This is a genomic window from Streptomyces xylophagus, from assembly GCF_000716435.1.
Lineage (GTDB): Bacteria > Actinomycetota > Actinomycetes > Streptomycetales > Streptomycetaceae > Streptomyces > Streptomyces xylophagus.
In genome coordinates this window covers 799,061-856,731 of record NZ_JNWO01000007.1, presented here as the reverse complement: position 1 = coordinate 856,731, position 57,671 = coordinate 799,061, and the positions used below count along the sequence as shown (strand labels likewise).

53 protein-coding genes (2 of these 53 running past the window's edge) are annotated in these 57,671 nt (G+C 69.8%); 27 read left to right on the top strand and 26 right to left on the bottom strand.

Annotated features, from left to right (window positions below; genetic code table 11):
- Together OO70_RS18780 and OO70_RS18775 are read left to right on the top strand one after the other, a co-directional pair.
- Positions 1 to 352, top strand: the final stretch of a protein-coding gene (locus OO70_RS18780; RefSeq protein WP_043671879.1) for an acyl-CoA synthetase. 1,154 nt of this gene lie to the left of the window's left edge; 352 of the gene's 1,506 nt are visible here — the last part of the coding sequence; its start codon lies off the left edge, out of view; its stop codon occupies positions 350 to 352.
- 14 nt (positions 353 to 366) lie between these two features.
- On the top strand, positions 367 to 822 hold the full coding sequence (locus OO70_RS18775) for a MaoC family dehydratase (protein WP_043671876.1): 456 nt from the start codon (positions 367 to 369) through the stop codon (positions 820 to 822).
- A 22-nt stretch (positions 823 to 844) separates the two neighbouring features.
- Here the strand turns inward: OO70_RS18775 and OO70_RS18770 are convergent, their stop codons facing one another.
- The 9 genes from OO70_RS18770 to OO70_RS18730 form a co-directional block, all read right to left on the bottom strand.
- Positions 845 to 1,687: a hypothetical protein gene (locus tag OO70_RS18770; RefSeq protein WP_043671873.1), complete on the bottom strand. Its 843-nt coding sequence runs from the start codon at positions 1,685 to 1,687 to the stop codon at positions 845 to 847.
- Positions 1,687 to 3,360 (bottom strand): PHP domain-containing protein, encoded by a 1,674-nt coding sequence (locus tag OO70_RS18765; protein WP_043671870.1) that lies wholly within the window; start codon positions 3,358 to 3,360, stop codon positions 1,687 to 1,689. Before OO70_RS18765 ends, OO70_RS18770 begins: the two co-directional genes overlap by 1 nt.
- A 28-nt stretch (positions 3,361 to 3,388) precedes the next feature.
- Entirely contained in the window at positions 3,389 to 5,248 is a 1,860-nt protein-coding gene (locus tag OO70_RS18760; RefSeq protein WP_043671867.1) for a LamG-like jellyroll fold domain-containing protein, read from the bottom strand.
- Between the two features lie 52 nt (positions 5,249 to 5,300).
- Positions 5,301 to 8,291 carry a glycoside hydrolase family 2 TIM barrel-domain containing protein gene (locus OO70_RS18755; RefSeq protein ID WP_051741356.1) on the bottom strand — a complete coding sequence of 997 codons (2,991 nt, stop codon included), beginning with the start codon at positions 8,289 to 8,291 and terminating at the stop codon, positions 5,301 to 5,303.
- Positions 8,288 to 9,208, bottom strand: coding sequence for an alkaline phosphatase family protein (locus OO70_RS18750; RefSeq protein WP_267881222.1), 921 nt, complete (start codon positions 9,206 to 9,208; stop codon positions 8,288 to 8,290). The genes OO70_RS18755 and OO70_RS18750 overlap by 4 nt, the downstream gene beginning before the upstream one ends.
- A 155-nt stretch (positions 9,209 to 9,363) precedes the next feature.
- The gene (locus OO70_RS18745; RefSeq protein WP_234336881.1) at positions 9,364 to 10,149 is read right to left on the bottom strand and encodes a carbohydrate ABC transporter permease; all 786 of its coding nucleotides are present in this window, start codon (positions 10,147 to 10,149) and stop codon (positions 9,364 to 9,366) included.
- Positions 10,150 to 10,241: 92 nt separating this feature from the next.
- Positions 10,242 to 11,216, bottom strand: coding sequence for a carbohydrate ABC transporter permease (locus OO70_RS18740; protein WP_199827349.1), 975 nt, complete (start codon positions 11,214 to 11,216; stop codon positions 10,242 to 10,244).
- Positions 11,217 to 11,250: 34 nt separating this feature from the next.
- Entirely contained in the window at positions 11,251 to 12,528 is a 1,278-nt protein-coding gene (locus OO70_RS18735; RefSeq protein ID WP_043671860.1) for an ABC transporter substrate-binding protein, read from the bottom strand.
- A 114-nt stretch (positions 12,529 to 12,642) separates the two neighbouring features.
- Positions 12,643 to 13,662 (bottom strand): carbohydrate kinase family protein, encoded by a 1,020-nt coding sequence (locus OO70_RS18730; RefSeq protein ID WP_043672767.1) that lies wholly within the window; start codon positions 13,660 to 13,662, stop codon positions 12,643 to 12,645.
- Between the two features lie 127 nt (positions 13,663 to 13,789).
- Between OO70_RS18730 and OO70_RS18725 the strand changes: the two genes are divergently transcribed.
- From OO70_RS18725 to OO70_RS18710, 4 genes are all read left to right on the top strand, one after another.
- Entirely contained in the window at positions 13,790 to 14,554 is a 765-nt protein-coding gene (locus OO70_RS18725; RefSeq protein ID WP_043672765.1) for a DeoR/GlpR family DNA-binding transcription regulator, read from the top strand.
- Positions 14,551 to 15,888: a 6-phospho-beta-glucosidase gene (locus OO70_RS18720; RefSeq protein ID WP_043671858.1), complete on the top strand. Its 1,338-nt coding sequence runs from the start codon at positions 14,551 to 14,553 to the stop codon at positions 15,886 to 15,888. The genes OO70_RS18725 and OO70_RS18720 overlap by 4 nt, the downstream gene beginning before the upstream one ends.
- Before the next feature lie 103 nt (positions 15,889 to 15,991).
- Entirely contained in the window at positions 15,992 to 19,048 is a 3,057-nt protein-coding gene (locus tag OO70_RS18715) for an alpha-mannosidase (protein WP_043671855.1), read from the top strand.
- A gap of 91 nt (positions 19,049 to 19,139) precedes the next feature.
- Entirely contained in the window at positions 19,140 to 20,390 is a 1,251-nt protein-coding gene (locus tag OO70_RS18710; protein WP_199827338.1) for an alpha-L-fucosidase, read from the top strand.
- Between the two features lie 99 nt (positions 20,391 to 20,489).
- Here the strand turns inward: OO70_RS18710 and OO70_RS18705 are convergent, their stop codons facing one another.
- Positions 20,490 to 22,169 (bottom strand): carbohydrate binding domain-containing protein, encoded by a 1,680-nt coding sequence (locus OO70_RS18705; protein WP_043671852.1) that lies wholly within the window; start codon positions 22,167 to 22,169, stop codon positions 20,490 to 20,492.
- 150 nt (positions 22,170 to 22,319) lie between these two features.
- On the bottom strand, positions 22,320 to 23,480 hold the full coding sequence (locus tag OO70_RS18700; protein ID WP_043671849.1) for an ATP-grasp domain-containing protein: 1,161 nt from the start codon (positions 23,478 to 23,480) through the stop codon (positions 22,320 to 22,322).
- A gap of 304 nt (positions 23,481 to 23,784) precedes the next feature.
- Between OO70_RS18700 and OO70_RS18695 the strand changes: the two genes are divergently transcribed.
- Together OO70_RS18695 and OO70_RS18690 are read left to right on the top strand one after the other, a co-directional pair.
- On the top strand, positions 23,785 to 24,693 hold the full coding sequence (locus OO70_RS18695) for a metallophosphoesterase family protein (protein ID WP_043671846.1): 909 nt from the start codon (positions 23,785 to 23,787) through the stop codon (positions 24,691 to 24,693).
- Positions 24,641 to 25,321, top strand: coding sequence for a 4'-phosphopantetheinyl transferase family protein (locus tag OO70_RS18690; protein ID WP_043671843.1), 681 nt, complete (start codon positions 24,641 to 24,643; stop codon positions 25,319 to 25,321). Before OO70_RS18695 ends, OO70_RS18690 begins: the two co-directional genes overlap by 53 nt.
- A 6-nt stretch (positions 25,322 to 25,327) precedes the next feature.
- On the opposite strand, the gene OO70_RS18685 is transcribed toward OO70_RS18690, so the two are convergent.
- Complete coding sequence (locus OO70_RS18685; protein WP_043671840.1) at positions 25,328 to 25,555, bottom strand: hypothetical protein; 228 nt, start codon at positions 25,553 to 25,555, stop codon at positions 25,328 to 25,330.
- A gap of 218 nt (positions 25,556 to 25,773) precedes the next feature.
- On the opposite strand from OO70_RS18685, the gene OO70_RS18680 reads away from it, so the two are divergent.
- Positions 25,774 to 26,799 (top strand): alpha/beta fold hydrolase, encoded by a 1,026-nt coding sequence (locus OO70_RS18680; RefSeq protein ID WP_043671837.1) that lies wholly within the window; start codon positions 25,774 to 25,776, stop codon positions 26,797 to 26,799.
- A 32-nt stretch (positions 26,800 to 26,831) separates the two neighbouring features.
- Here OO70_RS18680 and OO70_RS18675 read toward each other — a convergent pair whose 3' ends face one another.
- Positions 26,832 to 27,488, bottom strand: a complete 657-nt coding sequence (locus tag OO70_RS18675) for a helix-turn-helix domain-containing protein (RefSeq protein ID WP_043671834.1) — start codon at positions 27,486 to 27,488, stop codon at positions 26,832 to 26,834.
- Positions 27,489 to 27,712: 224 nt separating this feature from the next.
- Between OO70_RS18675 and OO70_RS18670 the strand changes: the two genes are divergently transcribed.
- Positions 27,713 to 28,375: an MmyB family transcriptional regulator gene (locus OO70_RS18670; protein WP_043671831.1), complete on the top strand. Its 663-nt coding sequence runs from the start codon at positions 27,713 to 27,715 to the stop codon at positions 28,373 to 28,375.
- Positions 28,376 to 28,480: 105 nt separating this feature from the next.
- On the opposite strand, the gene OO70_RS18665 is transcribed toward OO70_RS18670, so the two are convergent.
- Positions 28,481 to 29,242: a cache domain-containing protein gene (locus OO70_RS18665; RefSeq protein ID WP_043671828.1), complete on the bottom strand. Its 762-nt coding sequence runs from the start codon at positions 29,240 to 29,242 to the stop codon at positions 28,481 to 28,483.
- Positions 29,243 to 29,281: 39 nt separating this feature from the next.
- Complete coding sequence (locus OO70_RS18660; RefSeq protein WP_043671825.1) at positions 29,282 to 30,025, bottom strand: FadR/GntR family transcriptional regulator; 744 nt, start codon at positions 30,023 to 30,025, stop codon at positions 29,282 to 29,284.
- 113 nt (positions 30,026 to 30,138) lie between these two features.
- Here OO70_RS18660 and OO70_RS18655 point away from each other — a divergent pair, with 113 nt between their 5' ends.
- From OO70_RS18655 to OO70_RS18640, 4 genes are all read left to right on the top strand, one after another.
- Positions 30,139 to 31,176: an ABC transporter ATP-binding protein gene (locus OO70_RS18655; RefSeq protein ID WP_043671822.1), complete on the top strand. Its 1,038-nt coding sequence runs from the start codon at positions 30,139 to 30,141 to the stop codon at positions 31,174 to 31,176.
- 72 nt (positions 31,177 to 31,248) lie between these two features.
- Positions 31,249 to 32,442, top strand: a complete 1,194-nt coding sequence (locus tag OO70_RS18650) for an ABC transporter substrate-binding protein (protein WP_043671820.1) — start codon at positions 31,249 to 31,251, stop codon at positions 32,440 to 32,442.
- 3 nt (positions 32,443 to 32,445) lie between these two features.
- The gene (locus tag OO70_RS18645) at positions 32,446 to 33,309 is read left to right on the top strand and encodes an ABC transporter permease (protein ID WP_043671817.1); all 864 of its coding nucleotides are present in this window, start codon (positions 32,446 to 32,448) and stop codon (positions 33,307 to 33,309) included.
- A 55-nt stretch (positions 33,310 to 33,364) separates the two neighbouring features.
- Positions 33,365 to 34,180, top strand: coding sequence for an ABC transporter permease (locus OO70_RS18640; RefSeq protein WP_043671814.1), 816 nt, complete (start codon positions 33,365 to 33,367; stop codon positions 34,178 to 34,180).
- 52 nt (positions 34,181 to 34,232) lie between these two features.
- On the opposite strand, the gene OO70_RS18635 is transcribed toward OO70_RS18640, so the two are convergent.
- Positions 34,233 to 35,645: an aminopeptidase P family protein gene (locus OO70_RS18635; RefSeq protein ID WP_051741411.1), complete on the bottom strand. Its 1,413-nt coding sequence runs from the start codon at positions 35,643 to 35,645 to the stop codon at positions 34,233 to 34,235.
- A gap of 92 nt (positions 35,646 to 35,737) precedes the next feature.
- Between OO70_RS18635 and OO70_RS18630 the strand changes: the two genes are divergently transcribed.
- From OO70_RS18630 to OO70_RS18575, 12 genes are all read left to right on the top strand, one after another.
- Positions 35,738 to 36,901, top strand: coding sequence for an NAD(P)/FAD-dependent oxidoreductase (locus tag OO70_RS18630; protein WP_043671808.1), 1,164 nt, complete (start codon positions 35,738 to 35,740; stop codon positions 36,899 to 36,901).
- Positions 36,898 to 37,200, top strand: coding sequence for a (2Fe-2S)-binding protein (locus OO70_RS18625; protein WP_043671804.1), 303 nt, complete (start codon positions 36,898 to 36,900; stop codon positions 37,198 to 37,200). Before OO70_RS18630 ends, OO70_RS18625 begins: the two co-directional genes overlap by 4 nt.
- Positions 37,193 to 38,638 carry an FAD-dependent oxidoreductase gene (locus OO70_RS18620; RefSeq protein WP_043671802.1) on the top strand — a complete coding sequence of 482 codons (1,446 nt, stop codon included), beginning with the start codon at positions 37,193 to 37,195 and terminating at the stop codon, positions 38,636 to 38,638. Before OO70_RS18625 ends, OO70_RS18620 begins: the two co-directional genes overlap by 8 nt.
- Before the next feature lie 31 nt (positions 38,639 to 38,669).
- Positions 38,670 to 39,566, top strand: coding sequence for a dihydrodipicolinate synthase family protein (locus tag OO70_RS18615; RefSeq protein WP_043671799.1), 897 nt, complete (start codon positions 38,670 to 38,672; stop codon positions 39,564 to 39,566).
- A gap of 35 nt (positions 39,567 to 39,601) precedes the next feature.
- Complete coding sequence (locus tag OO70_RS18610; protein ID WP_043671795.1) at positions 39,602 to 40,603, top strand: proline racemase family protein; 1,002 nt, start codon at positions 39,602 to 39,604, stop codon at positions 40,601 to 40,603.
- An 85-nt stretch (positions 40,604 to 40,688) separates the two neighbouring features.
- Entirely contained in the window at positions 40,689 to 41,384 is a 696-nt protein-coding gene (locus tag OO70_RS18605; RefSeq protein ID WP_043671792.1) for a GntR family transcriptional regulator, read from the top strand.
- Positions 41,385 to 41,465: 81 nt separating this feature from the next.
- A complete protein-coding gene (locus tag OO70_RS18600) occupies positions 41,466 to 42,464 on the top strand; it encodes a LacI family DNA-binding transcriptional regulator (protein WP_199827336.1) in 999 nt (332 codons plus the stop codon).
- A gap of 110 nt (positions 42,465 to 42,574) precedes the next feature.
- Positions 42,575 to 43,921: an ABC transporter substrate-binding protein gene (locus tag OO70_RS18595; RefSeq protein ID WP_043671786.1), complete on the top strand. Its 1,347-nt coding sequence runs from the start codon at positions 42,575 to 42,577 to the stop codon at positions 43,919 to 43,921.
- Between the two features lie 4 nt (positions 43,922 to 43,925).
- Positions 43,926 to 44,882 (top strand): carbohydrate ABC transporter permease, encoded by a 957-nt coding sequence (locus OO70_RS18590; RefSeq protein ID WP_043671783.1) that lies wholly within the window; start codon positions 43,926 to 43,928, stop codon positions 44,880 to 44,882.
- Positions 44,879 to 45,754: a carbohydrate ABC transporter permease gene (locus OO70_RS18585; RefSeq protein WP_043671780.1), complete on the top strand. Its 876-nt coding sequence runs from the start codon at positions 44,879 to 44,881 to the stop codon at positions 45,752 to 45,754. The genes OO70_RS18590 and OO70_RS18585 overlap by 4 nt, the downstream gene beginning before the upstream one ends.
- A 40-nt stretch (positions 45,755 to 45,794) precedes the next feature.
- Positions 45,795 to 47,396, top strand: a complete 1,602-nt coding sequence (locus OO70_RS18580; RefSeq protein WP_043671777.1) for a glycoside hydrolase family 13 protein — start codon at positions 45,795 to 45,797, stop codon at positions 47,394 to 47,396.
- Positions 47,397 to 47,462: 66 nt separating this feature from the next.
- Positions 47,463 to 49,643: a discoidin domain-containing protein gene (locus OO70_RS18575; RefSeq protein WP_043671774.1), complete on the top strand. Its 2,181-nt coding sequence runs from the start codon at positions 47,463 to 47,465 to the stop codon at positions 49,641 to 49,643.
- Here OO70_RS18575 and OO70_RS18570 read toward each other — a convergent pair.
- Genes OO70_RS18570 through OO70_RS18555 form a run of 4 tightly spaced genes read right to left on the bottom strand, consistent with a single transcriptional unit; the run spans position 49,612 to position 52,974 of the window.
- Positions 49,612 to 50,439, bottom strand: coding sequence for an ABC transporter ATP-binding protein (locus OO70_RS18570; protein WP_199827335.1), 828 nt, complete (start codon positions 50,437 to 50,439; stop codon positions 49,612 to 49,614). The two genes, OO70_RS18575 and OO70_RS18570, sit on opposite strands and share 32 nt — an antisense overlap.
- Positions 50,440 to 50,459: 20 nt before the next feature.
- Positions 50,460 to 51,239, bottom strand: a complete 780-nt coding sequence (locus OO70_RS18565) for an ABC transporter permease (protein WP_043671771.1) — start codon at positions 51,237 to 51,239, stop codon at positions 50,460 to 50,462.
- Positions 51,236 to 52,009, bottom strand: a complete 774-nt coding sequence (locus tag OO70_RS18560) for an ABC transporter permease (protein WP_043671769.1) — start codon at positions 52,007 to 52,009, stop codon at positions 51,236 to 51,238. Before OO70_RS18560 ends, OO70_RS18565 begins: the two co-directional genes overlap by 4 nt.
- A complete protein-coding gene (locus OO70_RS18555) occupies positions 52,006 to 52,974 on the bottom strand; it encodes an ABC transporter substrate-binding protein (protein ID WP_043671766.1) in 969 nt (322 codons plus the stop codon). Before OO70_RS18555 ends, OO70_RS18560 begins: the two co-directional genes overlap by 4 nt.
- A 202-nt stretch (positions 52,975 to 53,176) precedes the next feature.
- Between OO70_RS18555 and OO70_RS18550 the strand changes: the two genes are divergently transcribed.
- On the top strand, positions 53,177 to 53,950 hold the full coding sequence (locus OO70_RS18550; RefSeq protein WP_043671763.1) for an IclR family transcriptional regulator domain-containing protein: 774 nt from the start codon (positions 53,177 to 53,179) through the stop codon (positions 53,948 to 53,950).
- Here OO70_RS18550 and OO70_RS18545 read toward each other — a convergent pair.
- From OO70_RS18545 to OO70_RS18520, 6 genes are all read right to left on the bottom strand, one after another.
- Positions 53,901 to 54,836 (bottom strand): PDR/VanB family oxidoreductase, encoded by a 936-nt coding sequence (locus OO70_RS18545; protein WP_043671759.1) that lies wholly within the window; start codon positions 54,834 to 54,836, stop codon positions 53,901 to 53,903. The two genes, OO70_RS18550 and OO70_RS18545, sit on opposite strands and share 50 nt — an antisense overlap.
- The gene (locus OO70_RS18540) at positions 54,833 to 55,012 is read right to left on the bottom strand and encodes a hypothetical protein (RefSeq protein WP_043671756.1); all 180 of its coding nucleotides are present in this window, start codon (positions 55,010 to 55,012) and stop codon (positions 54,833 to 54,835) included. Before OO70_RS18540 ends, OO70_RS18545 begins: the two co-directional genes overlap by 4 nt.
- Positions 55,009 to 56,073, bottom strand: coding sequence for an aromatic ring-hydroxylating dioxygenase subunit alpha (locus tag OO70_RS18535; RefSeq protein ID WP_043671754.1), 1,065 nt, complete (start codon positions 56,071 to 56,073; stop codon positions 55,009 to 55,011). The genes OO70_RS18540 and OO70_RS18535 overlap by 4 nt, the downstream gene beginning before the upstream one ends.
- A gap of 127 nt (positions 56,074 to 56,200) precedes the next feature.
- Complete coding sequence (locus OO70_RS18530) at positions 56,201 to 56,731, bottom strand: hypothetical protein (protein WP_051741354.1); 531 nt, start codon at positions 56,729 to 56,731, stop codon at positions 56,201 to 56,203.
- 12 nt (positions 56,732 to 56,743) lie between these two features.
- Entirely contained in the window at positions 56,744 to 57,055 is a 312-nt protein-coding gene (locus tag OO70_RS18525) for a RyR domain-containing protein (RefSeq protein WP_043672754.1), read from the bottom strand.
- On the bottom strand, positions 57,055 to 57,671 hold the 3' end of the coding sequence (locus OO70_RS18520) for a TIR domain-containing protein (RefSeq protein WP_043671751.1). The gene runs 1,612 nt beyond the window's last position; 617 of the gene's 2,229 nt are visible here — the last part of the coding sequence; its start codon lies beyond the right edge, outside the window — the gene reads right to left on this strand; it ends in the stop codon at positions 57,055 to 57,057. The genes OO70_RS18525 and OO70_RS18520 overlap by 1 nt, the downstream gene beginning before the upstream one ends.

Below are 57,671 nucleotides of genomic sequence, written 5' to 3'. Positions count from 1 at the left end.
AGACGAGGACGGGTACGTGTACATCGTCGACCGTATGAAGGACATGATCATCTCCGGCGGGGAGAACATCTACCCCGCCGAGATCGAGGACCTGCTCCTCGCCCACCCCGACATCGTCGAGTGCGCGGTCATCGGCGTCGCGGACGACAAGTGGGGCGAGGTGCCGCGCGCGGTCGTCGTGCCGCGCGACGGCGCTTCGCCGGACCCCGACGAACTGCTCGCCTCGCTGGCCGGCCGGCTCGCCAAGTACAAGATCCCCAAGTCGGTGGTGGTCGCGGACGAACTCCCGCGCACCGCCTCCGGAAAGCTCCTCAAGTCCCGGGTGCGCAAGCGCTTCGGCGGCAACTCTTAGGTAGGGAACGCGATATGAGCATCACCGTCAACGGCCTCGACGAACTCAAGAAGCTCGCGGGCAGTGACCTCGGCACCAGCGAGTGGATCGAGATCACCCAGGAGCGCGTCAACACCTTCGCCGACGCGACGGGCGACCACCAGTGGATCCACGTCGACCCGGAGAGGGCCGCGGCCGGGCCGTTCGGCGCGCCCATCGCACACGGCTATCTGACGCTCTCCCTCTTCATCCCGCTCTTCACCGAGCTGCTGGACGTCGAGGGCGTGTCGACGAAGGTCAACTACGGCCTGAACAAGGTGCGTTTCCCCGCACCGGTCAAGGTCGGCTCGCGCATCCGGCTGGTCGCGAAGCTCGCCTCGGTGGAGGACGTGCCGGGCGGGGTGCAGATCGCCGTCGACGGGACGATAGAGATCGACGGCGGACCGAAGCCCGCCGCCGTCCTGCAGAGTCTCTCGCGGTTCTACGCCTGACAGCCCCTCACCGCTACTGCCGCTACTGCTGCTTGTACGAGTAGACGCTGGTCGACACCACGCACACGCCGGGCTGTACGACCTCGGCGCGCAGCGTGCCGCTGTTCACATCGTAGTCGACGCCCTCGGCCTCGAACGTGCCCGTGCAGATGCTGCGTTGGGGCAGCGCGAACAGGCTCGTGACCGTGCCGGTGATCGGCTGGCCGTCCAGCTTGTGCGGCAGGTCGACCTGGAGGAGCGGGCGGATCTCGGGGAACTTGGTCCCCGACGCGTCGTCCGAGACGCACACCAGGCGGGTGTCCGTCACGAAGTCGCAGCCCTGGATGTCGTTCACCGTCTTGTCCAGGGTGATCTGCCCGGCCTGCGGCAGCGTCCCGCCCGTCGCCGGAGTGGACGGGTTGAGCAGGGGAGTGGGGAAGACCTGGAGTCTGGACTGGTCGCCCCACTCGCCCGACACCATCCACTGCGTGTCCGGCGAGATGGCGTCGAACGAGTTGTTGATCTTTTCGCCCGAGTCGAGCGGGTGCACGTACGTGTAGCGCGTCCCGGACGGCGTGGTGACCGCGAACATCTTCGACGTGCCCGTGTCGGCGGCCTGGTAGGCGTCGAAGATGTAACCGTTCGCGATGTCCGGGTCGCCGATGTGGTTCCAGCCCTGGACGCGCAGATCCAGCGGGATGGACGCCAGTCCGCGGTACAGCAGCGAGCCGTCCGCACGCGACGCGACGCCCTCACCGCCGCCCAGGCTGTCGGTGTAGGCCGTGCCGGTCTCCGCCCAGGTGGTCGCGGCGGCGGCCGAGGAGATACTCACGCCGAGCGTGAAAGCACCCAATAAGGCGGCGAGGACGGTGAGTTGACGCTTCATCAGTTACCTGCCAGGTCGACGAAGATGGGGTTCGAATAGAACCATGTGTCGGCCCACGGGTCACCGTTTCCGGGCTCGTGGGGGATCGGGCCGTGCGGGTCGACCGAGGCGCCGAGGTAGCCCGCGCCGTGCCGCTCGCCGTCGCTGCCCCGCAGCCGCAGGTAGAACGGCTCGTCCCCGACGGTCACCGGGATCCGCAGCGTGTACGTCCCCTTGCGGCCGCTCACGTCGGCCGTACGGACGACCTTCGTGTCGGGCGCCCGCCACGCGTCCCGGTCGGACACCGCACCGCGCACCGCACCCCGGATCACGTCCACGTGCGCCAACTCCGGCAGGATTCCCTGGGCGTTGGGCCGCGAGGCGGTCGTCACCGTGACGCTCAGCGTGAGCCTCTCGCCCTTGCGGACCCGCAGCCGGCCGCCCAGCGTGACGCCCTGACCGTGGTCGCAGTCCCGCTTCAGGCGCACGTCGAGCCCGTCCAACAGGTGTCCGTGGTCGACCCAGACCCGGCCCGCGCGCATCCCCGCCATCACCGCGCCGTAGCCGTAGCGGGTCACGCCGACGTGGGTACGGCTGAACTCGCCGGGCCAGAAGTCGCTGCCGGGCTGCGGGGTGTCGGTGTTCACCGGGTCGGGCAGCTTGCCGGTGTTGTCGAAGTTCTGCCCATCGGGCCAGGCGCCGTTGGCCCAAGTGTCGTAGACCGTACGGTGGTTGTCGGAGTTCGTGGTGATCGAGAACAGCCGGCCCTCGGCCAGCATCGAGTCCCACAGCCCGCCGACGGTCGCCGTCGCCCAGTCGAAACCGCCGTACGTCACATACGCGTCCGCCGGATACCCCGCCCAGGACTGCGCCGACGGCTTGTTCTCGTACTCGCCCCGGATCGACGTCGCACCGCGCCAGCCGGGGAGTGCCGCGCCCTGTGCGCCGGGTGCGCCCTCCATGCCGATCATGATCTCGGGTGCCGCGTCCCGCCAGGCGCGCATCTCGTGCGGGGAGTCGATGCCGAGGCGCAGCGGGTGGTTGGCGAGGACGAGGACGTCGTCGACGTAGCCCGAACGGCGCTGCTCCGCAAGCCACTTGATGGCCTTGACGGCGTGCGCCTCGTTGCGGGCGGTGTCCGTCGCCCCGGCCGAGCCCTCGGTGTAGCCCAACAGCTTGCCGTCGTAGGCGAGTTCGAACTGCGTGAGCAGATCCACCTCGTGACGGCCCGGCGCGGCGAAGATCGTGCAGTGCTCGGCGGCCGGGATGTACCACTCCAGGCCCTGGAAGATCAGCTGACGCGGGTTCTCCGCGCGGGCCTTGAGGATCTCGGCGTGCTCCAACTTCGCGCCGTAGTTGGCGTGTCCGAAGTTGGAGTGCTCGTTGAACACCATCCAGTCGAGGCCGTACGTCGCGGCGGCCTTGGCCTGCTGGGAGAACGTGTACTTGGCGTCGTGGCTGTACACCGAGTGCACGTGGTGGTCGCCGACGAGGTAGGCGAGGCGCGGGTCGTTGCCGCCGTACCCCCGGCCCGCCGCCGACGCGGAGGTGGCCAACGGCCCCGCACCGAGAGTGAACGCGGCACCGAACAGGCCCGCGCGGCGCAGGAGTTGGCGACGGGAGACACCCTGAGCGTCGAGGGCGGCGGGGGAGACGGACGGGTCGGCCCAGGTGGGCAGCTGCTGCTCGGTCATGATGGTTCGGAAGTCCTCTGGAGGGCTGTCAGTGGGTCATGAAGGAGGTCACGGGCAGCGCCCGGGAGACGATCCGGACGTCGCCGAGGCGGCCGTGCAGGATCTGGTCGATCTTGTCCGCGTACTCGTATCCGCCGAGCAGCCAGGGCTGGCCGGAGGACGCGATGCCGATCGCGGGGGCGTGCGGGTTGCGGGCCACCGGGCAGCCCTGGACGTACATCGTGGTGTGCCGCCCGTCGTTGACGACGGCGAGGTGCCACCAGATCTCGGGGTCGGTCTCGTCACCCCAGTTGGTGGCCAACTGCTGCTGGTTCAGGGCGTGTACGGCCCACTGCGGGCCCGGCCCGTCGGACAGTGACAGGGTGGCGAGCGGCTCGTCGGGGTCGTCCGTCACCGTGCCGACGGAGCCGTTGCGGCCGGTGCGGCTGACCAGCCCGGCCCAGGCGTTGTGCGAGGCGTTCCAGTCGGCGGGCAGCCAGTAGAACGCCTCGATGGTGTAACCGTTCTTGAACGTCGCCGAGTTGAGCGGCGCACCGTCCACGGTCCGCAGGTACGCGCCCTGCAACGGCGACTTGTAGCCCGTGAACTCCAGGCTGCCGTGCCCCGGTTGGTCCGGGTGGTGGTCCGCCGACCAGCCGAGGGTGCCGCCGTTCACGGAGACCACGGTGAGGTCGTTGCCGCGGCCGGACAGGTCACGGACGGTGCCGGAGCCGGAGACCGGGGACTCGAAGCGCCAGTAGGCGGCCGTGCCCGGGATCAGCATCTTGGACGCGGGGCGCGCCGCGCGGACCGGCACCGGGTCGAAGCCCGCGAAGCGGTCGGCGAAGTCGATGTCGACGGAGAACCGGTCGGCGTCGCCGCTGAGTTCGATCTCCTGCCGCTCCAGCTCGTTGAGGCCCTTCGCCGCCCGGCCCAGGATCCACGGCGACACCGTCTCCACGTCGATGACGTCGCGGTCCAGGTCGAAGTGGTAGAGGCGGATCATCGCCGCGCCGCCGAAGTAGCGGTTCTGATAGTTCGTCAGGTGGAGGTGTACGTCGTTGCCGGCCGTGTTCTTGCGGGTCGCCCGGCGAGCGGGCCAGTAGTGGCCGTTGAGGGTCAGGAAGATCTGGTCGTGGTCCGTGATGAGCTGGTCCCACAGCTGCTGCCCGTAGTCCGACAACGTGTCGTCGTCCACGACCAGTTCGTGGGTGGTGAGGATGACCGGCGTCTTCGGATGCTGCGCGATGACGTCCTTCGCCCAGGCGTAGCCCTTCGCCGACAGCCGCCAGTCCAGGGCCAGGACGAGCCACTCCCGCCCGGCCGCCTTGAACACGTGGTACGTGTTGTAGCCGTCCGAAGAGGCGCCGCCGAACGTGGACTTGTTCTTGAACCGCTGCGGGCCGAACGTGTCCAGGTAGGGCGACGCCCCGCGCTGGTCGTCCGTCGACGACTTGATGTCGTGGTTGCCCGCCAGCACGCTGTAGCCGACACCCCGCCGGTCCAGCAGCCCGAACGCCTCCCCGATCGCGGCGAATTCGGGCTTCGCCCCGTTCTGCGTCAGGTCGCCGAGGTGGGACAGGAACACGATGTTCTCGTCCTTGCCGTGCTCCAGGAGGTAACGCAGCGAGGCCTCGATCGGCGCCTTGTCGATGCTCGGCCCGTCGAAGAGGTACTGGGTGTCCGGCATCACGGCGAGAGTGAAGCGCCGGCTGTCGGTGTCTGGCCGCCAACTCGCCTTCGTGGACGCCGAGTTCGGGGCCGCTTCGGCAACGCCCGGCAGCGCGACGCCGGCCGTGGCGGCGGCGCCGAGCAGCGCGGTCGCCCGGAGGAAACTGCGCCGTCCGGCGCCGGCCTGGGCCGTCTCGCACTGATCGTTTTCAGACTCGTGCTCATGGGAAGTACACACGTGTGCTCCGTACAGGGTGAGTGCTCGTGAAAGCTGCTGAGAACCGGGGAGTTCAGAGAACGCGAAGGGTCCAGCTCCAGCGATGGACACCCGGTGCTACGAGATACTTCGGTGACGTGTCGGGGCCGCACGACGCCGTGCCCAACCCCCGGTGCACCGCGTCGAGTTGCACCACGCAGGACGCGCGCGGCACCAGCTCGTCGTGATGCCGCGCGGCGGTCAGATCCTCGGCGCGATGGCGGGTCACCGAGACCTGGCGGGGCTCGTCGAGGTCGACCGCGAGACCGGTGGCGTCCGGTGCCGACAGCGTGAACCGCCGCACCCCGTACCGGCCACCGCTCTCCTGCGGCCGCAGATACGGAGTGAACAACTCGTCGACGGGGACCGAGTGGTGGCCCACGGGCGCGCCCGTGCTGCGGTCGGGGTACGACTCCCAGGGACCCCGGCCGAACCACTCCAGCAGATCGAGCCCCGGCACCGTCTCGAACACGGTGCCCACCCGGGCCACGTCGTCGAACTCCTCGGGCAGCTCGGCCGATTCCTCGACCCGCACCCCGCCCTCCACCGGCGTGAACACCTGACAGTGCCGGACCACACCGGCGGCCCCGGCGTACTCGGCGACCGTCGTCACCCTCCCCCAGCCTTCGGCCGGGGGGACCCCCATCTCGCTTCGCTCGCCGTCACGCCGTACCGAAACGACCTTGCGGACCAGCGAGTCGAGACCCCAGGTCCGCCAGCGCAGCGCCATGCCGCCCAACTCGTCGTTGTCGGTGGGCGCCCGCCACAGGGACAGCGTCGGGGCGACCGTCAGCAGCGGGTGGATCAGGAGACCCTCGCCGTCGACCTCGATCCGGCCGCCGCCAACCACCGGCGATGTCACGGGAGTCGCCGCCCGCAGCCGTACCTGGGGCGCGCACACCTCCGTGCCGCGCGGCGCCCACGCCTGGTCCTCGGCCGTGGTCACCCGCAGCGTCAGCCAGGCCTCGCCGCCGTCCTCCGGCAGTTCGAACGGCAGCGGTACGGCCACCGTCTCGCCCGGGCACAGGGCGGGCAGTTCGGCCGGGGCGGTCAGCGTACGGCCGTCCGCGAGGGCCAACTCCCAGGTGGCGGCGAGCCATTCGAGGCCCCGGAAGTGCTGGTGGTTGCCGAGGACGATGCCCTCGTGCCGGAAGCACTCGATACGCACCGGTGCCGAGATCTCCCGATGCTCGAACATCACCGGCTTGGGCGTGCGGTCGGGAAACACCACGCCGTCCGCGATGAACGCGCCGTCGTGGATCGTCTCGCCGAAGTCACCGCCGTACGCCCAGCGGTGACCGGGCGCGGCGACACCGTTGTCATACAGTCCGGCGCCCGCGCGGCCGGTGGGTCTTCCGTCGCTCACACGCTGCAGGATTCCGTGGTCCCAGAACTCCCAGATGAAGCCGCCCTGAAGACCCGGGGTTGACTCGATGGCAGCCCAGTGGTCCGCGAGGGTTCCGTTGCTGTTGCCCATGGCGTGCGAGTACTCGCACTGGATCAACGGCTTGGTCTGCTCACCGGACAGCGCGTGCGCGACACAGTCCTCCAGCGACGCGTACATCGGACACGCGATGTCGGAGGCGAGATCCGGGTCGGCCCAGCCGCGCTTGGCGGCACCTTCGTACTGGATCGGTCTGGTGGGGTCATGGCGCCGGACCCAGCCGGCCGCGGCGTCGTGGTTCGCGCCGTAGTCGGACTCGTTGCCGAGCGACCAGATGATGACCGAGGGGTGGTTCTTGTCGCGCAGCACCATCCGCGAGACGCGGTCCACGAACGCGTTCAGATAGCGCGGGTCGTCCGCGATCTCGTGGGCGTGGTCGTGCGACTCGATGTCCGCCTCGTCGACGACATAGAAGCCCAGCTCGTCGGCGAGGTCGTACAGCGCCGGGTCGTTCGGATAGTGGGAGGTGCGGATCGCGTTGAACCCGAACCGCTTCAGCAGCACCAGATCGGCGCGCATGTCGTCGTACGAGACCGTCCGGCCGGTCAGTGGATGGAAGTCGTGCCGGTTGACGCCCCGGACGAACACCCGCTCGCCGTTGACGAGCAGGTCCCGCCCGACGATCTCCACGTCACGGAAACCGATGCGCCGGTACGACGTGTCGGTGACCGTTCCGTCGGCGCGGTGCAGCCGGACGGTGAGGCCGTACAGCTCCGGCGTCTCGGCGTTCCAGGTGCGGACCTCGGGGACGGACGCCCGGATGCGGGCCTCGCCGAGGAAGTCCGAGACACGGTCGTCCTCGGCGTTGAAACGGTCGAACTCCTCGTCCTGGACGAGGAGTTGGCTGTCCAGTCCTCCGGTGACGTACCACCCGGCGGGCAGCGCACCGCCGGCGTCCCGCACCTGGCAGTCGACCTGGAGCTCCCCGTCGTGGCGCGCCCGCACGGTCACGTCCGCGAGATACAGCGGGTCGGTCGCGTACAGCAGCACCGACCGCGTGATGCCCCCGTGCCACCACTGGTCCTGGTCCTCGATGTGCGAGGAGTCCGACCACTTGACCACGGTCAGCCGTACGGTGGCTCGCTCGCCGGGACGCACGACGCCCGAGAGGTCGAACTCGGCGGCGAGGTGGGAGTCCTTGGAGATGCCGACGGGCCGCCCGTCCACGTGCACGAGCAGGACGCTCTCGGCGGCCCCGACCTGGAGCACGATGCGCCGCCCGGCCCAGTCGGCCGGGACGTCGATCTCCCGCTCGTAGACACCCGTCGGATTGTCGGCGGGCGACAGTGGAGGGAATTCTGCATACGGCATACGGACGTTCGTGTACTGCGGAAGGTCGTCCGTATCCTGCATCGTCCATGCACCTGGCACGTATGCCATGGACCATACGTCGGCCGGCGGTGCGTCGGGCGCCGGCAGCAGCTGGAAGCGCCACTCCCCGTCGAGAGAGACCGCATCCGGTCGACGGTCGACGGCGTTCATGGGGAGCCGTGCCCAGGAGGTCAGCTCGGGTGCCTCCCAGGGGCGGAGGGCGATCAGGGGATCGGCGGGCCGGGGCCCGTGGATCGACGGATCGTTCATCGGCGGATGGCTCCCTTGTCGGTCGGTGTGCGCGGCATGACGGGGGGCGGGGGTGGCGTGACGGGTCCGGGCAGGACCCGTCCGGCCAGGCCCCAGTCCGGGTCGACGGGGATGCCGAGCCGGTCCAGGACGGTGGGGGCGATGTCGACGAGCCGGGGCGAGTCGAGCCGGGTGCCGGCTGGCGTGCCGGGCTCGGCGAGGACGACGAACACCTCGCGCTCGGCGCGGGTGTCGCCGCCGTGGCCGCCGGTGTCGAGGTGCCCGTGGTCGGTGGTGACCAGCACGGTCCACCGCTCGCCGGAGGGCCGTGCGTCGAGCGCCGCGAGCAGCCGCCCCAGATGGGTGTCCTGGGCGAGAAGAGCGTTGTCGTAGGCGGCGGAGAGGGGACCCGTGGCGTGACCGGCCTCGTCGGTGGCGCCGAAGTACACGAACACCAGGTCGGGGTCGTCCTCGGTGAGCCAGCGCAGGGCGGTGCGGGCGACGAGGTCGTCCGCGGTCGCGTAGCCGTCGCTCTCGCCGTCGTGGTGCACCCGCCGCCCGATGGCGGGGCCGAGGACACCGCGGTGGACCAGCTCCGGCCAGGACACTGCGGCGGCGGTGCGCAGACCGGGGCGGGCGAGGGCCGCGCGGCTGAGGAAGTCGGGGTGGCGGGCGTAGTCGGCGCCCGCGAAGTCGTTGCCGGTGACCCCGTGCCGGTCGGGCCACACCCCGGTCAGCACGCTGGACCAGCCGGGCCCGGAGTCGGTGTAGGCCATGCTCGTCCACGGTCCGCCCTCGGCCTGGCCGTCGGCCTCGCCGTACGGCAGCAGGCTGGTGCCGTGGGCGCCCCCGGCCAGCAGGCCGTGCAGGACGGGGGCGTGGGCCGCGGAGCGGACCAGCCGGTCGTGGCGCAGTCCGTCCATGCCCACCACGAGCACCTTGCCGCGCGGGGTGCCGCCCCGGCCGGCGGACCCCTGCCTCTCCGCCGACCGCGTCCGCTCGGCGTCGGTGTCCGTCACCGGATCCATCCCTCCTCTGTCCTGCGCGTCCCGCTGTCTGTGCGTACCGCGCGGGCCGGGGCGGCCCGCGCGGGTCAGGTGCCCTGCACCGCGCCCTCGGTGGCGCCCGCGATGAAGCCGCGGGCGAAGACGGCGAAGACCAGCACCAGCGGGAGCGACGCCATCAGCACCCCGGCCATGACCATGCTGTAGTCGGTGGTGTGGCCGACGTTCAGCTGGGCCAGCTCCACCTGGAGGGTCACGTGGTCCGGGTTGGTGAGCACGATGAGCGGCCAGACGTAGTCGTTCCAGGCGCCGACGAAGGCGTAGATCGCGAGGAAGGACAGCGCGGGCCTGATCATCGGCAGCGCGATGTTCCAGTACTGGCGGAAGAACCCGGCGCCGTCGATGCGCGCGGCGTCGAGGAGTTCGTCGGGCACGCCGTTCTCGATGTACTGGCGCAGCCAGAAGATGCCGAAGGCGTTGGCCAGGGCGGGCGGGATCAGCGCCTTGAGCATGCCCACCCAGCCGATGTTCGACATGAGGATGAACTGCGGCAGGATCGCCAGTTGCAACGGCAGCATCATGAACAGCAGCAGCGTGCCGAAGAGCACCTTGCGGCCGGGGAAGTCGAACTTGGCGAAGGTGAATGCCGCCAGCGAGTCGACGAACAGCACCAGGACGGTGGTGACGGTCGCGACGATGACCGTGTTGAGCATCGACCCGAAGAAGTCGATGGTGTTCAGCACATGCCGGATGTTCTCCAGCAGATGGGAGCCGAAGGTGAACTTCGGCGGGCTCTTGTAGATGTCCTGGGTGGTGTTGGTCGCCATGACGATCGTCCACACGAAGGGGAAGACCGAGAGCAGGACGGCCGCCATGAGGATGATGTGCGCGGTCAGGCCCTTGGGGCGGCGCAGCCGCCTCGCGCGCGGGGCCGGCCGGGTCGGCTCGGCTGTCGGATCGGCTGTGGTCACGGCTTCCTCCCTCGTTGGGTGATGCGCCAGTTGACGGCGACGAGGACGATGATCAACAGGAAGAAGGCCCACACGATGGCGGCGCCGTAGCCGTAGTCGTTGTTGAGGAAGGCCGACTGGTAGAAGTACAGCAGCGTGGTCAGACCGGCCTGTCCGGGGCCGCCGAGGTTGGCGTTGGCGGCGTTGCTGGCGAACAGCACCTGGGGTTCGCTGAAGCTCTGCAGGCCGTTGATGGTCGAGATGACGACGGTGAACAGGATGATCGGCCGCAGGATCGGGACGGTGATCTGGAAGAACGTGCGGACCGGGCCGGCGCCGTCCACCTTCGCCGCCTCGTAGATGGAGGTCGGGATCGCCTGGAGACCGGCCAGGTAGATGATCATGTTGTAGCCGGTCCACATCCATGTCATCAGCAGCGCGATGACCACCTTGATCAGCCACGGGTTGCTCAGCCACGGCACCGGCGAGATGCCGACCGTGCCGAGGATCGCGTTGACCAGGCCGAAGTTGTTGCTGAACACCGCGCCGAAGAAGATCGCCACAGCGACGATCGAGGTGACGTTCGGTACGTAGAGGGCGATCCGGTAGAAGCCCTTGAAGCGGCGCACCGAGTGCAGCAGCGTGGCCAGCACCAGGGCGCCCAGCAGGGTGGGCACCGTGGACAGCACCCAGATCACCAGGGTGTTGCGGATCGACAGCCAGAAGACCGGGTCCGACCACAGGAACCGGAACTGCTGCAGGCCCACGAACTGCTTGTCACCGAGGCCGTCCCAGCGCTGGAAGGCCAGGTACAGCGAGTAGAACACCGGGAAGAAGGAGAACGCGGCGAAGATCAGGTAGAAGGGCGAGATCGCCAGGTACTGCCGCCAGTACGCCAGCGGGCCGCGCCGCTTCGGGCGGACGGTGCCGACGGGGGTGGCGCGCCGGGGACGGAACCGGGCCGGGCCCGGCCCGCCGCGGTGTTCGGACACCGCGGCGGGACCGGCGACCGGAGGGGATGTCACCTCAGTTCACCCCCTGGCGGCGGGCGATCTGCTTGGCCTGGCTGACCGCGTCGTTCCAGGCGTCGTCGGGCTTCTTGCCCTTGGCCTCGATGTTGGTCAGTTCCGTCTTGTAGGGGGCCATGACGGCGGCGTCGGCCGGGGCCTCGTAGGTGTTCGGGACGGCCTTGGCGGCCGGCCCGAAGATCTCGATGATCTTCTGTCCGCCGAAGAAGGCGTCGGGGCCCGTCATGGCCGGCATCGTGTACGCGGCCGGGGCGGCGGGGAAGATGGCGGCGTCGGTGAACCCGCGGGCGTCGTTGGCCGGGCTGAGGATCCAGCTGATGATCTTGAAGGCTTCCTCGGGATTCCGGCACTGCTTGGGCAGGGCCAGGTAGGAGCCGCCCTGGTTGGCCGGTCCGACGGGCATCGCGCACACCCGCCACTTGCCCTTCGTCTGAGGGGCCGCCTGCTCGATGTCCAGCGCGTGCCAGGCCGCGCCGAGCTCGGTGAGGAGGGTCTTGCCGACGGCGGCGTTCCAGGAGTTGTCGTTGATCTTGGCGTCGAGGCCCAGGGTGTAGGGGCGCACCGACGTGGTCCATGCGGCGCGGATGTGGTCCTGGTCGCCGATGAAGTGGTTGTTCTTGTCGATGAACCGCTGCGTGCCCTGGCCGACGGTCATGTCGAACATGGAGCCGAGGTTGTTGACCAGGAAGGTGCCGGGGTTCTTCTTCTGCAGCTCGGTGCCGAGCGCGAAGTAGTCGTCCCAGGTCTTGACCAGGGCGGCGACCTTGTCGGGGTCGGTGGCCACGCCGGCCTTGGCGAACAGGTCCTCGCGGTAGAAGAGCGCGGTGGGGCCGATGTCGATCGGGAAGCCGATCTGCTTGCCGTCGCTGGTCTGGGCGAGCTTCGTCTTCCAGCCCAGGTACTGCGAGGAGAGCTTCTTGAAGCCCAGGTCGTTCAGGTCGAGGAAGCGGGAGGCGTTGGGCAGGAAGGACGCGATGTCCTCGCCCTTGATGCCGGTGATGTCGGGCACGGAGGAGCCGCCCGCGGCGAGGGTGGTGGTGAGCTTCTGCTTGAAGTCACCGCCGATGGAGGAGGCCGTCAGCTTGACCGCACCGCTGAAGTGGGTCTTCGCCTCCGCCACCACCTTGTCGCTGAGCGCGCCGCCCCAGTACCACAGGGTGAGGTTCTTGCCGTTCTTGGTGCCGCCCGATCCGGAGCCGCCGCATGCGACGGTCAGGCCGGACGCCGCCGCGGTGAGCGCGGCGGCCTGGAGGAAGCCTCTGCGTGAAAGGTCCACGGGTCACTCCTGTTGTTCCTGTGCGTGGTACTGAGGGGCGTGGGCTGAGGGGGTGGTGCTTGTGGGGCGGGGGTGCTGTGGGGCTCTGGGACCGGGCGGGGGATCGGGTGCGGGTCAGTGCTGCCGGGCGGGCGGGGTGACGGGCGCGTGGTGCACCGGGGGGCCCGCGTCCGGCGGCAGGCGGCCGGCGAGGAAGCCGTAGGCCTGCTTCAGGTCGGGATCGGTCAGGGAGCGCCACCAGCGGTCGACGCCGTACCAGCCGGGGGCCGCGAGGGCGCCGCCGTGGTGCTGTACGGACAGCCCGGCCGCCAGGACCGCGAACCGCAGCCGTTCGGCCAGTGGCCAGCCGCCGAGGGAAGCCGTGACGAAGCTCGCCCCGAAGACGTCCCCGGCGCCGGTCGCGTCCAGGACGTCCACGGCGAGGGCCGGGACCTCCGCGTACTCCCCGGTGATCTGGTCGACGGCGATCGCGCCGTCCGCGCCCCGGGTGACGACCGCCACCGGCACCAGCTCCGCGAGCGTACCGAGGGCCGCCACCGCGCTGTCGGTGCGGGTGTAGGCCATCGCCTCGGTCTCGTTCGGGAGGAAGGCGTGGCACAGGGCGAGCTGGTCGAGGAGGTCGCGGGACCACTCCTGGGTGGGGTCCCAGCCGACGTCCGCGTAGACGTGGGTGCCGTTCGCGGCGGCCTTGGCGATCCACTCGCGCGGCTCGGCCTCGATGTGCACCAGCGCCGTGCGCGCCTCGGGCGGGTCGCCCATCAGCGCGTCCTGCGTGAACGGGGGCTCCTGGCCGTGGGTGACGAGGGCCCGGTCGTGACCGGTCGCGAGCGAGACGGTGACGGGGGTGGGCCAGCCGTCCGCGGTGCGGGAGAGCGAGAGGTCGATGTTCTCCTGGTCGCACAGGACGTCCCGGCAGTACTCGCCGTAGAAGTCGTCACCGAAGACCGTGGCCAGCGAGGTGCGCAGGCCGAAGCGGGCCGTGGCCACCGCGAGGTTCGCGATGCCGCCGGGGCCGCAGCCCATGCCGCCCGTCCAGATCTCCTCGCCCGGCGTCGGCGGCTTTCCCAGCCCCGTGAGAACGAGGTCGTAGAAGAGCAGCCCGGTCAGCAGCACATCGGGCCTGTCGTCGTCCACGCGCGCCACCTCTCGTCAAAACTCGTCATTTTCGATGCCGGAATCGTGCGCTGCTCGGGGAGATTGGTCAATACCCGAGCAGAACTGAGCATGGAAATGATTGAAGATGACGAGTAGTGTGCACCGCGTGCTGGCAGAACGACGACACCAACTCATCCTGCGGGCCCTTCGCTCGGGTGGCCCCGCCTCTGTGACCGACCTCTCCGAGCAACTCGGCGTGAGTCCGGCCACCATCCGGCGCGACTTGGTCAGACTGGAGGAGGACGGACTGCTCACCCGGGTCCACGGCGGTGCCGTGGCCGACGAGGGCGATCAGCCCTTCGCCGAGGTCGCCGAGGTGCGGGTGGCAGAGAAGGACGCGATAGCCGCGCGCGCCGCCGCCATGGTGGCCGACGGCCAATCGGTCCTCCTCGACATCGGCACCACCGCCTACCGCCTGGCCCGGCAGCTGCACGGCCGCCGCCTCACCGTGATCACCAGCAACCTGGTCGTCTACGAGGAGCTGGCCGACGACGAGGGCATCGAACTGGTGCTGCTCGGCGGCATGGTCCGGCGCGAGTACCGCTCCCTGGTGGGCTTCCTCACCGAGGACAACCTGCGCCAGCTGCACGCCGACTGGCTCTTCCTCGGCACCAGCGGCGTGCGGTCCGGCGGACAGGTGATGGACACGACGGTCGTCGAGGTGCCGGTCAAGCGAGCCATGATCAAGGCCGGTGAAAAGGTCGTCCTGCTCGCCGACGCGCAGAAGTTCCCGGGGACGGGCATGGCGAAGGTGTGCGGTCCCGAGGACCTGGACGCGGTGGTGACGAACGCCCCGGTGGACCCGGTGACCCGTTCCTCCCTGGAGGAAGCGGGCGTCGAGGTCGTCGTGGCAGGAAAGGTGAAAGCGTGAAGCTGACGATTCTGGGCGGCGGCGGATTCCGCGTGCCGCTCGTGTACGGGGCACTGCTGACCGACCGCGGCGAGGGCCGGGTCACCGAAGTGGTGCTGCACGACCTCGACGACAGTCGACTGTATGCGGTCGCCCGTGTACTGGCCGAACAGGCCGCCACCGTGCCCGACGCCCCCACCGTCACCGCCACCACCGACCTCGACGAGGCCCTGCGCGGCGCCGACTTCATCTTCTCCGCGATCCGCGTGGGCGGCCTGGAGGGCCGCGCGAACGACGAGCGGGTGGCACTGGCGGAAGGCGTCCTCGGCCAGGAGACGGTCGGCGCCGGCGGTATTGCCTATGGTCTACGAACCGTCCCCGTGGCCGTCGACATCGCGCAGCGCGTGGCCCGCCTCGCCCCCGACGCCTGGGTCATCAACTTCACCAACCCCGCCGGCCTGGTCACCGAGGCCATGTCCCGCCACCTCGGCGACCGCGTCATCGGCATCTGCGACTCCCCGGTCGGCCTCGGCCGCCGTATCGCCAAGGTGCTCGGCGCCAACCCGCGCGAGGCCTTCATCGACTACGTCGGCCTCAACCACCTCGGCTGGGTGCGCGGCCTGCGCGTCGCCGGCCGCGACGAACTCCCGCGCCTGCTCGCCGACCCCGACCTGCTCGGCTCCTTCGAGGAGGGCAAGCTCTTCGGCACCGAGTGGCTCCAGTCGCTCGGCGCCATCCCGAACGAGTACCTGCACTACTACTACTTCAACCGCGAGACTGTCCGCGCCTACCGCGAGGTCGAGCGGACCCGCGGCGCGTTCCTGCGCGACCAACAGGCCCAGTTCTACGACGAGATGAAGCGCCCCGACGCCTCCGCGCTGACCGCCTGGGACCGCACCCGCGCCGAGCGCGAGGCGACCTACATGTCGGAGAACCGGGAGACGGCCGGCGCCGGCGAGCGTGACGCCGACGACCTCTCCGGCGGGTACGAGAAGGTCGCCCTCGCCCTGATGCGGGCCATCGCCCGCGACGAGCGCACCACCCTGATCCTCAACGTCCGCAACCAGGGCGCCCTGTCCGTCCTCGACGCGGACGCCGTCATCGAGGTGCCGTGCCTGGTCGACGCCAACGGCGCCCACCCCGTCGCCGTCGACCCGCTGCCCGACCACGCCACCGGTCTGGTCTGCGCGGTCAAGGGCGTCGAGCGCGAGGTCCTCGCGGCGGCCGAGAACGGCTCCCGCACGACGGCCGTGAAGGCCTTCGCGCTGCACCCCCTGGTTGACTCCGTGAACGTCGCACGCCGCCTGGTCGAGGGCTATACCGAGGTCCACCCGGGCCTGGCGTACCTTAAGTAGGCATCGCCCCGGTAAGCGCTTTCCCCCGAGATCTCGGCAGCGAGTTCTCACCAGCTCCCCAAGCTCTCAGCAGCTCAGCTCCCTGGTTCCCTGGAGACTTCCCATGCACGACGAACGCAGCCGGATCGAGGAGCGCGTCCAGCGCGCCCATGACCAGCGCATCAAGCCCGCGATCTACGCGGCCACCGCGCCCTTCACGGTCGAGGCCTGGCAGGCACCCGGTGAGCCCGTCCCCTTCGAGGAGGCCGCGGCGGCGCCGTACGCGCCGTTCGCGATGGACACGCCGTGGGGTCCGCCCTGGGGCACCACCTGGTTCCGGATGCACGGACAGGTGCCCGCGGAGTGGGCCGGGAAGCGCGTCGAGGCCGTCATCGACCTCGGGTTCGTGGGTGACTGGCCGGGGAACCAGGCCGAGGCCCTGGTCCACCTCGCGGACGGGACCCCGCTGAAGGCGGTGAACCCGCTCAACCAGTACGTGGCGATCGCCAACCCGGCGACGGGCGGCGAGGTGATCGACTACCTGGTCGAAGCGGCCTCCAACCCCGACATCCTCGCCAACAACTTCTCCGAGCCGACCCCGCTCGGCGATGTACTGACGGCGGGCGACCGTCCACTGTATACATTCCGCCGCGCCGACCTCGCCGTCCTCGACGAGGAGGTCTTCCACCTCGACCTCGACGTCCAGGTGCTGCGCGAACTGATGCTGGAACTGGGCGAGCACGACCCGCGCCGGCACGAGATCATGCACGCCCTGGACCGGGCCATGGACCTGCTGGACCTGGACGACGTCTCCGGTACGGCCGCCGACGTACGGGCCGCGCTCAAGCCTGTGCTGTCCAAGCCGGCCAACGCCAGCGCGCACATCGTCTCCGGTGTCGGGCACGCGCACATCGACTCGGCGTGGCTCTGGCCGATCCGCGAGACCAAGCGCAAGACGTCCCGCACCTTCTCGAACGTGACCTCGCTCGCCGACGAGTACGAGGACTTCATCTTCGCCTGCTCGCAGGCCCAGCAGTACGAGTGGGTGCGCGACAACTACCCGCAGGTGTGGGCCCGCATCCAGGAGTCCGTCAAGCGCGGCCAGTGGGCGCCGGTCGGCGGCATGTGGGTCGAGTCCGACGGCAACCTGCCCGGCGGCGAGGCCATCGCCCGCCAACTCGTGCACGGCAAGCGGTTCTTCATCGAGCACTTCGGCGTCGAGACCAAGGGCGTCTGGCTGCCCGACTCCTTCGGCTACAACGCGGCCTACCCGCAGCTCGCCAAGCTCGCCGGCAACGAGTGGTTCCTCACCCAGAAGATCTCCTGGAACCAGACCAACAAGTTCCCCCACCACACCTTCTGGTGGGAGGGCATCGACGGCACCCGCATCTTCACCCACTTCCCGCCGGTCGACACCTACAACGCCCGCTTCAGCGGCGAGGAGATGTCCCGCGCGGTCCGCAACTACCAGGAGAAGGGCAACGCCACCCGCTCGTTGGCCCCGTTCGGCTGGGGCGACGGCGGCGGCGGCCCCACCCGCGAGATCATGGAACGGGCGCGCAGGCTCGCCGACTTGGAGGGCTCGCCCAAGGTCGTCGTCGAGCACCCCGACGAGTTCTTCGCCAAGGCCCGCGCCGAGTACCCCGACGCCCCTGTCTGGGTCGGCGAGCTCTACCTCGAACTCCACCGCGCCACCTACACCTCCCAGGCCCGCACCAAGCAGGGCAACCGGCGCAGCGAACACAAGCTCCGCGAGGCCGAGTTGTGGGCGACCACCGCCGCGCTGCACGCACCGGGCTACGCGTACCCGTACGAGAAGCTGGACCGGTTGTGGAAGACGGTGCTGCTGCACCAGTTCCACGACATCCTGCCGGGCTCCTCGATCGCCTGGGTGCACCGCGAGGCAGAGGCCGAATACGCGCGTGTGGCAACGGAGTTGGAGGAGCTGACGGCGGCTGCCGTGGCCGCGCTCGGCGGTGGCGGTACCCGCGTCTTCAACACCAGCCCCTACGACCGCGCCGAGGTCATCCGCACCGCGACCGGTGTGCCGATGTACGCGACGGTCCCCGCGAACGGCAGTGCCCCGCTGGCCGCCGAGTACGTCCCGCAGGCGGTGACCGTCACCGACCGCGTCCTCGACAACGGCATCGTCCGCGTCGAACTCGCCGACGACGGCACCCTCGCCTCCGTGCGCGACCTGCGCCACGGCGGCCGTGAAGTCCTCGCCGACCAGGGCAACCTGCTGCGCCTGCACGCCGACCTCCCGAACTACTGGGACGCCTGGGACGTCGACAAGCACTACAAGAACCGCTTCACCGACCTCCTGACCGCCGACTCCCTCACGGTCGTCGAGCAGGACCCGCTGCTCGGCGCGATCCGCGTGGAACGGTCCTTCGGCAAGGGCTCGAAGATCGTGCAGACGATCACCGTCCGCGCGGGCAGCGCACGCATCGACTTCGAGACCGACATCGACTGGCACGAGGCCGAGAAGTTCCTCAAGGCCGGCTTCCCGGTCGACATCCGGGCGGCGCACTCCTCCGCCGAGATCCAGTTCGGCCACATCCAGCGGCCCACGCACACCAACACCAGCTGGGAGGCGGCCCGTTTCGAGGTCTCAGGCCACCGCTGGGTGCACCTCGCCGAGCCCGGCTACGGCGTCGCCGTCATCAACGACTCGACGTACGGCCACGACGTCTCCCGCACCGTCCGCGAGGACGGCGGTACGACGACCACGGTCCGCCTCAGCCTGGTGCGCGCCCCGCGCATCCCGGACCCGGGCGCCGACCAGGGTAAGCACCGCATCACCTACTCACTGCTGCCGGGCGCGAGCATCGAGGACGCGGTCGCCGAGGGCTATGCCCTCAACCTCCCGCTGCGCGTGGCCGATTCGGGCGGCGCCCCGGAGCCGGTCGTCTCCGTCGACGGCGACGGCATCACCGTCGAGGCGGTCAAGCTCGCCGACGACGAGTCCGGCGATGTCGTGGTCCGCCTCTACGAGTCGAGCGGCGGCCGCGCCGAGGGCGTGCTGCGCACGGGCTTCCCCCTCGCGGGCGCCGGGATCACCGATCTGCTGGAGCGCCCGCTGGAGGACGCCACCGTCGAGGGTGACTCGGTCGCCGTGAAGCTGCGGCCCTTCCAGATCCTGACGCTCCGTCTGAAGCGGGCGGGCGCGGGCCAGTAGAACCCCGGAGGGCGGGCCCCGGCGGTCGTACGCCGGGGCCCGCCCTCCCTGTTTCCCCCCAATCGACCTTGTACGTGACGGGAGTTCAGCCGTGTCCATGCAACCGTGGTTCACCGACGCCAAGTTGGGGATCTTCGTCCACTGGGGGATCTACGCCGTCGACGGCGTCCAGGAGTCCTGGTCGTTCTATGACGACATCGTGCCGCACGACCAGTACATGTCCCAGCTCGACCGGTTCACCGGCGCGAAGTACGACCCGCGCGCCTGGGCCGACCTGTTCGCCCGGGCCGGCGCCAAGTACGCCGTCCTCACCAGCCGCCACCACGACGGAGTGGCCCTGTGGGACACCGAGTTCGGCGATCTCAACCTCGGCAAGGACTACATCGCCGGCTACGCGGACGCCCTCCGCGAGCAGGGCCTGAAGGTCGGTCTCTACTACTCGCACTCCGACTGGAACCACCCCGACTACGCCTCCACCCGCAAGCCGGGCCGCCCGCCCGAGCAGGAGGACAACCGGTACTCCGAGGTCGCGGCCGAGTTCGAGGACCTCGCCGCCTGGGAGCGGTTCATCGCCTACCGGGACGGCCAGATACGGGAGTTGGCCTCCCGCTACCGGCCCGACCTGATGTGGTTCGACGGCGAGTGGGACCGCAGCGAGGAGCAGTGGCGCATCAAGGAACTCGCCGCGCTCATCCGCTCGTACTCACCGCACGTCGTGTTCAACGCGCGCATGCTCAGCGAGGGCGACTACGCGACACCGGAACAGGGTGCCCCCATCGAACCCCCGAACGGGCCCTGGGAGTTGTGCCTCACCATCAACGACTCGTGGGGATACCAGCACCACGACGACAACCACAAGTCGCTGAGCCAGCTGGTGCGTTACTTCACGGAGACGATCGGCGGGGGAGGCAACCTCCTCCTCGACGTCGGCCCGATGGAGGACGGCACCATCCCGCAGCCGCAGGTCGAGCGCCTCGAAGGCCTGGGGGAGTGGATCCGGAAGCACGCCGACGCCGTGTACGGCACGGTGCGTGGCCTTCCTGCCGGGCACCACTACGGGCCGAGCACCCTCTCCGCCGACGGCCGCACCCTCTACCTGACCCTGTACGACATCCCGCGGTCCGAGATCGGCGTCCGAGGCCTGGTCACCCCGGTCCGCAGGGTCACCGTGCTCGGCACCGGCACCGAACTCGCGCACCGGGTCATCGGCGGGCTGCACGAGGCCGTAGGGGTGCTGTGGATCGAACCGCCCGCCGCGGCCGACCTCGACCCGCACGCCACGGTCCTCGCCGTCGAACTGGACGGGGAGTTGGAGCTGTACCGGGGATCGGGACGTTTCTGACCGGCGGGTGCTGCTGCTGAACTACACACGCAGGAGCGGCTGTTGACGTACCGAGGCGGCCGGCCCACACGGGGGACCGGCCGCCAGGGGTGGGGGTCGTCAGCCGGTGAAACCGGCCGTGATGGACGTGAACTGCCAGGTGTTCTGGCTGATGCCGGAGCAGTTGCTCACCACTCCGCCACCGGCGCACCCGCGGTCACGGTTGACCGACCAGAAGGCGAGCCGGGCGATGTGGTGCGAGTTCGACCAGTCACGGATCTGCGTCCAGATGGCGGGAGTTGTGGTCTCCGACTGGTCCGACAGTCCGTTCATGCCCGAGATGCCGATGTGCGAGTAGGCCGTCGCGTCGTCCCACCCGAACGTGGACTTCAGCTTGGTCTTCAGGCCCTCGGCCGCGGCGACCGTGTTGCCGTACATGTCGGAGCCGCCGCCGAAGTCGAACGGCATGATGGTGAAGACGTCGATGTTGGCGTTGAGGGACTGCGCCTGCTCGATGAGCCGGTTGCCGTAGTACGTCGGGCCGGTCGTCGAGGTGCCGAAGGTGACGATCGTCCGCAGGCCCGGGTTGTTGGCCTTGACGGTCTTCAGCGCGGTCAGGATCTTCGCCTGGACGGCCTCGTTCTCGAACTCGTCCGTGTTCTCGATGTCCATGTCGATCGCCTTGAGGCCGTAGGCGGTGATCACCTTCTGCAGCGCCCCGGCGAGTGCGCTCGCGGAGGAGCAGTTGGCGCCGAGCTTGCTGCCCTGCCAGCCGCCGAACGACGGCACGATGTCACCGCCGGCCGCGCGGATCTGGTTGATGGCGGTCTGGTCGACGCCACCGGTCAGGGCCCGGCTGCCGTCCCAACTCGGCGTGCAGCCACCGGAGTCGAGCACGAACGCCATCGTGAACCACTTGATGCCGGTCGCGCTCATCACCGTGCTCGGGCTCGGGGGATCGCCCCAGCCCTCGTAGAGATAGGGCGCGGCCTGCGTGAACGCGGTGCCGGTGCCGGCGCTCGTCGTGACGCTCACCGCGTTGGAGGCCGCCGAACTGTTCCCGGCCGCGTCGCGCGCCTTCACGGTGAACGTGTAGGCGGTACTGGCCGCGAGCCCGGTGACCGTGCCGCTCGTACCGGAGACGCTGAGGACCTGGTTCGAGCCGCTGTAGATGTCGTACGCCGTGACGCCCACGTTGTCCGTCGAGGCGCCCCACGACAGGGACACGGTCGAGGACGTCTTGGCCGTGGACGTCAGTCCGGTCGGCGCGGTCGGGGCCTGGGTGTCGCCACCGCCGCCACCGCCCGGGCCGTCGAGGCTGATGTCGTCCGCGTAGTAGGTGCCCTGCGCGTACCAGCCGTGGACGTAGATGGTGGCGCTGGTCTGCGAGGCGCCGGTCGTGAACGACGTCGTCAGCTGGCTGTACGCCGACGGGGACGTCGTCCAGGTCGAGTTGCCGCCGGTCACGCCGAGGTAGACGTAGCTTCCGCGCACCCAGCCGCTGAGCGAGTAGGCCGTGTTCGGTTGCACGGCTACCGTCTGGGTGCACTGCGCTGTGTCGCTCGAACTCACCGCGCCCGCAAGGGCCTTGGAGCCTCCGTGGACGGGCGAGGAGACGACCGAGCCGAGGTTCCCGGTGCAGGACCAGGGGGAGAGACTGCCCGACTCGAAGCCGGGGTTGGTCAGGACGTTGGCCGCCTGCGCCGTACCGGGCAGCGCGATGGCCCCGGCCATGGCCAGGGCTGCGGTACCGAGCAGGGCAAGGAGTCGATGTCTGGAACGTCTGAGTGTGTTGCGCACGCGATCTCCCTGAAGGAATGGGGGTGTTCGGGAGTGCAGGAGGGTGCGCAACCAAGTTGGTATGGACCAATCACGGTGTCAAGATGCGGTGCCATGATTGGTCCAGACCGGTATGAAGTTGTGGTGCGGGTCCGGGCGGACCCGAGGAGCCTAGGCGCGGGCCGCTGCCCGGCTGCCCGCCTCCGTCGACTCGGTGTTCTCCGACGCCGCTTCGGCCTCGGCCGGTACCGGTGCGGTGACCGCCGGAAGCAGGGGCTCCGCCTCCTCCGCGCGCTGGTGCGGGAGCGACACGGGACGCAGCTGGCGCGGGCCCGACACCACCGCGTAGTCCGCGCCCAGGAACGGCGGCTCCATCGTGCCCGGGTCCTCACCGAGCGCCAACTGCACTGCCGCCCAAGGGGCGTTGACCCCGCACAGCGACAGCTGGTGCAGACCGCCCGCGGGGCGGGTGTTGACGTCCATCAGCACCGGCTGGTCGCCGAACATGCGGAACTGGATGTTGGACAGGTAGTGCAGCCCGAAGCCCTCGGCGATCCGGCGGGCCGGCTCCAGCCACTGCTCCTGCAGGGTGAAACCGCGGCGGCGGCCGTTCTTCGTGCGGCCCACGGCGAGCCGGACCAGGTTGTCGGGACCGGTCAGGCAGTCCACCGACACCTCCGGCTCCTCCAGGCGCGGCATGACCAACCAGTCGACCTGCTCGTCGGCCTGCTCCAGCGCCGTGACGACCGTGTCGAGCGGGACGTAGGGGCTCGGGAAGCCGTTGAGGTGCATGAGGGAGAAGGGGGCGCGCGTGATCACGCGGAAGCCCACCCCGCCCGCTCCGGACGCCGGCTTGAAGCACGCCTTGTGACCGGCGGCCTCCAACTCCTCGACGGCGGCCACGAGTTCGGGTGCCGTGCGCACACGCCACCACGGCGGTACGGGCACGCCGATGGCCTGGACGGCCTCGTACGCGATCACCTTGTCGTGGAAGACGGCGACGGCCTCGGGGGTCGGCGCCAGCAGCGCCGTACCGACCGCCTCGAAGTCCGCGCGGTGCGCCACGATCTCCGACTGGTGCAGCCGGGGCACGAACACGTCGATGCCACGGCGGGCGCACTGGTCGAGGGCGTACTCGACGTACGCGGCCGGGGACAGGCCCTCGGGCTCCAGGTCGGCGGTGTCGGCGGCGGCCAGTACGGGGGAGTCGGCGTCGCCGTGCGTGGCATGGATCTCGACGGCCCGGTCGCTGGGATTTCTCCGCAGCTGATCCATGAAGAACACGTTCTCCGCGTACGTGCGGTTGAGCCAGACGCGTACGCGAGAGACCATGCAGGGCCGTCCTTTCGGGTTCGCGGGCACGGCGGAGCGAGGCCGTGCCCGGCCAGGGTGTTTGGAGGTACACCAAACCGCCCTCGGCGAAGGGGCGTTCGTGACGGTGGTGTTGGGGCGATCATACGGCTTGCGAAGGGTGCCGCGTGCAACGCCCGTGTTACGGATTTCCCGATGGTGCCCACCCGGCACGTGAACTCCCGCCGCCGCCCCGCCCTGACCGCCGCGTATGCCCCGGCCGTCTTGTCGCGGAACGGCGGCATGTGATCTCGTGGACTCATTCGGGAGCGCGAAGGGGGCGAGGGTGGAGTCGACGGCCGGCGGTGCCGGACAGCTGCTGGCCATCAGCGACCTGCACATCGGGTACGCCGAGAACCGCGCCCTGGTCGAGAACATGCGACCCGTCACGGACGACGACTGGCTGATCGTGGCCGGTGACATCGCCGAGACCGTGGCCGACATCCGCTGGGTCCTCGAACTCCTCGCCGACCGCTTCCGCAAGGTCCTCTGGGCCCCCGGCAACCACGAACTGTGGACCCACCCCAAGGACCCCGTCACCCTGCGCGGCGTCGCCCGCTACGACCACCTCGTCGCCCTGTGCCGGGAGCTGGGCGTCCTCACACCCGAGGACCCGTACCCCGTCTGGGAGGGCCCCGGCGGCCCCGTCGTCGTGGCCCCGCTCTTCCTGCTCTACGACTACTCGTTCCTGCCGGCCGGCTGCGCCACCAAGGACGAGGGACTGACGTACGCGCACGGCACCGGCATCGTCTGCAACGACGAGTTCCTGCTGCACCCCGACCCCTACCCCAGCCGCGAGGCCTGGTGCCGGGCCCGGGTCGCCGAGACCGAGCGCAGGCTCACCGAGATCCCCGACACCCTGCCCACGGTCCTGATCAACCACTACCCCCTGGACCGGCACCCCACCGAGGTCCTGTGGTACCCCGAGTTCGCCATGTGGTGCGGCACCGTGCTGACCGCCGACTGGCACCGCAGATTCCGCGTGGACACCATGGTCTACGGCCATCTCCACATCCCGCGGACCACCCACCACGAGGGGGTCCGCTTCGAAGAGGTGTCCGTGGGATACCCCCGCGAGTGGCAGAAGCGCCCGGAACCCCCGGGCAGACTGCGCCGCATTCTGCCGATGGAGGTCGGAACCGGTGATCGAGGAGCTGCTTCCGGACTCCGTGGTGACCGTGGAGACACACGGTGACGAGGGGCTCGCCGACGCCCCGCTGTACCCCGAGGAAGAGGCCCGCGTGGCCCGCGCGGTGCCCAAGCGGCGCCGCGAGTTCACCGCCGTACGGGCCTGCGCCCGGCGTGCCATGGAGAAGCTCGGCGTGCCCCCGCAGCCGATCCTGCCCGGCGCCCACGGTGCGCCGACCTGGCCCGCCGGCGTCATCGGCAGCATGACCCACTGCGACGGCTACTGCGCCGCCGCGCTGGCCCGCACCACCGACCTCGCCTCGCTCGGCATCGACGCCGAACCGCACGCGCCGCTCCCGGACGGCGTCCTCCCCTCCGTCTCCCTGCCCGCCGAACGGGAACGCCTGGCACGCCTCGCGGCCGAGCGGCCCGCCGTCCACTGGGACCGGCTCCTGTTCAGCGCCAAGGAGTCCGTCTACAAGGCGTGGTTCCCCCTCACGGGCAAGTGGCTGGACTTCTCGGAAGCGGACATCGAGCTCTTCGCGGACCCCGGGGAAGAAGCGCGCGGAGGCCTGCGCGCCCGCCTCCTCGTCCCCGGACCTGTGGTCGACGGCGAACGCGTCGACGTCTTCGAGGGACGCTGGACCGTGGCGCGGGGTCTGGTCGCGACGGCGATCACGGTCCCGCATTCCTGAACCCCCTCACCCCTCCGGGCACCAGCTCTGCAGCAACCCGAAGAACTCCTCCTCGTTGCCCGCGAGCCCGGCGTCCGTCAACGCCTGGTCCGCCTCGGCCAGTACCGAGGGTGGGACGAGGACAGGTCGAGCGGCGCCCGGAGGGCCGTCGAAGGCTGCTCGGACCGTGTGCAGCAGCCGTAGATAGGCCTGGACGGCGGCGCGTTCGCGGTCGGTCATCACTGCGGTCTGCATAGGACGGCTCTCCCCTGGTCGGCTTCATGCGCCCCCGCACGGCGGTGGCACGACTCCAGCTTGCCGGGTGCCACTGACAATCCCGTTTCCCTACGCCTTGGTTAGCCCGCTTAGCGGAGGCGAAACGTCACGGAAATCCCCGGTAGGAAGGCGGCCCTACGCTGGGGGGAAGGGCTTTCGGCCGCCCGAGGGCGGCCAGGTGAACGGGAGGCGAGTGCGTGGAGGACGTCCCGGCACGGCGCCCGGCGCGCGCCGCACGACTGCGCTCGGTGGGCGACGGCGAACTCGAGCTGCAGTACCGCGTCGTGCACGGATACCGCCGTGCCTTCCGCATGGCCGGCAAGGGCCCGGCACTGGTCCTCATCCACGGCATCGGCGACTCCTCCGCCACCTGGACGGACCTGATTCCCGACCTCGCCCGCACCCACACGGTGATCGCCCCCGACCTCCTGGGCCACGGCGCCTCCGACAAGCCGCGCGCCGACTACTCGGTCGCCGCCTACGCGAACGGCGTGCGCGATCTGCTCACCACCCTCGGCATCGAGTCCGCGACCCTGCTCGGGCACTCGCTGGGCGGGGGAGTGGCGATGCAGTTCGCCTACCAGTTCCCCGAGCGCACCGAACGGCTCATCCTCGTCAGCGCCGGCGGCGTGGGCCGCGAGGTCAACCCCGTGCTACGGCTCATCACGCTTCCGGGTTCCCATCTCGCCCTGTCCGCACTGCGGTTGCCCGGCATGCGTCTCCAAGTCGGCCTCACCGTGGGGCTGATGCGACTCCTCGACACCGACCTCGGCCAGGACGCCCCCGAACTCCTCACCCTCGTCGACGCGTTGCCCGACGAGACCGCCCGCAACGCCTTCATCCGCACCCTGCGCGCGGTCGTCGACTGGCGCGGCCAGGTGGTGACCATGCTCGACCGCTGCTATCTGACCGAGGGCATGCCGACCATGCTGCTGTGGGGCGACCGGGACAGCGTGGTACCGGTACGGCACGCGTACGGCGCCCACGAGGCGATGCCGGGAAGCCGGCTGGAGATCTTCGAAGGCGCCGGACACTTCCCGTTCCACACCGACCCGGCCCGATTCCTCTCCCTGGTCGCGGAGTTCACCGGCACCACGACTCCGGCCCACTGGAGCCGTGAACACTGGCGCGACCTCCTGTGCGAGGGCAACCCGGGTGCCACGGCCCACAGTGCGGCGGTGGAACGGGACTTGAGGGAGGCGAGCGAACGCAGCGCCACCTGACGCTCCGTCAATCCTCGGCTCCGCGGCCAGGATCACGCCTCGGGGCGCTTGACGCTCTCCAGGAGCATGTCCAGCCACTCGGCGACCTTGTCCCGGTGCTGGTCGGTGGGCAACTGCGCGGCGCGCCAGGCGATTCCGCGTACGCCGTGGTCCTGGAGCAGCCGCTCCAGCGGGTCCTCCACGGCCTCGGCCGCCGCCCGTTCGCGGTCGGCGAGCTTCTGCAGCAGTTCCTGCTCGGTGCGTTGGAGCGCTCCCGCGAGGGCCTCGGGGTCCTCGGCCGTGAGGAACCCGGCGTGCACACGGAAGAAGCGCTGGAGGGCGTCGCAGTGCTCCATGGTGGGACGCCGGTCGCCGTTGATGAGCGCGCCCGCCTGCTGACGCGACATGCCGCCGCCGTCGGCGATCTCCTGCTGGGTGTACTTGCGCCCGTTGGGCTTGAGTCTGGTGCGGCGCAGCAGGCCGAGGCGCTGCAGGAACCGGGCCTGCACATCGGGCTCGCCCGCGGGACGGCCGCTCAACAGGGCTCTGACCACGGACTCCGGGACGCCGCTGGCCACGGAGAGCCGCCCCACGTGGAAGACGTCGGCCTGCGGAACGTCGAGCCGCTCGGCGAGCGCGGTGACGCGGTCGACGACGGCGGGCAGCGCAGTGTTCGCCGTCGCACCCGGTACCTCGAAGCCATCCGACACCGACAGATCTCCTACGTCTCTCACAGGCTTCTCACAAACGGGGGGCCGTGAACATCCCGGAGAGTAGCGGTTCGCTCGAACTCGCATCCAGGTCTCGCCACAACTGTGGCCAATTTCAGCCGTCAACAAGCATGAAATGCCACGATAGTTGACACGGCTCGCGTCGGGGCAGCAGGATCAAGGCGCCGCGAGAAGGCCGCATAGGCAAGAGGGGTGACCTCCCGATGGCGTATCAGGCAGGTGGGCAGCGGTCAGCACCGCGGCCCGTCCCCGAGAGTCCCGAGGCCCAGGCGTATCTGCTGGACTACGCAACGCTGTTGGAGGCCGTCCCCTTCCCCTCCGTCGTCATGGACCATCGCTGGGACGTGGTGTTGACCAACGGCGCGTTCAAGTCACTTTTCCGGGCGGTCGGCCCGCATCCGACGGCCATGCCGGGCGACAACTTCCTTCGCTTCGTTCTCTTCCACCCCGACGCGAGCACCGTTCTCGGTGAGCACGAGTCGCGTTGGTGCCTGCCGATGCTTGCCCACTTCGCCTCCGCCGTGGAGAGCCGCGGTCACGACCACGGCCTGCAGGCGATCCGCCGTGACATCGCCCAGGACCCGATCATGGAGGCCGCCTACCGGCAGGGCCTGCCGCACTGGATCCGCGCGGTCGGCGAGGAGGCTGTCGAGCACGACGGCGCGGTCCGCCCCCTCCTGCACCCCGACCCGCGCTGGGGCGCCACGGACTGTCGTGTCGTCGGCGAGACCCCCAAGACCCTTGAGAACATGGGCTATACGCGCCTGACACTGGTCCTCCGTGAGGCCCGCCGCATCCCGCCGGCCAGGGCTCGCCGGGTGGGACGCGGTGCCGGGCATCTGAGGGTGGTCCCCGCGGCCGAGTGAGTGTCGGCTCCGCCTCGGCCACCTCAACTCGGCGCGCCTGTCAGCGAGGTCGGTCAGCGCTCCGCCTCGACTACCTCAATTCGGCTCGCAGATAGGCGAGTTCGGTCACCGCTCCGTGACGACCAGCACCAACGGCACCCCGTCGCACGGCACCAGCCGCGACCCCTGTGCGTACCCCGCCCGGCCCGCCGCGAGGGCCTCGGCGAAGTCCGGTCCCTTGCTCAGCGAACCGACCAGGTGCCGGGGGTCGGTGGACGCGGCGACCCGGCCGCGCGCGTTCACCAGCCGTGCCGGGCCCGGCAGTTGGTGCAGCATCGGCATCACGGCCGCCTCGAAGTGCCGTAGATACACGTCCGCCGCGGCCACCCCGGCGAACCGCCCCTCCACGTGGACCGGCGCGGACAGCGTCAGGCTGTACTCGTCCGAGCAGAGGTAGTCGACGTACGGCCCGGCGACCGCCCGCTCCCCGGTGTCGCGGGGCAGCGCGAACCAGTCCCAGTGCGTGTAGTCGGCGTACGCCGAGTGCTCGGGATCGAGGTCGAGCAGCAGCGGCCGGATGCCGCCGTCGGCCGTGGTCTGCCACCACTCCAGCCATGCCGGTACGTCGCTCAGCAGGCCCGGCGCGGCGACGAAGCCGACGCCGGACACCAACTCGTGCCGGGCGAGCCGGAGATGGAGCCCGGGGCGGAGTGCGGCGAGGTCCACGGTCGCCGGGCGGCGGCTCTGTGCGGCCACCTTGGCGAGCAGTGCCGTGGTGTCGGCGCGGGTGGCGGCCACGGCGTCGAACACGGACTCCAGGGCCGAGCGGACCCCGGCCGCGACGGACTGCTCGGGTGCCGTGGCCGGTGTTGCCGTCGCGAGGCTCATGCGTGCCCTCCAGCAGACGGGGAGCGGACGCGATGACGGCTACAGGGCCAGCCGCTCGGCGATGAGCCGCGCCGTCGATTCCTGCACGCACCGCTCGGCCAACTCCCTGGCCGAATCGTGGGCCCCATCTTGCACGGCCGAGATTACGGAGCGGTGACGGTCTGCGGCTTCTTCACGATATTCGTCACTCCCGAGCACGAGACACAGCAGCGCCCCGACCTCGGTCTGCAACGCGACCTGCTCCCGGGTGAGTCGGGCGGACTGCGCGGCGGCGGCCAGCTCGACATGGAACCGGCCGTACACCCGGCCGCGCGCCGCCGCGTCCTCGGCGTCCGTCAACTCATCGGCCGTACGGCGGAGTTGGACCAGATCCTCCGGCTCGGTGCGCTGTGCCGCGAGCCGGGCCGCGGTGCCGGACAGGGCCGCCCAGTGGTCGCCGAGGTCGCGCAGCTCCTCGGTGCTCCAGCCGCGCAGCCGGACCTTCAGCCGCTCCTCGCCCGGGACCTCGGGCAGCGACACGAAGCTGCCGCCGCCGCGTCCCCGGCGGGTGGTCACCAGCCCCTGCTGGCGCAGCGCCATCAGCGCCTCCCGCAGGGTCACCGTGGACACACCGAGCTGCCCGGCGAGCTCGCTCTCGCCCGGCAGCTGCTCACCGTCGGCGAGCAGTCCTAGCTCGATGGCGTCCCCGAGCCTGCTGACGACGGCGTCCACCCGCGCCCGGTTGTCGACCGGGGCGAAGACGGCTTTTCGGGCGCCGCCGTTCATGTGCTGCTGCTGGTTCACGGCCACCACCTTGCACGTTGACTCAAGCTTTACCCTAAGGGGGCCTTGAGATTTGAACTATGACTTCATATGTTTCCGTGCAACGTTACAGAGCACCAGAAAGGTTCCCGCCCATGGAGGGGATTGCGATCCGGCTGCGGGATCTGCGGAAATCGTTCGGGGAGACGACCGCCGTGGCCGGGGTCGACCTGGAGATCAGGGACGGCGAGTTCTTCTCGATGCTCGGCCCGTCCGGCTCCGGCAAGACGACCGTGCTCCGTATGATCGCCGGCTTCGAGAGCCCCACCGGGGGCACCATCGAACTCGCCGGCCAGGACGTCACCGGCCTCGCCCCCTTCGAACGGGACGTCCACACCGTTTTCCAGGACTACGCCCTCTTCCCGCACATGACGGTCGAGCAGAACGTCGCCTACGGCCTCAAGGTCCGCAAGGTTCCCAAGTCCGAACGGCTCGTGCGCGCCCGAACGGCCCTCGCGGAAGTACGACTTGAGGGTTACGGCACCCGCCGCCCCGCGCAGCTCTCCGGCGGCCAGCGGCAGCGCGTCGCCCTCGCCCGCGCCCTTGTCGGCCGCCCCAGCGTGCTGCTGCTCGACGAACCGCTCGGCGCCCTCGACCTGAAGCTGCGCGAACAGATGCAGGTCGAACTCAAGGCGCTCCAGCGGGAGGTGGGCATCACCTTCGTCTTCGTCACCCACGACCAGGAGGAGGCCCTGACGATGAGCGACCGCATCGCCGTCTTCAACCAGGGCCGCATCGAACAGATCGGCACCCCCGCCGAGGTCTACGAACGCCCCGCGACCCCCTTCGTCGCGTCCTTCGTCGGCACCTCCAACCTGCTGGCGGGCGAGTCCGCCCAGCGGATCGTCGGCACCGCGGGCACCTACAGCATCCGGCCCGAGAAGATCCGCGTCCTCAAGGACTCCGCCGGGACCGACGAACCGGACCACGAGAGTGCCGCCGGCACCGTCGCCGAGGTCGTCTACCTCGGGGACTCGACCCGCTTCCTCGTCGACCTCGACGCCGGCGGCCAGCTCACCGCACTCCAGCAGAATCTGGAGACCTCCGCCGAGGACGTCGCCGCCTACCGCGGCAGCCGGGTGCTACTGCAATGGCACCGGCGCCACACGGTGCACGTCCCCGACCCCCGCTGACCCGCTCGCTCCTTCGCCCGTCCCTTCGCCGACCCGCTCCCTCGCCCATCTCCTTCACCCATGGAGAACGCCGTGCGTCTCACCCGAACCCTCCAGGTGACGGCCTGTGCCGCCGTCCTGCTCGCCGCCACCGCCTGCGGCTCCTCCGACAGCAGTTCGTCGGGCGGCGGTCTCAACCCCCCTGATCTCAAAGCCCAGTCGAAGCTCGGCAAGTCCGAGGGCGAGGTCAACCTGATCGCCTGGGCCGGCTATGTCGAGGACGGCTCCAACGACCCCAAGGTGAACTGGGTCAGCGACTTCGAGAAGCAGACGGGCTGCCAGGTCAACTCCAAGGTCGCGGCCAGCTCCGACGAGATGGTCAAGCTGATGAAGACCGGCGAGTACGACGCCGTCTCCGCCTCCGGCGACGCCTCCCTGCGCCTCATAGCCTCCGGCGACGCCGCCCCCGTCAACACAAGCCTGGTCCCCAACTACAAGGACATTTTCCCCGACTTGAAGCTCCAGGCCTGGAACTCCGTCAAGGGCAAGGCCTACGGCATCCCGCACGGCCGCGGCGCCAACCTGCTGATGTACAACACCCAGAAGGTCACGCCCGCCCCGACCTCCTGGGCCGCGGTCTTCGACGACGCCTCGAAGTACAAGGGTCATGTCACCGCGTACGACTCGCCGATCTACATCGCCGACGCGGCTCTCTATCTCAAGGCCACCAAGCCCGAGTTGAAGATCAAGGACCCCTACGCGCTCGACCAGACACAGTTCGACGCCGCCGTCGCCCTGCTGAAGAAGCAGAACGCGGACATCGGCGAGTACTGGAGCGACTACCTCAAGGAGATCTCCGCCTTCAAGAGCGGCGACTCCGTGGTCGGCACCACCTGGCAGGTCATCGCCAACCTCACCGCCGACGAGGGCGCCAAGATCAAGGCCTTCGTGCCCAAGGAGGGTTCGACCGGCTGGTCCGACACCTGGATGATCTCCGCCAAGGCCAAGCACCCCAACTGCGCCTACAAGTGGCTCAATTGGATCGTCTCGCCGAAGGTCAACGCCCAGGTCGCCGAGTACTTCGGCGAGGCCCCCGCCAACGCCAAGGCCTGCGAGGAGACCAGCGACAAGAACTTCTGCACCACCTACCACGCCGCCGACACCGCGTACTGGAAGAACATCGCCTTCTGGAACACGCCCATCGCGCAGTGCCTCGACGGCCGCACGGACGTCAAGTGCGTGCCGTACGCCAAGTGGGTACAGGCCTGGACCGAGATCAAGGGCTGACACATGTCCTTGCTGAACCGGACCGCGGGGGCGCTGTATCGGCGCCCCCGGCTGCGGCTCTCTCTGTTGCTCACCGCACCGCTGCTGTGGCTGGCCGTGCTCTATCTCGGCTCGCTCAGCGTGCTGTTCGTCTCCGCGTTCTGGACGACCAACTCCTTCACCTCCGAGGTGGTGAAGGTCTGGTCGACCGACAACTTCCACGAGCTGTTCACGGTGCCCGTGTACCGGCAGGTCATCCTGCGCAGCATCGGCGTCGCGCTCTCCGTCACGGTCCTGTGCGCGGTGATCGCGTTCCCGCTCGCCTTCTACACGGCCCGCGTCGCCAAGCCCAGCCGGCGCCCGCTGCTCGTGGTCGCCATCCTCACCCCGCTGTGGGCCAGTTACCTGGTCAAGGTCTATGCGTGGCGGCTCATCCTGTCCCAAGGCGGCCTGGCCGACTGGATGTTGAAGCCGTTCGGCCTCAGCGGACCCGGCTTCGGACTACCCGCCGCCGTCCTCACGCTCACGTACCTCTGGCTGCCGTACATGGTCCTGCCGATCCACACCGCGCTGGAGCAGCTGCCCGCCAACCTCCTTGACGCGTCGGCCGACTTGGGCGCGCGGGCCGGGCGGACCTTCCGGTCGGTCGTGCTGCCGATGGTGCTGCCGTCCGTCGCCGCCGGGTCGATCTTCACCTTCTCGCTCAGCCTCGGCGACTACATCACCGTGCAGATCGTCGGTGGCAAGACCCAGCTGATCGGCAACCTCGTCTACTCCAACATCGAACTCAACCTGCCCATGGCCGCCGCCCTTGGAACGGTCCCCGTCGTCGTCATCGTGGTGTACCTGCTCGCGATGCGCCGCACGGGCGCGCTCAGCAGCCTGTAGCAGACCTCGAAACCTTCAGAACATTCTCGACAGCCTCCGAAGGAGGTGACATGTCATGCAGCTCTCCCGTTCCGCGCGTATCGCGCTGCGCGTGGCCGCCGGGTTCGGCTTCGCGGTGATCTACGTCCCGCTCCTGCTCGTCCTCGTCAACTCCCTGAACCCGGACCGCAGCGCGAGCTGGCCGCCGTCCAGCCTGACCCTGCACTGGTGGTCGGTCGCCTGGCGGAACTCCGGTGCCCGCGCGGCACTGTGGGTCTCGGTGAAGGCCGGCCTCGGCGCCACCGCCATCGCCCTGGTGCTCGGCACCCTGATCGCCTTCGCGGTGGCCCGGTACCGCTTCTTCGGCCGCGACGCCATCTCGTTCGTGGTCGTCCTGCCGATCGCGCTGCCCGGTATCGTCACGGGCATCGCCCTCAACTCGGCGTTCAGTACGGTACTTGAGCCGCTCGGCGTGGGCCTCGGCCTGTTCACGGTGATCGTCGGGCACGCCACCTTCTGCATCGTCGTCGTCTTCAACAACGTCGTCGCCCGCCTCCGGCGCACCTCCGGGTCGTACGAGGAAGCCGCGATGGACCTGGGCGCCGACACCTTCCGTGCCTTCGTCGACGTCACGTTCCCGCTGGTGCGGTCGGCGCTTCTCGCGGGCGGACTGCTCGCGTTCGCGCTGTCCTTCGACGAGATCGTGGTGACCACGTTCACCGCCGGGCCCGGCATCGAGACCCTCCCGATCTGGATCTTCAACAACATGACCCGGCCCCAACAGGCGCCCGTGGTCAACGTGGTGGCCGCGGTACTCGTCCTGCTCTCCGTGCTCCCGATCTACGTCGCGCAGCGACTGTCCGCGGACACGGCCACGGCGAGCCGCGTCTGACGATTGGTCACCCCGGCACGCGGGGTGACCAGTTGGATGGCTCGACCCGCGCTCAGCCCGCGAACTCCCGCATCCACGCCTCGACTTCGTCGGCCGAGCGCGGCAGCCCCGCCGACAGATTCTCGTAACCGTCAGCGGTCACCAGCAGATCGTCCTCGATCCGGACGCCGATGCCCCGCCATTCCTCCGGCACCGTCAGATCGTCGGGCTGGAAGTACAGGCCCGGCTCGACGGTGAGCACCATGCCGGGTTCGAGGACCCCGTCCACGTACTCCTCGTTCCGTGCCTGCGCACAGTCATGGACGTCGAGCCCGAGCATGTGCCCGGTGCCCGCCATGGTGAACCGCCGTTGCAGCGCCAGCTCGTAGGCCCGCTCGGCCGGTCCTTCGATGAAGTCCCACTCCACCAGCCGCTCGGCCAGGGACCGTTGGGCCGCCTCGTGGAAGTCCCGGTAGTGCGCACCCGGCTTCACCGCCGCCATGCCGGCCTCCTGGGCCTCGAACACCGCGTCGTAGACCGTGCGTTGGACCGGGGTGAACGTGCCGCTGATCGGGAGGGTGCGGGTGACATCGGCGGTGTAGAGGCTGTGCGTCTCCACGCCCGCGTCCAGCAGGAGGAGTTCGCCGGGGCGGACCGGGCCGTCGTTGTCCGTCCAGTGCATGATCGTGGCGTGCTCGCCGGCCGCGCAGATCGAGCCGTAGCCGACATGGTTGCCCTCGACGCGGGCCCGGCGGAAGAAGGTGCCCTCGATCCAGCGCTCCGAGGTGGCGACCGCCTGCGACAACTCCCGTACGACATCGGTGAATCCGCGCACCGTGGAGTCGACGGCCCGGCGCATCTCGCCGATCTCCCACTCGTCCTTGACGAGCCGCAGCGCGGACACGGCCGACTCCAGCTCGTCGTCCCGGTCCTCGTCGGTGTCGAGCGCCGCGTCCAGGGCCGGATCGACACCCCGGATGATGCGGGTCTGCGTCCCGGAGGCCTTCGCCAGGTCATCGGCGATCGTGCGGATGTCGCGGCAGGGGAGGCCGAGTACCAGCGCCGACTCGGCGAGCGAGCGGCGGCGGCCCATCCACAGTTCGGCGGTGTAGCCGGTCCAGAACTCGTCGCTGTCCCTGCTGTCGCGGGGGAGTTGGTAGCAGTGCGCGTCGTGGCCGCCGTCGGGTCGGGGCTCCAGGACCAGGGCGCCGTCGCGTGCCTGGTCGCCGGTGAGATGCACATAGCCGGAGTACGGGCGGAACGGGTGGTGGCTGTCGTTCGAGCGGATCAGGAGGTTCCCGGCCGGCACGACCAGGCGCTCGCCCGGGAAGAGCGCGGACAGCGCGGCCCGGCGGCGGGCCGTGTGCGGCGCCTGCTCGGTCGGCCGGAGGTCCGTGCGCTCGGTGTCGGCCCAGCCGGTCCGCATCAGGGCGGACAACTCGTCGGAGATTCCTCGGTACAGACCGTTCTTTCGACCCTTGACCACGTCGGGCACCTCTTCCGTGTGTGGTGACACGCGCGTGATGACATGCACGTGGGGACATACCCAGCTAGAGAGACATGTGACATAGTACTGCCGTGAGCAAGCGACTGACCTGCGATGTCGTGGTCGTCGGAGCCGGAGTGGTGGGCGCGGCCTGCGCCTTCTATGCGGCCCGGGCGGGCCTCGACGTCGTCGTCGTGGACCGCGGCCCGGTGTCCGGCGGCACCACCGGAGCCGGCGAGGGCAACCTGCTCGTCTCCGACAAGGAGCCCGGCCCCGAACTCGACCTCGCCCTACTCTCCGGCCGTCTCTGGGCGCAACTCGCCGAGGAGATCGGCGAGTTCGTCGAGTACGAGGCGAAGGGCGGCCTCGTCGTCGCCTCCACCCCCGGCGGACTCACCGCGCTGGGGCGCTTCGCCGAGGACCAGCGTGCCGCCGGAGTCGTCGCCGAACCGGTCGACGGCGACAGCCTGTACGACCTCGAACCCCACCTCGCCCCCGGCCTCCCGGGCGGCGTGTACTACCCCCAGGACTGCCAGGTGATGCCCGCCCTGGCCGCCGCCCACCTCCTCCGGGTCTCGGGCGCCCGCCTCCTCACCGGCCGTACGGTGACGGACGTACTCCTCAAGAGGGACGGCACGGTCGACGGTGTCCGCACGAGCCTCGGCGACATCCTCGCCCCGACCGTGATCAACGCCGCCGGCACTTGGGGCGGCGAACTCGCCGCTCTCGCCGGAGTCGCCCTCCCCGTCCTCCCGCGCCGCGGCTTCGTCCTCGTCACCGAACCCCTCCCGCGCCTGGTCCGCCACAAGGTGTACGCCGCCGACTACGTGGCCGACGTGGCCAGCGACTCGGCCGCCCTGCAGACCTCACCCGTCGTGGAAGGCACGGCGGCCGGACCCGTCCTCATCGGTGCGAGCCGCGAACGCGTCGGCTTCGACCGGACGTTCTCCCTGCCCGTCGTACGGGCGCTGGCGGCGGGCGCGACCAAGCTGTTCCCGTTCCTGTCCGACGTCCGCGCGATGCGCTCCTACCTCGGCTTCCGCCCGTACCTGCCCGACCACCTCCCCGCCATCGGCCCCGACCCCCGCGTCCCCGGCCTCGTCCACGCCTGCGGACACGAGGGCGCGGGCATCGGACTCGCCACCGGCACCGGGCACTTGATCGCCCAACTCCTGGGCGGCAAGACCCCGGACCTCGACCCGGCACCCTTCCGCCCCGACCGCTTCCCCGACTTCCCCGACGAGGAGGGCGCGTGAGAACCCCGCTCGACCTCGCCGAGGCCCACCCGGACCCGGCCTTCACAGTCACCCTCGACGGCCGCGAGATCGAGGCACTGCCCGGCCAGACCGTCGCGGCCGCACTGTGGTCGGCGGGCGTGACCTCCTGGCGCACCACCCGGGGCGAGGGCCGCCCACGAGGCGTCTTCTGCGGGATCGGCGTCTGCTACGACTGCCTCGTCACCGTCAACGACCGCCCGAACCAACGGGCCTGTCTTGTGCCATTGCACCCGGGAGACGCCATCCGTACGCAGGAGGGGACGGGCCACGATGACTGACCGACCGCACCTGGCCGTGATCGGCGCGGGCCCGGCGGGACTCGCCGCCACCGTCACCGCCGCGGCCCACGGCGTCCGCGTCACGCTGCTCGACTCGGCGGTTCAGGCGGGCGGTCAGTTCTACCGACAGCCCGCCGCCGAACTGCACGCCGGACGCCCCCAGGCCCTGCACCACCAGTGGCGGACGTGGGAACGGCTCCGTGACGCCCTCGCGCGACACGTGGCGGCAGGCCGCGCCACATACTTGACGGACCATCATGTCTGGTTCGTGGAGCGCCGGTTGAACCAGCAGCCCGGTACGGCCGACCGCGGCGGCCCACGCGGCGCCTTCACCGTGCACGCCCTCCTCGGCCCCGAACAGGAGGCGCCCGTCGAGGTGACCGCCGACGCCGTGCTCCTCGCCACCGGCGGCTACGAGAAGGTCCTCCCGTTCCCCGGCTGGACCCTCCCCGGAGTCCTCACCGCGGGCGGCGCCCAGGCCATGCTCAAGGGCACCCTCGCGGTCTCCGGACGCACCGCAGTGGTCGCCGGCACCGGCCCACTCCTCCTCCCCGTGGCGACCGGCCTCGCGGCCGCAGGTGTCGAAGTGGCCGCACTCGTCGAGTCCGCCGACCCCAGGGCATTCCTACGCCGGACCCGCGCGCTCGCGGCACAGCCGGGCAAGGTCGCCGAGGGTGCCCAGTACGCGGCCCAACTCCTGCGCCACCGCGTCAAGTTGCTCACCCGGCACACCGTCGTCGAGGCGCACGGCGACGAGCGGCTGGAGGCGGTGACCGTCGCCGCGCTCGACACCGACGGACGGGTACGGCCCGGCACCGAACGGCGCATCGCCTGCGACACTCTCGCCGTCGGCCACGGCATGCTTCCGCACACCGACCTCGCCGAGACCCTCGGCTGCCGACTCGACGGGCTCCATGTTCAGGTGGACGATGAACAGCGCACCGACGTGCCCGGTATCTGGGCGGCCGGCGAGACCACCGGCATCGGCGGCGCGGCCCTCTCCCTCGCCGAGGGGCACATCGCGGGACGTTCCGCCGCCGCACGCCTGACCGGCGCCGAACCCGACCCGCGCACCTGGGCGACGGCCGCCAAGTCCCGTACGGGACTGCGGGAGTTCTTCGCCGCGCTCGACACCGTGTACGCGCCGCCCGCCCGGTGGACCGACCTCGTCACCGACGACACCGTCGTCTGCCGCTGCGAGGAGGTCACCGGAGGCGCGATCCGCGAGGCCGTGGCCAGGCTCGGCGCCGGTGACGTACGGACCGTGAAGCTGTTGACGCGGGCCGCGATGGGCTGGTGCCAGGGACGGATGTGCGGGCCCGCGGTCGCGGGGCTGGCCGGGTGCGAACTCACCCCGTCCCGGCGGCCGTTCGCACGACCCGTACCGCTCGGCGTGCTGGCGCACGCCGGTGAGGCCGAGGACGACGAGCATCAATGAAATGTCACACCCCATTGAGATGAGGCACTCCATGACCACCACTTCGAACCGCCCCTGGCGCGGCGTCCTCGTCGCCACCGCGCTTGCGCTGACCGACGAACTCGCCGTGGATTACGACAAGTTCGCCGAGCACTGCGCCTGGCTGGTCGACAACGGCTGTGACGGCGTCGTACCGAACGGCTCGCTCGGCGAGTACCAGGTGCTCACCCCCGAGGAACGGTCCAAAGTCGTCGAGACAGCCGTCGCCGCGATCGGCGGCGCGCGCGTGATGCCCGGTGTCGCCGCCTACGGCTCCGCCGAGTCCCGCCGCTGGGCCGAGCAGGCCCGCGACGCCGGCTGCGCCTCCGTGATGCTGCTGCCGCCCAACGCGTACCGCGCCGACGAGCGTTCGGTGCTCGCGCACTACGCGGAGGTCGCGAAGGCGGGCGTGCCGATCGTGGCGTACAACAACCCCATCGACACCAAGGTCGACCTGGTGCCGGAACTGCTCGCCAAGCTGCACGGCGAGGGATATATCCACGCCGTGAAGGAGTTCTCCGGCGATGTCCGCCGTGCCTATCAGCTCGCTGAACTCGCCCCGGAACTGGACCTGTTGATCGGCGCCGACGACGTCCTTCTGGAGCTGGCGCTCGCGGGTGCGAAGGGGTGGGTGGCCGGTTACCCGAACGCGCTGCCCGCCGCGTCCGTAGAGCTGTATCACGCGGCCGTCGACGGGGACCTGGCGACCGCGAAGAAGCTGTACGAGCAGCTGCACCCGCTGTTGCGCTGGGACTCGAAGGTCGAGTTCGTGCAGGCCATCAAGCTGTCCATGGACATCGTCGGCCGGCACGGCGGCCCGGTTCGCCCGCCGCGCGTCCCGCTGCTGCCCGAGCAGGAGGCCGTCGTGCGCGCTGCCACCGAGAAGGCGGTCGCGGCCGGACTCGCGTAAGTACCCTCGCACCGGGATCGATTCACAGGAGCGTCATGCGCAGCAAACTCGTCCTGCACGCCGTCGACTCGCACACCGAGGGCATGCCCACCCGCGTGATCACCGGCGGCATCGGCGCCATCCCCGGCGCGACCATGAACGAGCGGCGGCTGTACTTCCGCGAACACCGCGACCACATCCGGCAGTTCCTGATGAACGAGCCGCGCGGCCACTCCGCGATGAGCGGGGCGATCCTCCAGCCGTCCACGCGCCCCGACTGCGACTGGGGCGTCGTCTACATCGAGGTCTCCGGCTATCTGCCGATGTGCGGGCACGGCACGATCGGCGTGGCCACCGTGCTCGTCGAGACGGGCATGGTCGAGGTCGTCGAGCCGGTCACCACGATCCGGCTCGACACCCCGGCCGGACTCGTCGTCGCCGAGGTCGCGGTCGAGAACGGCGCCGCGAAGAACGTCACCCTGAAGAACGTCCCGTCCTTCTCCGTCGGCCTGGACCGCAAAGCCAACCTCGCCGACGGGCGGACGGTGACATACGACATGGCGTACGGCGGCAACTTCTACGCCATCCTGCCGCTGGACCAGTTCGAGCTGCCCTTCGACCGCGCGCGCAAGGACGACATCATCAAGGCGGGCCTGTCCCTCATGGAGGCGATCAATGAGCGGGACGAGCCCGTCCACCCCGAGGACCCCTCCATCCGCGGCTGCCACCACGTCCACCTGTACGCGCCCGGCGCCACCGCCCGCCACTCACGGCACGCGATGGCGATCCACCCCGGCTGGTTCGACCGCTCGCCCTGCGGCACGGGCACCAGCGCCCGGATGGCACAACTCCACGCGCGCGGCGAACTCCCGTTGCACACCGAGTTCGTGAACGAGTCCTTCATCGGCACCGAGTTCACCGGACGGCTCCTCGGCACCACCGAGGTCGCCGGTATCCCCGCCGTCCTGCCCAGCTTCACCGGCCGCGCCTGGATCACCGGCACCGCCCAGTACCTGCTCGACCCCACCGATCCGTTCCCGGGCGGATTCGTCCTCTAGCCGGGGGATAATGGCCGGTCACGCGTGACATTGCACAGAGTGTGACCCCTGCACAGAGTGTGACATTGCACCACTAGGAGATTCGATGGTCGCCCAGCGCACCAGCGCCCCGCCCACCACTGCCCCGGATCTGCCCACGCTGGGCGGGAAGAAGAGCAGTTACCGCGAGCGGGTCGTCGATGCCCTGCGGGCCGCGATGATCGCGGGGGAGCTGCGGCCGGGCGAGGTGTACTCCGCGCCGACGCTCGCCGCCCGCTTCGGCGTCTCGGCGACCCCGGTGCGCGAGGCCATGCTGGACCTGGCCAAGGAGGGACTGGTCGACACCGTCCCGAACAAGGGATTCCGGGTCACCGCCGTCTCGGAGAAGCAGCTCGACGAGTACACCCACATCCGCGCCCTGATCGAGATCCCCACCGTGGTGGGGCTGGCCGAGACCGCTGACCCCGTCTCGCTGGAGGCGCTGCGTCCGGCCGCCCGGGAGATCGTCGGCGCCGCCGTGGCCGGCGACCTCATCGCGTATGTCGAGGCCGACACCCGCTTCCATCTCGGACTGCTCGCCCTGGCCGGCAACGCCCACCTCGTCGAGGTCGTCGGCGACCTGCGGGGGAGGTCCCGTCTCTACGGGCTCACCGCCCTCGTCCAGGAGGGGCGCCTGCTGGCCTCCGCCCAGGAGCATCTCGACCTTCTCGACGCCCTGTTGGACCGTGACAAGCGGGCCGTGCGTGAGATCATGACCCGGCACCTGGGGCACGTCCGCGGTCTGTGGGCCGCCCACGACTGACCCGCACCGGGAGCCGGGCCCGCCCCACTCGGCTGACGCATAACGCAAACCACTTGCGCATCTTGCGCTATTCTTGCGCACATGACGCGACGACTTGCTGAGGTGGCGAAGAAGGTCGGGGTCAGCGAGGCCACGGTCAGCCGGGTGCTCAACGGCAAACCAGGAGTCTCCGAGCCCACCCGGCAGGCGGTGCTCTCTGCCCTGGACGTCCTCGGCTACGAGCGGCCCACCCAACTGCGCGGCGAACGCGCGCGGCTCGTGGGTCTGGTGCTGCCCGAGCTGCAGAACCCCATCTTCCCCGCCTTCGCCGAGGTGATCGGCGGCGCGCTCGCCCAACTCGGCCTCACCCCGGTGCTCTGCACCCAGACCAAGGGCGGGGTCTCGGAGGCCGACTATGTGACGTTGCTGCTGCAACAGCAGGTCTCCGGAGTCGTGTTCGCCGGCGGTCTGTACGCGCAGGCGGACGCGCCGCACGACCACTACCGGCTGCTCGCCGAGCGCAACATCCCCGTCGTCCTGGTCAACGCGGCCATCGACCACCTCGGTTTCCCCGCCGTCTCCTGCGACGACGCGGTCGCCGTCGAGCAGGCCTGGCGACACCTCGCCTCCCTCGGCCACGAGCGCATCGGGCTCGTCCTCGGCCCCGCCGACCACATGCCGTCGGCAAGGAAGCTGGCCGCCGCCCAGGCCCTTTCCGGGGACCTGCCCGACGAGTTCGTCGCGCGCGCCATCTTCTCCATCGAGGGCGGCCACGCCGCCGCCTCCCGGCTGATCGACCGGGGCGTCACCGGCATCATCTGCGCCAGCGACCCCCTCGCCCTGGGCGCCATAAGGGCCGCCCGCCGCAAGGGACTTGACGTCCCGTCACAAATTTCTGTCGTCGGTTACGACGACTCCGCCTTCATGAACTGCACCGAACCCCCGCTGACCACCGTCCGTCAGCCCATCGAAGCCATGGGCCGGGCGGCCGTCGAGCTGCTCAACGCACAGGTCGGCGGCTCCGCCGTACCGCCCGAGGAACTGCTCTTCGAACCCGAACTGGTAGTCAGGGGTTCCACCGCGCAAGCCCCGCGCGACTGAGAGACATCGCGCTGTCGAATAATTACAGATTCTGCGCGACATCTTGCGGACAGGTGTCGGCGGTGCTTGAGTGTGCGGCGCCCACCGCTCCTGCCCAGAGGGGTCCACCGATGAGAAGCACCGGGTTCCGCCGCACCTTCGCCGCGATCGGCGTCTGTTCTCTCGCGCTCACTGCCTCCGCCTGCGGGTCCGGCGACGACTCGGCGAGCGGCAAGACGCGCATCACGGTCAACTGCGAGCCGCCCAAGAGCGCCAAGGTCGACCGCAAGTTCTTCGACTCCGACGTCGCGTCCTTCGAGAAGAAGAACCCGGACATCGACGTCGTCACCCATGACGCGTTCCCCTGCCAGGATCCGAAGACCTTCGACGCCAAACTCGCCGGCGGCCAGATGGAGGACGTGTTCTACACGTACTTCACCGACGCCAAGCACGTCGTGAACATCAACCAGGCGGCCGATCTCACGCCGTACATCAAGGAGTTGAAGAGTTACGACACGCTGCAGAAGCAGCTGCGTGACATCTACACCGTCGACGGCAAGATCTACGGCATCCCGCGCACCGGCTACTCGATGGGCCTGATCTACAACCGCAAGCTCTTCCAGCAGGCCGGCCTCGACCCCGACAAGGCGCCGACGACCTGGGCCGAGGTCCGTGCCGACGCCAAGAAGATAGCCGCGCTCGGCAACGGCACCGTCGGCTACGCCGACTACAGCGCCCAGAACCAAGGGGGTTGGCACTTCACCGCCGAGATGTACTCGCAGGGCGGCGACGTCGTCAGCGCCGACGGCAAGAAGGCCACCGTCGACACGCCCCAGGGCCACGCCGTGCTGCAGAACCTGCACGACATGCGCTGGACCGACAACTCCATGGGCAGCAAGCAGCTCCTCGTCATCAACGACGTGCAGCAGCTGATGGGTTCGGGCAAGCTCGGCATGTACCTCTCCGCCCCGGACAACATCCCGATCCTGGTCAAGGAGAAGGGCGGCAACTACGACGACCTCGCCCTCGGCCCGATGCCCGGCGGCCAGGGCACGCTCATCGGCGGCGACGGCTACATGTTCAACAAGCACGACACGCCCGCCCAGATCCGCGCCGGACTCAAGTGGCTCGACAGCATGTTCCTCACCCCGGGCAGCGGCTTCCTCGGCGACTACGCCCGCGCCAAGGCGGCCAACGCACCCGTCGGACTGCCCGAGCCGCGGCTGTTCACCGGTGCCGCCGACGCCAAGGACCAGCAGGTCAAGAAGGCCAACTCCAATGTCCCGGTGGCGAATTACCAGGCCTTCCTCGACGGCAACCAGTCGCTCCAGATGAAGATCGAGCCGCCGGACGCGCAGCAGATCTACTCCGTCCTCGACGGAGCCGTCTCCGCGGTCCTCACGAAGAAGGACGCGAACATCGACCAACTCCTCAAGGACGCCTCCGGAAAGATCGACGGCATCCTGGCCCGGGGCTGACCCGATGACCCGGACGGCCACCCGGAGTCCCGTCGAGCCGACGACGGTACGACAGGTCGAGGCGCCGCCCCCGGTAGGGGGCCGGGGGCGGCGCCGCCTCCTCGACCAGGCCCGTGCCTACGCGTTCCTCATCGGCGGCCTCATCTGCTTCGCCCTGTTCTCCTGGTACCCGGCGATCCGCGCGGTCGTGATCTCCTTCCAGAAGTACACGCCCGGTTCCTCGCCCGAGTGGGTCGGCACCGACAACTTCACCCAGGTCTGGCACGACCCCGAGTTCACCGCCGCCTGGCGCAACACCCTCGTCTTCACCCTGCTGGCCCTCCTCATCGGCTTCGCGATCCCGTTCGTACTCGCCCTGGTCCTCAACGAGTTGAGGCACTGGAAAGCCTTCTTCAGGGTCGTCGTCTACCTCCCGGTGATGATCCCGCCGGTGGTCACCGCCCTCCTGTGGAAGTGGTTCTACGACCCGGGAGCCGGCCTCGCCAACGAGACGCTCCGCTTCCTGCACCTGCCCACCTCGAACTGGTCCAACGGCACCGACACCGCCCTCATCTCCCTGGTGATCGTGGCCACTTGGGCCAACCTGGGCGGCACCGTCCTCATCTACCTGGCCGCGCTCCAGTCCATCCCGGGCGAGCTGTACGAGGCCGCCGAACTGGACGGCGCGAGCCTGCTGCAACGCGTCCGGTACGTGACGATCCCTCAGACACGCTTCGTCATCCTGATGCTGATGCTCCTTCAGATCATCGCCACGATGCAGGTGTTCACCGAACCGTTCGTCATCACAGGCGGCGGACCGGAGAGCGCCACCGTCACCGTCCTCTACCTGATCTACAAATACGCCTTCCTCTACAACGACTTCGGCGGCGCCTGCGCGCTCAGCGTGATGCTCCTCGTGCTGCTCGGCGCCTTCTCCGCCGTCTACCTGCGGCTGACCCGCTCCGGAGAGGACGACCTGTGACCACCCGCACGCTGCTCTCCCCGGCGGCCCTCGCCCGGCCGCGCGGAAAGGCCGTCTACTGGACGGTGTTCACCGGCGTCGTCGTGCTCTTCGCGCTCGCCTTCCTCTTCCCCGTCTACTGGATGGTCACCGGCGCGATGAAGTCGCCGGACGAGATCGCGCAGACCCCGCCCACGATCATCCCCAAGCACTGGCACCTCAGCGGCTACACCGACGCCTGGGACCTGATGCAGCTCCCGGAGCACCTGTGGAACACGGTCGTCCAGGCCGCCGGCGCCTGGGCGTTCCAGCTGGTCCTCTGCACGGCTGCCGCCTACGCCCTGTCCAAACTGAAGCCCGCCTTCGGCAAGTTGATCCTCGGCGGCATCCTGGCGACGCTGATGGTCCCGGCGCAGGCCCTGGTTGTACCGAAGTACCTGACCGTCGCCGACCTCCCGCTGATCCACACCAGCCTGCTGAACGACCCCCTCGGCATCTGGCTCCCCGCCGTCGCCAACGCCTTCAACCTGTATCTCCTCAAGCGGTTCTTCGACCAACTCCCGCGCGACGTCATGGAGGCCGCCGAGATCGACGGCGCCGGAAAACTCCGCATCCTGTGGTCCATCGTGCTGCCCATGTCCCGGCCGGTCCTCGGCGTCGTGTCGATCTTCGCGCTCGTCGCCGTGTGGCAGGACTTCCTGTGGCCGCTGATGGTCTTCTCCGACACCGACAAACAGCCCATCAGCGTGGCACTCGTCCAGCTGTCGCAGAACATCCAACTGACCGTGCTCATCGCCGCGATGGTGATCGCGAGCATCCCCATGGTCGCGATGTTCCTGGTCTTCCAGCGCCACATCATCGCCGGGATCAGCGCGGGCAGCACGAAGGGCTGACACCGCCCCCTTCGACGCCCCCGACAGAAAGGCCAGCACCGTGGGACAGCCCACCCCTGCCCAGAGCCACGACGACTGGTGGCGCTCCGCCGTCATCTACCAGGTCTACGTCCGCAGCTTCGCGGACGGCGACGGCGACGGCACCGGCGACCTCGCGGGCGTCCGCTCCCGACTGCCGTATCTCGCCGAACTCGGCGTGGACGCCCTGTGGTTCAACCCCTGGTATCTGTCACCGCTGAAGGACGGCGGCTACGACGTCGCCGACTACCGTGCCATCGACCCGGCCTTCGGTTCGCTCGCCGAGGCCGAGAAACTCATCGCCGAGGCACGGGAGTTGGGCATCCGCACGATCGTCGACATTGTGCCGAACCACGTCTCCGACCAGCACCCGTGGTTCCGCGCCGCCCTCGCCGGCGGCCCCGAACGCGACCTGTTCCACTTCCGCCCGGGACGCGGCGCACACGGTGAACTTCCGCCCAACGACTGGCCGTCGCAGTTCGCCGGCTCCACCGAACCCGTGTGGACCCGCCTCCCCGACGGCGACTGGTACCTCCACCTGTTCACCCCCGAGCAGCCCGACCTCAACTGGGCGCACCCGGCGGTGCGTCAGGAGCACGAGGACATCCTGCGCTTCTGGTTTGAGCGCGGCGTCGCGGGCGTCCGCATCGACTCGGCCGCACTGCTCGCCAAGGACCCCGCCCTGCCCGACTTCGTCGAGGGCCGCGACCCGAACCCCTTCGTCGACCGCGACGAACTCCACGACATCTACCGCTCCTGGCGGGCCGTCGCCGACGAGTACGGCGCCGTGTTCGTCGGCGAGGTCTGGCTCCCCGACACCGAACGCTTCGCCCGCTATCTGCGCCCCGACGAACTGCACACCGCCTTCAACTTCTCCTTCCTGTCCTGCCCCTGGGACCCGAACCGGCTGCGCGCCTCGATCGACGAGACCCTCGCCGAGCACGCCCCGATCGGCGCCCCCGCCACCTGGGTGCTGTGCAACCACGACGTGACCCGCACGGTCACCCGCTACGGCCGCACCGACACCGGCTTCGACTTCGCCACCAAGGCCTTCGGCACCCCGACCGACCTCGCCCTTGGCACCCGGCGTGCCAGGGCGGCGGCGCTGCTGTCGCTGGCCCTGCCCGGGGTCGTCTACCTCTACCAGGGGGAGGAGCTGGGACTGCCCGAGGTCGAGCTTCCGGTCGACCGCATACAGGATCCGATGTACCTCCGGTCGGGCGGCACCGACCCCGGCCGCGACGGCTGCCGGGTGCCGCTGCCATGGGTGGCCGACGCGCCGTATGCGGGCTTCGGTTCAAGCGGTGAGCCGTGGCTGCCGCAGCCGGCCGGCTGGACATCGTATGCGGTCGACCGCCAGCAGCAGACCGTCGACTCCATGCTCAACCTCTACCGCGAGGCGATCAGCCTCCGGCCGGCCTTCGGTGACGGCCCCCTCACCTGGCTGCCCGCCCCCGACGGCGTCCTCGCCTTCATTCGCCCGGAGGGTGCGATCTGCGTGGTCAACCTCGCCGACACGCCCGCCGACCTCCCCGCGCACACCCGCCTCCTGCTGACCAGCGGCCCGCTGGACGACCAGGGCCGCCTCCCGCGGGACACGGCCGCCTGGTTGCACACCGCATAGCCGCCGGCCATCGGCCGTCACCCTGCATTCGCTATCCCCGTACCCCCACCCCGAAGGGATCAGCACATGCACAGCACCATGCTCAGATCTGTCAGGCGCATGCCAACAATCGGTACGGCTGTCGCGCTCGCGGCAGGCATGCTCGTCGCCCTGACCCCGGCCGCCGCCCACGCGGCCTCGGGCGCCTCCCTCCCCTTCACCTCCGTCGAGGCCGAGGCGGCCACCTCCACCGGCACCAGGATCGGCCCCGACTACACCCAGGGGACCCTCGCCTCCGAGGCCTCCGGACGGCAGGCCGTGCGGCTCACCTCCGGGCAGCGGGTCGAGTTCACCGTGCCGCGCGCGGCCAACGCCGTGAACGTGTCCTACAGCGTCCCGGACGGCCAGAGCGGCAGCCTCGACGTCTACGTCAACGGCACCAAGATCAGCCGGACGCTCGCCGTCACGTCCAAGTACTCGTACGTCGACACCGGTTGGATCGCGGGTGCCAAGACGCACCACTTCTTCGACAACGCGCGCCTCCTGCTCGGCCAGAACGTCCAGCAGGGCGACAAGGTCGCGTTCGTGTCGACGGGCACCCAAGTCACCGTGGACGTGGCCGACTTCGAGCAGGTCGCCGGGGCCGCCGCGCAGCCCGCCGGTTCGGTGTCCGTGGTCTCCAAGGGCGCCGACCCAAGCGGCGCGGGCGATTCCACCCAGGCCTTCCGCGACGCCATCTCCGCCGCCCAAGGGGGAGTGGTGTGGATACCGCCGGGCGACTACCGGCTCACCTCCTCCCTCAGCGGCGTGCAGAACGTGACGCTCCAGGGCGCCGGTCAGTGGTACTCGGTCGTGCACACCTCGCGCTTCATCGACCAGTCCGGCTCCTCCGGCGGCGTCCACATCAAGGACTTCGCGGTCATCGGCGAGGTCACCGAGCGCGTCGACTCCAACCCCGACAACTTCGTCAACGGGACGCTCGGGCCCGGGAGTTCGGTCTCCGGGATGTGGATCCAGCACCTCAAGTGCGGCTTCTGGCTGACCGGCAACAACGACAACCTCGTCGTCGAGAACAACCGCGTCCTCGACACCACCGCCGACGGCCTCAACCTCAACGGCACCGCCCACGGCGTGATCGTCCGCAACAACTTCCTCCGCAACCAGGGCGACGACTCCCTCGCCATGTGGTCGCTCAACTCCCCGGACACCAACAGCAGTTTTGAGAACAACACCATCTCGCAGCCGAACCTCGCCAACGGCATCGCGATCTACGGCGGCACCAACATCACGGTCCGGAACAACCTGATCTCCGACACCAACGCCCTCGGCAGCGGCATCGCGATCTCCAACCAGAAGTTCCTCGACCCCTTCTACCCCCTCTCCGGCACCATCACGGTCGACGGCAACACCCTCGTCCGCACCGGCGCGATCAACCCCAACTGGAACCACCCCATGGGCGCGCTGCGCGTCGACTCCTACGACAGCGCGGTCAACGCCACCGTCAACATCACCAACACGACCATCACCAACAGCCCTTACAGCGCCTTCGAGTTCGTGTCCGGGGGCGGGCACGGCTACTCGACCGGCAACGTCACCGTGAGCGGCGCGACCGTGCAGAACACCGGGACGGTCGTCGTCCAGGCCGAGGCGCAGGGCGCGGCCAAGTTCAGCAACGTGCAGGCCGCCGGCGTCGGCGCGGCCGGTATCTACAACTGCCCCTATCCGTCCGGCTCCGGCACCTTCAACCTCGCCGACGGCGGCGGCAACTCCGGCTGGAGCAGCACCTGGTCGGACTGCTCGACCTGGCCGCAGCCCGGCCAGGGCAACCCGCCCCCGGACCAGAACACCAACCTCGCCAAGGGCCGCCCGGCCACCGCGACCGGCTCGCAGGACGTCTACACGCCGGGCAAGGCGGTCGACGGCGACGCGAACACCTACTGGGAGTCCGCCAACAACGCCTTCCCGCAGGCCTGGACGGTCGACCTCGGCTCCAACCAGGCAGTGCGCAGGCTGGTGTTGAAGCTGCCGCCGGCGTCCGCGTGGAGCGCGCGCACGGAGACCGTCACCGTGCTGGGCAGCACCGAAGGATCGACCTACTCGACCGTCGTCGGTGCCACCGGCTACCGCTTCGACCCGGCGACCGGCAACACGGTCACCGTGACCCTGCCCAGCAGCACCAACCTGCGCTATCTGCGGCTCAACGTCACCGCCAACACGGGTTGGCCGGCAGCGCAGTTCAGTGAAGTGGAGGCGTATCTGTCTTCGTGAGCCGGTCCTGGACCGGGAGAGTCCCGCGCTTCGCCGCCTGGATCTGCTCGTAGACGTGGGTCCGCAGTTCGGCGAAGCGCGGGGCGACCCGGGTGTGCAACTGGTCGCGCTCCACGGGCAGATCGACCTTCAGCTGCTCCTGCACGACGGTCGGGGACGCGGACAGGACGACCACCCGCTCGCCCAAGTAGACGGCCTCGTCGATGTCGTGGGTGACGAAGAGGATCGTGATGCCGCGCTCCCGCCACAACCCCCGTACCAGGTCCTCCAGATCGGCGCGAGTCTGCGCGTCGACCGCCGCGAACGGCTCGTCCATCAGCAGGACTTCGGGCTCGTACGCCAGCGCGCGGGCGATAGCGACCCGCTGCTGCATACCGCCGGACAGTTGCCACGGATACGCCCCCGCGGCATCCGTCAGCCCCACCGACTCCAGCGCGTCCGCGACCAGCTCACGCCTGCGTGCCTTGCTCAAGTCCTTCTGTTTCAACGGCAGTTCGACGTTCTCGCCGACCCGCATCCAGGGGAAGAGGCTGCGTCCGTACTCCTGGAACACGAACGCCATCCCGGGCGGCGGGCCGCTCACCTTCCTGCCGCCCAGGAGGACTTCGCCCGCGGTCGGGGTGAGCAGTCCGCCCATGCACTTCAGCAGGGTCGTCTTGCCGCAGCCCGACGGGCCGACGAGACAGACGAGTTCGCCGGCGTCGACGGTGAAGGTGAGGTCCCGCACCGCCTCCACCCGTCGGCCGGAACCCTCGTAGACCTTTTTGAGGCCGGATACGTCGAGTAGCGCGTGCATGGACCGCCCTTTCACGATGTTCACGGGGACCGGCGGCCGGCCGCGCGCAGGCCGTGGTACCAGCCGAGCACCCGCCGTTCGACCACCTGGAAGACGACGGAGAGCAGGAACCCCAGCATCCCGAGGACGAGGATGCCGGTCCACATGTCGGGCACCGCGAAACTGCGCTGGAATTGGACAACGGTGTAGCCGAGTCCGTCGGTGCCCGCGAACATCTCGCTGATGACCATGAGGATGATCCCGATGGACAGCGCCTGGCGCAGCCCGGTGAAGATCTGCGGGCTCGCCGAGCGCAGCACCAGGCTCCGCAGGCGGGCGGCGCCCGTGATGCCGTAGGAGAGGGCCGTCTCCTTCATGACCGGGTCGACCGCGCGGACGCCCTCGACCGTGTTGAGGAGGATCGGCCAGACGCAGCCGCTCGCGATGACCACGATCTTCATGGTGTCGCCGATGCCCGCGAACAGCATGATGACCGGGACGAGGACCGGCGGCGGTACCGCGCGCAGGAACTCCAGGACCGGTTCGCACACCGCGCGCACCCGTCGGTAGGAGCCGATTACCGTGCCGAGCGCGATCCCGGCGACGGCCGCCGCGGCGTAACCGGCCGTCAGCCGCAACACACTGGGCAGGACGTCCGTCCTGAAGCGGTCGGCGGTCCACACGTCCGGGAACGTCTTGAGGATGGTCCGCAGCGGTGGCCAGAACACATTGGTGCTGCCGTCCGACGCCAGCCACCAGACGGTGAGCAGCACCGCCGGGAGCGCGACCACGAACAGCAGCCGGAGCAGAGCGCGCCTCACACCGTCACCTCCCCGCGCACGGACTGGTGCCAGGCCAGCGCCCGCCGTTCCACCGTCCGCGCGCCCACGTTGATGATCAGCCCCAGCAGACCGGTCACCACGATCAGCGCGTACATCTCGGGCACGGCCTGAGAGCTCTGCGCCACCATGATGGTCGCGCCCAACCCCGGTGCCCCGATGACCAGTTCGGCGGTGATGGTGAGGATCAGCGCGACGGCCGCCGCCAGCCGCACGCCTGTCATGACGTACGGCAGCGCGCTCGGCCACAGCACGTGCCGCACCCGCGCCCAGGTGCCGAGACCGTACGACCGCGCCGTCTCCTCGGCGACCGGGTCGACGTCCTGGACGCCGTAGAGGACCTGGATCAGGATCTGCCAGAAGGAGGCGTAGACGACGAGCAATAGCACCGACTTCAGCTCGGTGCCGTACAACAGCACTGCGAGCGGGATGAGGGCGACCGACGGGATCGGGCGGAGGAACTCGATCGTCGAGGCGGTCGCCTCGCGGAGATACGGGACGACGCAGAGCAGGACGCCCGCGGCGATGCCCGCGCCGACGGCGATCGCGAGGCCGAGGGCCCAGCCGGTGAGGGTGTCGCCGAGCGCCGACCAGAACGCGCCGTCGTTTAGCTCGGTCCAAAACGCGGACGCGATGCGGCTGGTCGGCGGGAAGTAGGCCTCCTTGACGATGCCGACGCGCGGCACGACCTCGCCGAGGGCGAGGAAGGCCGCGAGTCCGGCCGCACCGAGTGCGGTGTTCAGTCCCTTCACGGGAGCAGCGTGTTCAGGTCGGGCGTCTTCTTGAAGAGGCCGTCGGTCTCGCTCAGCTTCTCCAGCGCCTCGATCGACGAACGGTTCGGATCTGCGGGCCACTTGGGCAGGATCACCTCGGCCAGCACGCTCGCCGGGACCTTGGTGTAGGTGGCGACGATCTGGCGGACCTCGTCCGGGTGCGCGTCGGCGTAGGCCAGGGACTCGGCGGTGGCCTCCTGGAACGCCTTGACGGTGTCCGGGTTCTTGGCGGCGTACGTCTGCGAGGTGAAGTACATGGCGACGGTGAGGTCCTTCGCCACGTCCACCAACGGCCACGCGATCTGCTGGGCGCCCTGGTTCAGCATGGTGGTGAGCGCGGGTTCGACGGCCATCGCGGCGTCGATCTGGCCCTTGTCGAGCGCGGCCGGCATCTGGTCGAAGGCCAGCTCGACGAACTTCACCTTGTCCGGGTCACCGCCGGCCTTGCGGACGGATTCGCGTACGGCCGTCTCGTTGATGTTCTTCAGCGTGTTGACCGCGACCTTCTTGCCCTCCAGCTCCTTCGCGGACTTGAGCGTGCTGCCCTTCTTGACGACGACCGCGCCAAAGTCCTTGCCCGACTCGCCCGTTGAGGCGACACCGTTGGCGATCGCCTTCACGGGCACGTCGTTGGACTGGGCGAGCATCAGCGAGGTCATGTTGGAGAAGCCGAACTGGAACTGGCCGCTGACCACACCCGGCACGATGGCCGCGCCGCCCTGCGCGAGCGTCATGGTCAGCTTCAGGCCGTGCTTGGTGTAGAAGCCCTGCTTCTGGCCGAGGTAGAGCGGGGCGACGTCGACGATGGGGATGACCCCCACCTTGACCGTCGTGGTGCCTCCTGACGACGTGCTCTTCGACGAACTCGATCCGTCGGACGAGCCACAGGCCGCGGTGGCGAGCAGAAATGTGCCGACCGTGAGACCGGCGAGCAGACGACGCATACGGCTCCTCCTGTGCAGACAACGGTGTTCCGACAGGCTGTGCGCACAGCGCACAGTGGTGCTCTTCTTGGTGCTCAGCGGGAACGTAGAACCCGGTGTCCGACCGGGTCAATGGTTTGGCTAACAAAATTGTTGACAGTTATCGAAATGCGCTTCTACCGTGCTCCCGGAGCGCACTCCGTGCGTCCGTCTGGAGGCGACGATGCCTGCGGCAGTCCGCGCACCGCACTTCGTGAGGTCCTTCGAGCGCGGCCTCGCCGTCATCCGCTCCTTCGACGCCGAGCATCCCGCCCGTACGCTCAGCGAGGTGGCCCGCGCCTGCGAGCTGACCCGCGCCGCCGCCCGCCGGCTGCTGCTGACCCTGGCCGACCTCGGCTACGTCCAGTCCGACGGGCGCCTCTTCCGGCTCACCCCGCGCGTCCTGGAACTCGGCTACTCCTACCTCGCGGGCTCCACCCTGCCGCAGATCGTCGCCCCTCATCTGGAGCAACTCGTCGCGCGCACAGGGGAGTCGGCGTCCCTGTGCGTCCTGGACGGCGACGACGTCGTCCATGTCGTCTGTCTCCCGGCCCGCCGCATCCTGGCCGCCACGATCACCGTGGGCACCCGCCACCCCGCCCGCGCCACCGCCGCGGGCCGGGTGCTCCTGGCCCAGTTACCTGACGAGGAACTCGACGCCCGAGCGCCAACCGACCTGCTGCGCAAGGAACTTCGCCGGATCCGGCACGAGGGGTACGCACTCGTCGACGAGGAACTGGAGGAGGGCCTCAGAACGATCGCCGTCCCGGTGCGGGACCGGGACGGCGTGGTGGTGGCCGGCGTGAGTGTCGCAGTGCCCGCCGGCCGGCACTCCGCCGATGCCGTACGGCAGGACCTGCTGCCTCAGTTGCTGGCGGCGGTGGCGCGGATCGACGACGATCTGCGGATCACAGATCGAGCACGAGCCGCTTCCCCAGGCAGCGCGAGACACAGATGAGCATGGTCTCGCCGGCCGCCCGCTCCTCCTCGCTCAGCACCGAGTCCCGGTGGTCCGGGGTGCCTTCGAGGACATCGGTCTCACAGGTCCCGCAGGTGCCCTCGGTGCAGGAGAAGAGCACCTCGACACCGGCGGCCCGCACGGTGTCGAGCACGGACACCCCCACCGGGACGGTGACCGTCCTGCCGCTCTGCTCCAGCACGACCTCGAACTCACTGTCGGCGCCCGCCTGTTGGGCCTTCGGCTGGAACCGCTCCACGCGCAGGATGCCACCCGGACACCGCGCTTCCACCGCGTCGAGCAACGGCCCCGGACCGCAGCAGTAGACGAGGGTGCCCTCGGGCACGTCGTCCAGGACGGACGGCAGGTCGAGCAGTCCGACCTCGTCCTGCGGAGCGACGGTGACACGGTCGCCGTAGCGGCTCAACTCATCGGTGAAGGCTATGGAGTTGCGGGTGCGACCGCCGTAGAGCAGGCTCCACTCGGCGCCCGCTGCCTCCGCGGCGGCCAGCATCGGGAGGATGGGCGTGATGCCGATGCCGCCCGCGACGAAGCGGTAGCGGGGGGCGGGCTCCAGGCGGAAGTGGTTGCGCGGCCCGCGCACCCGCACCTTGTCGCCCTGCCCCAACTGCTCGTGCGCGTAAGCCGATCCACCCCGTCCGTCCGGTTCCCGCAGCACCGCGATCTGCCACGCGGTACGGTCCGCCGGGTCGCCGCACAGTGAGTACTGGCGCTCTAGGTCAGGGCCGAGCACGACGTCGATGTGGGCGCCCGGTTCCCAGGACGGGAGTTGCTCGCCGAGCGGATGCCGCAGCGTGAGGGCGAGCACGCCGTCGGCTGCGAACTCCCTTGTTGCTACGACGAGTTCGGCATCGTAGGTGGTCATGTGCCGGCTCCCTGCGGCTCGTCGAGCGCGTGGCCGCGGGGGTGGGCGAGCATCCACTCCCACATCTCGATCGGGTCCTGGGAGGTGTGCTCGCGGCCGCAGTGGCAGGTGCCGTGCAGGATGTCGGTGCCCGGCAGCCAGTCGATGCGGTAGACCTCGCCGGTCGGAGCGGTCACTGGACCTTCTCCACGGGCTTGGCGCCCTCCTCGACCAGCCGGGCGAGGATACGGCGGGCGGCGAGGCCGCCGGTGTCGATGTTGATGCTCAGCTCCTGGTAGCCGCCGCGCTCCGAACCCAGCGTCTTCTGAAGGAGGTTGAGCGCGTCCACGTCCTGCATGACCACGGTGTGGTTGTTGCCCCGCAGGAACTCGGTGACCTCGGCGTCGTCCGTGGCCCAGTCGCGCGAGACCGCCCAGAAGTCGTACACCTTGCCGTCCGAGGAGGGCGTGATGGCGTAGGTGATCTCGGTGTGGAAGCCGTTCGGGTCGCTGCCGTCCGCCTCGGGGAGGACGCCGACCGGGGCGATGCGGCTGTGCAGCAGATACAGGCAGGGCGCGTGGTACTCGATGTCCTGCCAGCGGGTGATCCGCCCTTGTATTCCAGTGGACTTGGCGTAGAACGGCGGGCACTCGGCGTCGGCCATGTGCCGGCTCACCCGTACGACGCCGGCGCCCTCGTCGACCTCCGTGGTGATCGGTGTCTCGGCGACCTCGGGGGAGCCGATGTAACCGCCGTGCAGATACGTCTCGTGGGAGAGGTCGAGGAGGTTGTCGACGAGGAGGCCGTAGTCGGCGTCGATCGGCTCCATGCCGCTGACGGTGACCCAGTCGGGGGAGGCGAGGTGCGGGGCCCGGGGGATGACCTGCGGGTCGGCGAGCGCCGGGTCGCCGATCCACACCCAGACCAGGGCGTCCTGCTCGACCACCGGGTACGAGGCGACGCGGGCGGTGCGGGGGATGCGTTTCTGTCCCGGCACGTACACGCAGGTGCCCGTCGTGTCGTAGGTGAAGCCGTGGTAGCCGCACACGATCCGGTCCCCGTCGAGACGGCTCTCGGAGAGCGGGAACCTGCGGTGCACACACCGGTCGTGCAGCGCTACGGCGGTGCCGTCGTCCTCGGTGCGGTAGAAGACGAGGGGTTCGCCGAGGATCGTCCGGCCGAGCAGGTCGCGGCCGACCTCGTGGCTGTAGGCGGCGACGTACCACTGGTTCCTGGCGAAGGCGGTTGTGTGCGGCATGGAGGTCCCGTCCCTGTCGGCGGGGCTTCGTCGCCCCGGGTGCCGTGGTTGGGTTCAGCGTCCTGACGCGGGCGGCGGCTCGGCAAGACGGCTTCTGCCAGACGGAAGGACTTCCGCGAAGAGCTGGTCAGCCCGCGCACCCGCCGGGGGCGCCCTGGTGGTGCTCCTGGCGGGTGCGCTCGGCCCCGTCGGGCCACACCACGTCGACAGGGATCCCCGCCGCCCGGGCTTCGAGCACGGTGTCGGCGGTGCCGCCTCCTCTGCCGGTGGGCGGAGTGCCGTCCCAGACGGCGACGAGCCGGTCGGCACGTTCCACGAGGACGCTGTTCGCCGCCTCGTACGCGTGCCGGCCGGCGGACTCTATCGGCAGGACGACGATGTCGTGGGCGGCCTTGACCAGACGGTCGAACACGGGCGCGTGTTCGGGTCGCACCCGGGCGTGCCGGTAGTCCCGGGAGGGGATGACGACGGCCAGCCGGCCGCCGACGGCGAGCACGGCCTCCGCGAAGACGGAGTCGGCGCCCCTGGCGAGACAGGAGACCCCGACCAGTTCCCCGTCGGCGGCGTAGCCCCGCAGCAGTTCGTCCAGGGCGGTGCGCACCAGGGCGGAGGTCTTCTCCGTCAGGTCGATGTGCCCGGTCACCGCGATGGTCGTCATGGAGCGCCCCTTTCACGGGCCGGTGGGCTCCTGGAGGGTGTACCCGTGACGGAGGATCACCTTCACCGACCCCATGGCGACCACCCGGTCCGCCTCCTGCTCCGCATGGGTGAGCGCGGAGTACGGCACCAGCAGGGGGTGCCTCTTGCGTCGCCGGCTCAACCGGCGCCCGTACCGCCAGCCCTCGGACAGACGTTGCCGGGCCCAGTTGTCGTGGGCCTCCTCGGCGAGGATCTCGATCAGGGCGTGCAGGCTGTCGGGGACCTTCACGTCCACGGTGCCGGGAGGTGGGGGCGTCCAGGGCTGCCGCCTGTTCCGTCGCATCATCCGTCTCTCCTGGGCGGACTGGGCCATGCCAACCGGATCGCCTCCAGGATCAGGGTGGCGGCCACGTCGGCTGCGTACTGCTTCCAGGCCTTCTCCAGCTCCGGCCGCGCCGAGTTGACGGAGATGCCCTCGGTGGCGGTGCCGGCCACCGCGCACACCGTCGAGAACGACACATGGGTCCGGCCGCCCCTGCGGGTCTGGGTGACGGCACCCGCCGCGTCCGCACCCCCGAGCTCGACGGCGGCCAGCCCCGGCCAGGCGTCGATCACCGGCCGCAGGGCCGGGTCCCCGCTGCCGCCGACGGACGCGTCCCCCGAGGCGATCGGGCCGACCACGACACGCGGTCCGGTGTTCCGGGGGCCGCCGGGAGGCTGCTCGTACACCTTCTCGGTCCAGTAGGTGTAGTTGCGGCGCATACTCTCACCGAGCGCGGCCACCCCTTCGTGCGCCGGGTGGCTGCGGTCGGGGCGGGGCCGGCAGCTCTGTTCCAGTTCGTCGTACGTGTAGCCGTGCAGCCGGTTGGAGATCACCACGTCGCCGGGCACGAGGTCGGGGACGATGGCACAGCAGGCTCCGACGAAGACCACCGTCTCGGGCTGGTACTCCTCGATCG

Coding starts and splice junctions, on each gene's coding strand:
- OO70_RS18775 (WP_043671876.1), top strand. CDS start 367: ATGAGCATCACCGTCAACGGCCTCGACGAACTCAAGAAGCTCGCGGGC.
- OO70_RS18770 (WP_043671873.1), bottom strand. CDS start 1,687: ATGAAGCGTCAACTCACCGTCCTCGCCGCCTTATTGGGTGCTTTCACG.
- OO70_RS18765 (WP_043671870.1), bottom strand. CDS start 3,360: ATGACCGAGCAGCAGCTGCCCACCTGGGCCGACCCGTCCGTCTCCCCC.
- OO70_RS18755 (WP_051741356.1), bottom strand. CDS start 8,291: ATGAACGATCCGTCGATCCACGGGCCCCGGCCCGCCGATCCCCTGATC.
- OO70_RS18745 (WP_234336881.1), bottom strand. CDS start 10,149: ATGGCGGCCGTCCTGCTCTCGGTCTTCCCCTTCGTGTGGACGATCGTC.
- OO70_RS18715 (WP_043671855.1), top strand. CDS start 15,992: ATGCACGACGAACGCAGCCGGATCGAGGAGCGCGTCCAGCGCGCCCAT.
- OO70_RS18700 (WP_043671849.1), bottom strand. CDS start 23,480: ATGGTCTCTCGCGTACGCGTCTGGCTCAACCGCACGTACGCGGAGAAC.
- OO70_RS18685 (WP_043671840.1), bottom strand. CDS start 25,555: ATGCAGACCGCAGTGATGACCGACCGCGAACGCGCCGCCGTCCAGGCC.
- OO70_RS18670 (WP_043671831.1), top strand. CDS start 27,713: ATGGCGTATCAGGCAGGTGGGCAGCGGTCAGCACCGCGGCCCGTCCCC.
- OO70_RS18665 (WP_043671828.1), bottom strand. CDS start 29,242: ATGAGCCTCGCGACGGCAACACCGGCCACGGCACCCGAGCAGTCCGTC.
- OO70_RS18655 (WP_043671822.1), top strand. CDS start 30,139: ATGGAGGGGATTGCGATCCGGCTGCGGGATCTGCGGAAATCGTTCGGG.
- OO70_RS18645 (WP_043671817.1), top strand. CDS start 32,446: ATGTCCTTGCTGAACCGGACCGCGGGGGCGCTGTATCGGCGCCCCCGG.
- OO70_RS18640 (WP_043671814.1), top strand. CDS start 33,365: ATGCAGCTCTCCCGTTCCGCGCGTATCGCGCTGCGCGTGGCCGCCGGG.
- OO70_RS18620 (WP_043671802.1), top strand. CDS start 37,193: ATGACTGACCGACCGCACCTGGCCGTGATCGGCGCGGGCCCGGCGGGA.
- OO70_RS18615 (WP_043671799.1), top strand. CDS start 38,670: ATGACCACCACTTCGAACCGCCCCTGGCGCGGCGTCCTCGTCGCCACC.
- OO70_RS18610 (WP_043671795.1), top strand. CDS start 39,602: ATGCGCAGCAAACTCGTCCTGCACGCCGTCGACTCGCACACCGAGGGC.
- OO70_RS18605 (WP_043671792.1), top strand. CDS start 40,689: ATGGTCGCCCAGCGCACCAGCGCCCCGCCCACCACTGCCCCGGATCTG.
- OO70_RS18600 (WP_199827336.1), top strand. CDS start 41,466: ATGACGCGACGACTTGCTGAGGTGGCGAAGAAGGTCGGGGTCAGCGAG.
- OO70_RS18595 (WP_043671786.1), top strand. CDS start 42,575: ATGAGAAGCACCGGGTTCCGCCGCACCTTCGCCGCGATCGGCGTCTGT.
- OO70_RS18590 (WP_043671783.1), top strand. CDS start 43,926: ATGACCCGGACGGCCACCCGGAGTCCCGTCGAGCCGACGACGGTACGA.
- OO70_RS18575 (WP_043671774.1), top strand. CDS start 47,463: ATGCACAGCACCATGCTCAGATCTGTCAGGCGCATGCCAACAATCGGT.
- OO70_RS18570 (WP_199827335.1), bottom strand. CDS start 50,439: ATGCACGCGCTACTCGACGTATCCGGCCTCAAAAAGGTCTACGAGGGT.
- OO70_RS18555 (WP_043671766.1), bottom strand. CDS start 52,974: ATGCGTCGTCTGCTCGCCGGTCTCACGGTCGGCACATTTCTGCTCGCC.
- OO70_RS18550 (WP_043671763.1), top strand. CDS start 53,177: ATGCCTGCGGCAGTCCGCGCACCGCACTTCGTGAGGTCCTTCGAGCGC.
- OO70_RS18545 (WP_043671759.1), bottom strand. CDS start 54,836: ATGACCACCTACGATGCCGAACTCGTCGTAGCAACAAGGGAGTTCGCA.
- OO70_RS18535 (WP_043671754.1), bottom strand. CDS start 56,073: ATGCCGCACACAACCGCCTTCGCCAGGAACCAGTGGTACGTCGCCGCC.
- OO70_RS18530 (WP_051741354.1), bottom strand. CDS start 56,731: ATGACGACCATCGCGGTGACCGGGCACATCGACCTGACGGAGAAGACC.
- OO70_RS18525 (WP_043672754.1), bottom strand. CDS start 57,055: ATGCGACGGAACAGGCGGCAGCCCTGGACGCCCCCACCTCCCGGCACC.